Genomic DNA, 57,671 nt, shown 5'->3' on the forward strand with positions numbered 1-57,671 from the left:
ATTCTTTTTATAGGGGATAGGAGGATGTTGTTAGATGTTTGGCTTAACTGAACAAGATTTGTCATACTCGCGTTATCAGCAGCAGGTTTTCAGTAAAGGAATGGCAACGTGATTTATGCTTTGATTGCGGCGATTGGACTTTCTCTTTTTATCTATAGCATTACAGCTCGACAATTAGATAGGGCAGAGCTCACTGCACCTATGTGGTTTGTGCTAACGGGCGGGGCGATAGGCTTTGTGCTTGGTAATATTGAAGGAGGGCAACAAGCTTTAGCGGTAGATATTAATGGCCTACAGACTTGGTTGCCGATTATTGAGCTGACGCTTGCGATTTATTTATTTTCCGATGCTGCAAAAACGCGATTACGGGTGTTATCTCACAGCTTCCAGTTACCGGTTAAATTGTTACTCGGGCTGCCATTAACTATGATATTTGGCGCGTGGGTGGCTCATGAGCTGTTTCAGTTATCTTGGTTGGCTTGCTTTTTAATTGCGGTGATCATCACCCCAACCGATGCTACTTTATGCAAAACCTTCATTCAGGATAAGTCTGTGCCCACCAGATTACGTGAGGCAATTAATGTGGAAAGTGGCTTGAATGATGGCCTGTGTATTCCGGTATTTCTGTTTTTACTGGGAGTATTAGCTGAGCGAATGCAAGCGACGACTGAATCATTTGCTTGGATTTTTATACGCGAAGTGGGGATTGCACTCGTTGTCGCGGGGTTACTGACTGCGGTGATCATTTGGTTACTTAAACGCGCCTATCAACATCATTACTTTGCGTCTAAAACCAGCCCTTTTCTCTTTGTTGGCATCGCTTTTTTAGTTTTTTCGGTAACCCAAGCTTTACATGGCAGCGGCTTTATTGCTGCATTTGTCAGCGGTTTGCTGTTTGATAAATATTATCGTGATGAGTTTAAAGATCAGCTTATCGAAGAAGGGGAGCACCTCGCCGAATTTGCGGCTTTTATGATCTGGATTGTGTTTGGTTTGTCGGCAAGTGTAGTGCTATTAAACGTTACCCAATGGCAGGTTTGGGTGTACGCAGTGTTAGCAACCGCCTTGTTTAGATTGATCCCGGTATTCCTCTGTTTGTTAGGTGGTGCACTGACAACCAAAGAGCGCTTTACGTTAGCTTGGTTTGGCCCCAAGGGATTGGCTTCGGTGGTGCTCACCTTAATGCTACTCAGCGAAGAGTTGCCAAATGGTTTGCAAATTACTCAAGTGGCAATGGCAACAGTGCTGTTGAGCATTTTTGTATTTGGATTATCTAGTCGACCCATTTCTAAATTATTTACCACTGCTTCTGGTCGAGAGTGATTACTCTAAATCACAATTGGTGTAGCGTGTGATTTCGTATCTGAATTGTACTGTTATATTGTAACTTATTGTGAAATAAAATATTTTTTGTCACTTTGCTGAAATAAAAAAGTCATGTAACGCGCCTAGACTGTGCCCGCCTTACAGACAAATATTACGTTTCAGGAACAGTACAATGAATAAAAAGTTACTTACAGTTGCTATCTCTGCAATTCTACTTACCGCGTGTGATGATGATACAAAAACCGTTGAGGTGATCAAAGAAGTTGAAGTCATCAAAGAAGTACCAGTGCAAGAAGTGACACAAGTAAAAAATGTGATCCTTATGATCGGTGACGGTATGGGACCACAGCAAGTTGGCTTACTTGAAGAGTATGCTCAGCGCGCGCCAAACTCAACTTATAAAAACAAAGGCAATCAAACTGCGCTGTCTAAACTTGCTGCGGGTGGTCATTTAGGCCTTTCCATGAACGCACCACATGGCGCAACTGGCAGTCTAGTGACTGACTCTGCTTGTTCGGCAACACAATTAGCAACCGGCCTTGCCGCAGGCTCAGAAATGATAGGCCTTGATGCCGATGGCAATAAAGTAGCGACTATCTTAGAAAAAGCCAAAGCCGCGGGTAAAGCGACGGGTCTTGTTTCAGATACGCGTATTACGCACGCGACGCCAGCGGCATTTGCTGCGCATATGCCGCATCGTTCATACGAAGCTGAAATCGCTGAGCAATTAGTTCGCTCTGGCAGCGTTGACGTGATGTTATCTGGTGGTGCTCGCGTATTTGTGCCAAAGAGCACGCCTGATAACGCTGAAGTACAAGCGCAACTTGACGCGCTTGGCATGCCTAGTAGCGTATACAAAAAATCAAAACGTGGAGATGAAACTAACCTAGTTGTTGAAGCAAAAGAGCAACACGGTTATGGCCTTGCATTTGATAAAGCACAATTAAGCAGTTTTGAAGGCGAAAAAGTACTAGGTCTATTCGCAAACTCTGGTATGAGCGACGCAATTGCTTACAAAGCTTGTCAACAAAGCAACAGCTGTACTCAGCCTTCATTAAAAGAAATGACGGTAAAAGCGCTTGATATCTTGTCGAAAGATGAAGATGGCTTTTTCTTGATGATTGAAGGTGGTCAAATTGACTGGGCAGGTCACGCAAACGATGCAGGTTGGATGCTAAATGAGCTGCTTAAATTTGATGAAGCCGTTGAAGCTGTTCATGAATGGGTAAAAGACCGTAACGATACGCTAGTCGTTGTGACTGCAGACCATGAAACGGGGAGTTTTGGCTTTAGTTACTCAAAGCATGAGCGTCCTGAAGCACAAACGCTGTCTGGCGATGGTATGTATGTAAATGGTGTTGCTAAAGAATATCATCCTAAATTTAACTTTGGCCCACTTGCGCAACTAGACAAGCTTTACGCGCAAACAGGCACCTTCTTCGATATCCTTGCTGAAGCTGCGCCTGATGAAGCCTATGAAAATGTATCGGGTCCAACTTGGAAAGCGACCATTGAAGATATGACTGCTTACACGGTGACGCTAGATAATGCACAGAAGGTTGGTCAAAGTGTCTATGACGATAAAGATGCAACGATGATCCCTGCGTTTGAGGACTTTGGTGACTTCTATGTATACGCCAAAGAAGACTATACTGGAAAAATCGCTCGCGCGATTGCCTCAGAGCAAAGCGTAGTGTGGGGTACTGGTACACATACGGCTGCGCCAGTACCGGTTTATACTTTCGGTCCCGCAGGCGTAACTAAGCAGTTCTCAACCATGCAGCACCATGTAGACGTTGCAAACAAAATGATGACTGCGCTTGGTTTAACTGAATAAACCAAGCTCCTAGATTTAAGTAACTTCAGTTAAGCCACAGCAATGTGGCTTTTTTCTGTCATTAAGGTCAGAAACTCGCGTTGTGGTAGCGGTTTTGAATAGTAATAACCCTGACCAAAATCACATCCAGCCTGTTTTAATAGCTGATGCTGAGTCGCGGTCTCAACGCCTTCAGCGATGACTTTTAAGCCAAGGCGGTGGGCCATCAAAATAATGGTTTCACACAGGGTTAAATCGTCTGCATTGGTTGCGATGCCATCGACGAAGCGTTTATCAATTTTCACAAAGTGACAATCTAATTGTTTTAGATACGCGAGTGACGAGTAACCCGTGCCAAAGTCATCTAACGCAAATTGAAAACCTTGCTGCTTTAAGCGTTCAACCCGTTGTTTAGTGCGGCTATCATTATGCATCATCATTCCCTCCGTGACTTCTAAAACCACGTGTTCAGGGGAGATCGCAAGCGTCGTGAGTTTGTCACTCCAGCTTGCTAAGGTGCAATTTTTAGCGGCAAATTGGACCGGTGACACATTGATGCTAATTTGTGTTGTATGGCCTAAGTGCTGTAGTTGCGTCAAAGTGTCAATAGACTGCGCAAATGCTAAATCTCCAATATGATGAATGAGCTGGGTTTCTTCGGCTAACGGAATAAACTCAGCTGGACTCACCATGCCTTGCTCTGGGTGTCGCCAGCGGATCAAGGCCTCGGCTTTGGCGACGCGATTATCGTCAAGTGATACGATTGGTTGGTAGTGCATTTCAAATTGATTGTTATGTAGTGCGGCACGAATGCCTTTGAGCATTTGCATTCTAGATTCCGCGACTTTGCGTAAGGTGTCATCAAAAATCACGTAGCCATTGCGACCTTGTTGCTTTGCTCTATACATTGCTTGATCGGCGGCCTTTAATAGGGCTTCTGCACCATTACCATCTGTTGGTGCGGTGGCAATCCCCATACTTGCCGTGATATGGCACTGCTCATCTTTGATCTCAAACGGTTGTTTGAGTGCAGATTGGATCTGGGAGGCCAATGTTTTGCACGTTGTTTTGTGTTCGTCATCCTCCAACACAAAGACAAACTCATCACCTCCAATGCGGGATAAAAACGCATGCGGAGCCATACTCTTTAAACGTTGCGCGACTAACTTTAAGAGTAAGTCGCCATAATAATGGCCTAAAGTGTCGTTAATATCTTTAAAGTTGTCGAGATCGAGTAACAACACTGCGGTTTGTTGTCCAACGGCAACCTGCTTTTTTAAGTGCTTTTTAAGTCCTACGCGGTTTTGAAGATCGGTTAATTCGTCAAAATGTGCTTGCTTCCAGATCAACGCATCTTTACGCTTTACTTCGGTAATATCGGTGAAGATCGCGACACGGCGATAGATCTCACGGTTGCTATCGTAAACACTATCAATTGTTAGCCATTCGGTGTAAAGCTCGCCATTTTTCTTACGGTTGACAATCTCACCTTGCCAGCGGCCATGTTCGTTAAGCTGTTGCCACATGAGTTCGTAAAAGCTACGGTCATGTTGACCCGACCCTAACATGGCCGTGGACTTACCCAGCACCTCGGAGCGTGAGTAACCAGTTACACGCGTAAAGGCGAGGTTGACGTCCAAGATAAAACCATTGGCATCCGTGATGATCATACATTCGCTGCTGTTGTTGTACACCAATGCTGCAAGGTTTAGTGCCTCTTCTTGATGCTTACGTTGACTAATATCACGGAAAATCAGCAACGCCTGAGGATGGGATTCAATGGCGCACAGGCGACATTCAACTACTTGGTTACTAGTTGGAGAAAACTCGAGTTGCACATAGGTTTTATCGTTTAGCAGTGCAAGTTCTGCTCGGATCCGTTTATAGATATGTTCTGGTAGCAACTCTCTAAGCGTTTGTGCCTTATCGGTATAATCACCATAGCGAGATAAGATCTGAGCCTGTTGATCTAAGCGCACATAGCTATCGGGGAGTGCATTAATCAAGGCTTTTACAACGGCAAGTCTATGATTTGCATTGTCTTCAGCGGCTAAGCGTGTTTGTGCCATATGAGCAAAACGCTCGGCGATATGCTCAAATTCACTGGGTACTTTGGTGGCGTCAAAACGGGAGTCTTGCTTGCCCGATTCAAGCTTTGCAATAGCATGCTTGAGTGCACTAAGCGGTTTTAAAAGTTGTTGTTTTAGTTGCCAATGGGTTTGCCAAAACAAAATGCACACAAGCACAAAGAAGATCCCTAAAAAGAGCGCAAAACGCTTATCTATGCTACTCAACTGGGACTCAAAATCGAAACTAAAGTAGATTTGTAACGCTCGGTTGCTGTTATTGAGTGATTGCTTTACATACACCAAGCGATTGCCTTCTGGGGTGTTTAGTAGCGTCGCCTGTGTGCTTAAATTGTTTGGCCAAGAACTGCTAACAGCACGACCAAGTTCTGCATTTGCTGCTGGATATTGCGCAATTATTTGCGCTTTAGCATCGGCAATCATTACCCGAGTACCTACAGGAAGGGGCAGTTTTGCAAGGGTCTGGCTCCAATGCGTTAAGCCTTTCACCGCGACAAGCATAAACAAAAATTGCTGTTGATCATCGTAAATTGGTAGTGCGAAGTTGACGGTTGCCCGCTGCATGCTTCGGTCAATTTGGTATTCACCAATACTAAACTGTGCGGTACGCATTGCGGCTTTAAAGTAGCCACGATCGGCAATATTGATCTCGCGTTGATCTGCTTGATGTGTAGTACACAGTACGTTCCCTTGTGCGTCAACGATTCCAAGATTAGCAAGGTTGGGGCTGAGCAGCATCGCATGATATAGCAGCGGCGGGCATTTGCTGTGCTCTACAGTAAGATGATCAATACGGGTCGACAGTTGCTGTAAGACTTGTTCTGTATCTGCGAGTTCTACCTGTTGGATCGTCGCAACTTGTTTGGCGTAATGTAGCGCCAGTTGTGACTGTTGTGTTAATGCCTGCTGACGTTGCTCACATAATAGAAATAAAATAATGATCAGACATGGCAAGCAAAGTAGAACGAGTAAGCGATAAAATCGAAACTGTATTGAAGATTTCAGAATAATCCCACCTATGGAGCTGATCAGAGAGCGCGAATGATACCGAATCGAGTAGGGACAACCAAGCAAATTTGCATAAATAATTCAGCTGCAAAAGCATCCTTAAGCAAGGGTTAACAAATGGAATTTTTAATTTCTAATTTGAAAGTATGACGTGATTATCCGGCCAAAAAAAATGGCATTTTTTCATCTCTCCACTTTTTCCACAAAATTCATGATCTTCCACAAATCCCGCGATTTTTCTGGCTTTCAAAGGCGTTAAAGGTGCCGACTGAGCTTGACAAAAGTGCTTGTCAAGCCCTAGACTGTTCTTCTGTGGTAAAAAGTGGGTTTTAGTGGATCAAACTGGATCAACCAACTTAAAAATAGGATCACGCATGTTTCGAGGTGCAAGTTCGCTAGCTTTGGACGACAAAGGGCGTTTTGCGGTACCGACTAAGTACCGTCAACCGCTGCTGTCCGAAGATCAGGGAACTGTTATTTGTACTATTGCGATCAACGAACCGTGCTTGTGGCTTTACCCACTCTCAGAATGGCTAGAAATTGAGACCAAACTAAGTCGCATCTCTAATACCAATCCCAGAGTGAGGCGCTGGCAGCGGATGTTGCTAGGTCATGCTACAGAATACCAACTAGACAAAAATGGCCGGATTTTACTGGCGCCTTCATTGCGATCCCATGCGCAATTAGGCAAAAAGATCATGCTAGTTGGGTTACTCAATAAATTTGAAATTTGGGACGAAGAACGCTGGTATCAGCAAATGCAGGCAGATACCGAAATTGAACACTCAGGAAACTTTGAGGAAAGCCCTGAACTGGAAAACTTTTCCTTGTAGGGGTAAACAAATTAATGAGCGAAGAGTTTAAGCATATTTCGGTATTAATGACCGAAACCCTAGATGCCCTAGCAATTAACCCTGAAGGTATATATATCGACGGGACGTTTGGTCGTGGTGGGCACTCAGGTGAAATCCTCAAAAGATTGTCGACTGGGCGTTTACAAGCCATAGATCAAGACCCTCAAGCGATTAAGGCAGCTGAAAAGTTTGCCGATGATACACGTTTCTCTATAGCGCGAAGCCGCTTCTCGCAAATTAAAGCGGTCGCTGAGCAGGCCGGTATCTTAGGTCAGGTTGATGGCATCTTGTTGGACATTGGTGTGTCTTCGCCTCAGCTTGACGACGCAGACCGTGGCTTTAGTTTTATGAAAGACGGGCCGCTGGATATGCGTATGGATCCTGACTCAGGTCGCAGTGCTGCACAGTGGTTAGCTGAAGCAGAGCTTGAAGAAATGGTGTTTGTGATAAAAAAGTATGGCGAAGAAAAGTTTGCCACTCGTATTGCTCGCAAAGTCATTGAAGTGCGCGAGCACACCGCGATTACAACGACAGCACAACTGGCGCAATTGATTGATGAAGCTGTGCCTGTCAAAGATAAACACAAGCATCCTGCAACTCGCACTTTTCAAGCCATCCGTATTTACATTAACAGTGAGTTAGAAGAAATTCAGACTGCATTGCAAGCATCACTTGAGGTGTTAAAACCCGGTGGTCGGTTAGTGGTGATCTCGTTCCATTCTCTAGAAGATCGCATTGTAAAGCAGTTTATCAAGAAGCAGAGTAAGGGAGAGGCGATACCCAGAGGTCTGCCTTTAACGGATGAACAACTTAAACAAAATCTCACCTTAAAGGCAGTGGGTAAAGCCATTAAGCCTAGCGATGCCGAGATTGCACAAAATCCTCGCTCGCGAAGCTCAGTATTAAGAGTGGCGGAGAAGCTCTAGTGAATGCAAGCAAGCAACGTCAACCAAACCTATTTGCAGAAATTGGCTATTACGTTATTGCCAACAAGTTGACGGCATTCTTGCTGCTTACGATTTTGATTTCTGCACTCGCCGTAGTGCAAATTACCCATTTAACTCGCCAGCAATTGATACAGCAGGATGAGTTATTGCAACAGCGCGATGAGCTAGACCTACAATGGCGCTACCTCGTTGTGGAAGAAGAGTTTTACTCGCAGCACGCAAGGATAGAAGAGATTGCGAAGATGCAGTTAGAGATGAAACGTCCAACCAGTAAAGATGAACAGGTGATTGTGCTGCCATGAATAAACAAAAGCAAAAAACTCAATCTATTATCACCTGGCGCTTTGCTCTAGTTTGCGGCGTGATGCTCACCGTTTTTATGACGCTTGTTGCACGCGCTGCATTTTTGCAAGTAATTGAGCCTGATAAGGCCATTGAAGAAAACGATAAGCGCACCGTACGGGTTGAGAAACTCAATGTCCAACGAGGCATGATCTTCGACCGCAATGGCAAAGAGCTGGCTGTGAGTGTGCCAGTTGTGAGCGTTTACGCCGATCCCCTTGCTATTGATAAGGCACTTGCCAAGAAAGTGCTACGTAAAGCCCGTAAAGAAGGTGAAGATTATAAAGCGTTAGAGCAAAACGATGCTGAGCTGAAAATACGGAAACAAGCTTGGTACGATGATGAGCTCAGGTGGAAAGAGCTTGCAGATGTGCTCAGACTTAAACCAGAAAATGTCGATGAACGGCTTAGGGGAGACCCAAGCCGTCGTTTTGTCTATTTGAAGCGTCAAGTGACGGCGGTTGTTGCCAACTATATTCGTCAAATGCGCCTGCCAGGCGTGCACTTACTTGACGAGTCCAAACGTTTCTACCCAAGCGGCGAAGTGACGGCGCACATGATTGGTGTAACGGATATTGATGGTAAAGGTATCGAAGGCGTCGAGCGCATGTTTGACTCTGCATTAACAGGAACAGCTGGTAAACGTACCATTCGTAAAGATGCGCAAGGTCGTGAAGTACAAGTGCTGTCAGAAGAGCAGCGTGTTGAGCCAGAAGATGTTTACTTGAGTATTGATTTACGGATCCAAGCCATTGCCTATCGCGCGTTAAAGTCGGCGGTACTGAGCTATAAAGCTACCTCTGGTTCGGCGATAGTTGTTGATGTACACACTGGCGAGATTTTAGCTTTGGTGAATAGCCCAAGCTTTAATCCTAACGATCTAAGTACTGCTGCACCTTATAAACGTCGTAATCGTGCCATGACTGACCTATTTGAACCCGGTTCAACATTAAAGCCTTTAGCCGTATTGGCTGGTTTAAATTATGGTGCAGTTAAGGCAACAGACACAATAGATACTTATCCGGGCTGGATGAACTTAAGCGGTGGCTTGGTGAAAGACACTCGCAATAACGGCGAACTGAGCTTAAGAGAAATTCTTAAAATTTCCAGTAACATGGGGGTTGCGAAGATCTCGCAAATGCTACCAAAAGAGTATTTTATCAATTTATACCAAGAAGTTGGTTTTGGTGAACCTACGGGCTCAAACATGATTGGTGAAAGCGCAGGTCTATTTTATCCAAACCGCCGTTGGTCTAACTTTGAAATCGCAACACTCTCTTATGGTTACGCAGTATCAGTAAGCACCGCACAAATGGCGAGACTTTACGCCATGTTTGGAGCAGGCGGCATCTTGCGACCACTTACAATAGTGAAGCAGGATGAAATTCCTGAAGGTAAGCGTATTTTTAGCGAGCAAGATACGCATGCAGTGGTAGAAATGATGGAGTCAGTATTTGAACGTGGTGGTACTGCCCATAACGTAAAAGTTGATGGATACCGTGCCGCTGGTAAAACAGGTACTTCAGAAAAAGCCGTGGCGGGTGGCTATGGCGACGAGTATGTTGGTTACTTTGCGGGCGTTGCACCGGTAAGCGACCCAAGGCTTGCGGTTGTGGTGATGGTCAATGAACCGGCGGGAGATGTTTACTATGGCGGTCAAACCGCAGGGCCTGCGTTTGCTGAAATCATGTCTAATGCACTGAGAATTCTAAACGTAGCGCCTGATAAAGAGCGTGTGGCTTATATTTCTGGAGCAGATAACGATGCGTGATCTGGCTCAGGTACTCAGTGATTTTGGTGTCAATATTGCCCCAGTTGAGGTTGAACATCTGCGTATAGACAGTCGAGCGATTGAGCCGGGTGATTGTTTTGTTGCATTGCAAGGTCATGCCCAAGATGGTGCTAAATATGCCGCCAGTGCCGTTGCGCAAGGCGCTAAATGTGTGCTTGCAGAAACGGGAAGCGAGCTTAATGTTGCACCAGAACAAGCGATTTTTATCGATAATCTTGCTGATAAGTTGGCGGCAATTGCAGCACAGTTTTATGCATATCCGAGTAAAAAGCTCAAACTCACAGGCGTTACTGGCACCAATGGTAAATCTACCACGACAGCGATGATTGCCAATTTAGCTAGCCTAACTGATAGTGCTGGGGCTGTGATAGGTACGCTTGGTTATGGTCAACCAGACAGTCTTATTCCGCTGGCAAACACCACGCCGTCAAACGTAGATTTACAACGTATTTTAGCGTTTTTACAGCAACAATATGATCAAGTCGCGATGGAAGTATCTTCCCATGGCTTGGTGCAAGGTCGAGTTGACGAATGCGACTTTGATGTGGCTGTTTTCACCAATTTGACGCGCGATCACTTAGATTATCACGGTGATATGCAAAGCTATGCAGAAGCCAAAAAACTGCTATTTACTCGCTGTGCGCCAAATCACAAAGTCATCAATATTGACGACGAAGTAGGTGCAAGTTGGGCCGCTGAATTCAACGACGACACTGTGGTTGTTTACGGTCGCTGGACTGAAAAAAATAGCTACCAACAATATGTATTCTTTGATGCCGTGTCGGCACACCCAAATGGTTTGACGGCGACGTTAAAAACCAGCTGGGGTGAATGTGAAGTCAGTGTGCCACTGTATGGTGAGTTTAATCTTTATAATTTAGCTGCTGCGATTGCGACTTTACTATTGCAAGGCGCAAGTCTTGAAGCATTAAGCGAAGCTTGCAGCCAACTCGCGCCAGTTGCAGGACGCATGCAGCCATTTAGTGCCCCTGAAAAGCCTACGTGTATTGTTGATTATGCCCATACCCCAGACGCTTTGGCACTTGCACTACAAGCCTTGCGAGCACATGTACCAGGTAATCTTATCTGTGTGTTTGGTTGCGGTGGTGATAGAGATAAAGGTAAGCGTCCTGAAATGGCGCGAGCTGCTGAGAAATATGCAGATAAACTGGTGATCACCAGCGATAATCCACGAAGTGAAGATCCCAATTTAATCATTGACGACGTTAAGGCAGGACTCATCCACCCTGAGTATGCTATCTGCCAGCCTGATAGAGGGCTAGCCATTCAACACGCGATAGACCTAGCTGATGAAAACAGCGTGGTGCTGATAGCGGGGAAAGGGCACGAGGACTATCAAATTATAGGTACTGAGCGCATTGATTTTTGTGATAGGCAATGCGTTGCAGCGATTTTACGAGGGGAAAAGGCATGATCAAGATGGATTTTTCTTGGCTTGCAGCAGTCTTAAAAACCCCTTACGACGGGGAGAATTTGGCAGTCGCCAATATTAATACTGATACCAGAACAATTCAGTCTGGTGAGGTATTTTTAGCACTTAAAGGGCCTAACTTTGACGGCCACCGCTTCTTGGATGTGGCCAAAGCGCAAGGTGCTATCGCGGCTATTGTTTCTGAGCACGATGAAGATATCGATTTACCACAGTTTGTCGTTGCAGACACGCGTATTGCATTAGGCCAAATTGGCCGAGCAGTAATTGAAACCGTTGCCCCTAAAACCATTGCAATTACTGGCAGTGTCGGTAAAACCACAGTGAAAGAAATGTGTGCGGCGATTTTGGCGCAAAAAGGTAAAGTCCTTGCGACGAAAGGTAATTTTAATAACGACATCGGGGTACCGTTGACGCTATTGCGCTTAAGTGAAGATGATGAATACGCGGTGATAGAACTTGGCGCTAACCACTTGGGTGAAATTGCTTATACCACTGCATTAGTGAGCCCAGATGTGGCGACAGTGTGTAATGTCGCACCAGCCCACATCGAAGGGTTTGGTTCAATTGATGGGGTAGGAAAAGCGAAAGGTGAGATTTTCTCAGGCCTAAAGGCTGACGGTGTCGCAGTCATCAATGCGGATAGTGATTATGCTCAGATGTGGCAGGAAAACTTAGCTGTTTCTAAAGTGAAACGTTATAGCCTAAATGCTCAGCTTGATATTTGGGTGGAAGCGATTGAGTTGGATGAGTTAGCTCGCCCTACCTTTACGCTATGCCAAGGTGAACAGCGTACCACCATTAGTTTACCGCTTAGTGGCCAGCACAATGTTGGCAATGCGCTGATTGCGGCAGCATTGACAACCGAACTTGGCGCAAGCTTAAGTGAGGTGGCAACGGGTCTTGGACAAATGACTGAAGTAAAGGGCCGCGTCAACATGATCCAAGTCTCGGACACGCTGCGTGTCGTCGATGACACCTACAATGCGAATGTGAAATCTGTCAACGCGGCGATTGATTTACTGGCGTCTATGTCTGGCTATAAAGTATTGGCGTTGGGTGATATGGCAGAACTGGGTGAAGATGCCCGCGAATATCACCGTGAAGTCGGCGAATATGCTAAGCAGCAAGGCATTGATGAATTGTTTTCATTGGGAGTGCTGAGTAGTAGCGCTAGCAATGTATTTGAAAAGCCAAATCGTCATTTCTCGACTCGCGAGAATTTAATGAAGGCGTTACGGGTTGTATTGGCCGAGCAATCAGGACAATGCACCGTTATCGTTAAAGGATCACGTAGTGCGCGGATGGAACTGCTCGTTGAAGAATTAGTAAACGCTGGCCAGTCGGATAGCGAGACAGGAGAAGTATCATGTTAGTTTGGCTAGCCGAGTATCTTACCCAATATTATTCTGGGTTTAACGTATTTTCTTACCTTACCCTGAGGGCGATTTTAGGCATTTTAACTGCCTTGATGATTTCGTTGTATTTTGGCCCTAAACTTATCGCTGCATTACAACGTATGCAGATTGGTCAGACCGTACGTGATGACGGTCCGGAATCGCACTTATCCAAGTCGGGTACCCCAACTATGGGTGGACTCTTAATTCTGGCTGCTATCTTTACCAGCACACTACTGTGGGGCGACCTTAGCAACAAATATGTATGGGTGACGTTATTTGTCATTGGCAGCTTAGGTATTGTTGGGTTTGTTGATGATTACCGCAAGGTGATCAGAAAAGACAGTAAAGGCCTAATTGCGCGTTGGAAGTACTTTTGGCAGTCGGTTATTGCGATATCTACGGCAGCATTTCTGTACTTTACGTCCACCAGCGCTGCGGAAACCACGTTAGTCGTGCCATTTTTGAAAGATGTATTACCACAACTTGGTTTGTTCTATTTGGTCATGAGCTACTTCGTGATTGTGGGTACGTCAAACGCAGTTAACCTAACAGATGGCTTGGATGGCCTCGCTATTGTTCCGACCATTTTGGTTGCCTCAGCACTCGCTATTATTGCATACGTGACTGGTAACGCGAATTTCTCAAGCTACCTTCATATTCCTCATTTACCACTCACGAGTGAACTGGTTGTGGTATGTACGGCGATTGTCGGCGCAGGTCTTGGTTTCTTATGGTTTAACACCTATCCGGCACAAGTTTTTATGGGCGATGTGGGTTCATTGGCGTTGGGTGGTGCACTGGGGATCATTGCAATTTTAGTACGCCAAGAATTGGTACTGATTATTATGGGTGGTGTATTTGTGATGGAGGCATTATCCGTGATTTTACAGGTAGGGTCTTACAAACTCAGAGGTCAGCGGATCTTTAGAATGGCCCCTATTCACCATCATTACGAATTAAAAGGATGGCCTGAGCCGCGCGTGATAGTCCGTTTTTGGATTATCTCGATTATTTTGGTTCTGGCAGGTCTTGCGACGTTGAAGATTAGATAATGACGTATATTGAGCAATTACAGAAAAAGCATGTCACAGTACTGGGACTTGGAGTCACAGGACAGGGGATTGTGCGTTTTCTGCTGTCGCACGGTATTAATCCAAAAGTGGTTGATAGTCGTCCAGTGCCTCCGGGCTCGGACTGGCTAAGTCACAACGCACCTGAATGTGAAGCGGTATTTGGCAATCTTGCTGATGCCGCTTTGGCGCAAACGGATCTGATTATCATTAGCCCAGGGATCCCGTTATTTGAACAAAGCGTTGCCGCTGCCATTGCCGAAGGCGTTGAAGTCATCGGCGATATCGAGCTATTTGCACGCCTTAATACCCGTCCAGTGATTGCCGTTACGGGCTCTAATGGTAAGTCCACCGTTGTTACGCTCGCGACAGAAGTATTGAAAGCCGCTGGCTTAAAAGTTGGGCTTGGCGGCAATATTGGCACGTCTGTGCTGTCGTTGTTAGAGCAGTCGCATGATGTTTATGTGCTCGAGCTGTCTAGTTTTCAGCTTGAAACCACGCATAGCTTGGCTTGTTTGTCGGCAATGATCCTCAATATTACTGAAGATCACATGGATCGTTATCCTGATTTTCAAGCTTACATTGAAGCGAAGCAGCGTATTTACCAGCATGTTGAGCATATTGTCTTTAATGCTGAAGATCATTATACCTTTGCGCAGCATGGGCAAGGCAGTAGTGTATCCCTCACTGAGGGGGATTATCACTTAATGAACTTTGACGGTGAGCCGCATTTCGCACACAAACAAACACCACTGTTACCGGTCAAAACGTTGGCGATGGTAGGGCGACATAATCAATTTAACGCCTTAGCAGTATTGGCATTATTAGCGCCGATGCAATTGCCTATGCAGGCATTTGCCAGCGCGTTTGCGAGTTTCACGGGGTTACCTCATCGTTGTCAGTTGGTTGCCGATGTTGCAGGGGTTCGTTACTTCAACGATTCAAAGGCAACGAATGTTGGCTCGACGGTCGCCGCTATTGATTCTTTGGCTTCAGGCCGCAAAAATATTATTTTGATCGTGGGTGGTGATGCGAAAGGGGCAGATCTTTCACCACTCAAGACGCCACTCACTGCGCATTGCAAAGCGCTATTTTGTTTCGGACAAGACGGAGCACAGTTTATGCCACTACTGCGCAATAGCCATCAAGTCAGCAATCTGGAAGAAGCGGTGTTGGCGGCAAAAACGATAGCGACCAATGGTGATATTGTTTTATTAGCACCTGCCTGTGCCAGCATAGATATGTATCCAAACTATATGGCGCGTGGGGATGAGTTCGTCCGTTTAGTGGGGGAACATGCTTGATTAACGTCGCTGATATCAAAGAGGCGCTAACGCCTCGCCAGTCCGAAAGCTTATTTGACGTACCTTTGATGTACTGCATGCTCATGCTTATTGGAGTGGGATTTGTGATGGTGACAAGTGCTTCTATGCCAGTTGCCGAGCGACTATTTGATAATCCTTTTCACTTTACCATTCGCCACGTTATCTTTTTAGTGGGCTCGTTTATCCTCTTTTGGTTTGCGACGAGTGTGCCAATGACTTGGTGGAAACGCAGTAATCCATATTTGCTGCTTTTTGGCTTGGTACTGTTAGTGGCGGTACTCATTATTGGTCGCGAAGTAAATGGTGCAAGACGCTGGATCCCGCTTGGTCCTTTTGGTTTGCAAGTAGCAGAGGCATCTAAGCTATTTTTCTTCAGCTATATTGCCGGCTACTTGGTACGTAAACGCGATGAAGTGCAAGAAAACATCAAAGGCTTCGCCAAGCCAATGATTGTGTTTGCGGTGTATGCGTTCTTAATTTTGATGCAACCAGATTTAGGCACTGTGGTGGTCATGTTTGTGACGACAGTTGGCCTGTTGTTTTTAGCCGGTGCAAGGCTTTGGCAGTTTTTTACCTTAATGCTTACCGGTGTCTCTTTGGTGGTACTGCTTATCATCATTGAGCCATATCGTATGAAGCGTGTCGTGGGCTTTTTAAATCCTTGGGAAGATCCATTTGGTGCCGGTTATCAATTGGTACAATCACTAATGGCATACGGCCAAGGTGGATGGTTTGGTCAAGGTCTGGGTAATAGCATACAAAAGCTACAGTATTTGCCGGAAGCACATAACGACTTTATTTTTGCTGTAATAGCGGAAGAGCTGGGCTTTATTGGTGTATTTAGCATAATTATTGTACTTGGAGTATTGGTTACTCGAGCGCTTTTTATCGGGCAAAAGGCCCTTAAAGCAAGCAAGGAATACGAAGGGTATTTTGCTTTGGGCATTGGTATTTGGTTTGCCTTTCAGGCAGTCGTTAATATTGGTGCGAGCGCTGGCATTTTACCCACTAAAGGCTTAACGCTGCCGTTTGTTTCTTATGGTGGCTCTAGTCTTTGGGTGATGACAATCGCGGCAGGTATTTTACAGCGCATAGACTTTGAGACAAAAATGTCGACAAGGCAAGCAACATCCCGTGGAGGTAGACGATGACAAAACGTCTTCTAGTGGTCGCGGGCGGTACAGGTGGACATATTTTTCCAGGTATTGCAGTGGCACAATTTTTACAAGCGCAGGCTTGGCAAGTGAGCTGGGTTGGCACCGCAGATAGAATGGAAGCCGATGTTGTGCCGCGTTACGGTTTTGAAATTGATTTCATTGCCATGAAAGGCGTACGTGGTAACGGGGTCAAACGATTAATAACCGCACCATTTATGGTTTTAAAAGCGGTACTTGCAGCAAAGCGTATTTTACAACAGCGTAAACCTGATGTGGTGTTAGCCATGGGCGGTTATGTAACAGGCCCGGTAGGCGTTGCTGCGAAACTGCTTGGGATCCCTTTGGTGATCCATGAGCAAAATGCGGTTGCGGGTATGAGCAATAAGTTGCTGGCGAAAATTGCAAGTCGCGTATTGGCTGGTTTTCCCGGCGCATTCAGTGAAAAGCTCGCTCAGGTTGTGGGGAATCCGGTACGTGCAAGTGTTGCTGACATTAGCGATAAACCCATTGCAGCGCCGTTAAATCTATTAATTGTAGGTGGTTCATTGGGAGCAAAAGCACTGAATGAAACCGTGCCAGAAGGACTTAAGTTACTTCAGCAACAGGTGGCCAGTATCGCATTAAATATTCGTCATCAAAGCGGTAAACATAACCAAGACGATACACAACAACGATATGAAAGTGCGGGCATTAATGCTGAGGTCAGCGAGTTCATTCATGATATGGATGCCGCATACGCTTGGGCTGATCTGGTTATTTGCCGTGCCGGTGCGCTTACCGTGAGTGAGATAGCCGCAGCTGGGAAAACGGCGATTTTTGTGCCTTTTCCACATGCCGTTGACGATCACCAGACGGCTAACGCGCAATTTTTAGTGTCGGCTGGGGCCGCTTATATATTGCAGCAAACTACACTGACGCCAGAAACGCTAGCAACTACACTGCAGCCACTTGTTATTGAGCCGCAAAAAATTGCGACCATGGCAGCAAAAGCGAGACAATGCGGTAAGTCGGAGGCAACAGCGAAAGTTGCCCAAATTTGTACAGAATTATCGAACTAGGATATTAAATGGAAGCTTCAAGCAGAAGAGCAATGCGACGTATCAACACCATCCACTTTATCGGGATTGGTGGTGCTGGTATGGGTGGGATTGCAGAAGTGCTGGCCTTTGAAGGTTACCGAATTACAGGCTCAGATATCGCCAAAAGTACGATGACAGAGCGATTAACAAATATGGGCGCCGAGATCTTTATCGGCCACCAAGCTGAAAATGTAAAAATGGCCGATGTGGTTGTGGTATCGAGTGCAATCAACGACCAAAACCCAGAGATCCAAGCGGCGAAGGCAAACCGTACGCCAATCGTTCGTCGCGCCGAAATGCTCGCCGAGTTGATGCGTTTTCGTCACGGGATTGCGGTAGCAGGAACACATGGTAAGACCACAACGACGAGCCTGATTGCGAGTATTTTTGCGCGGGCTGAGCTGGATCCAACCTTTATTATCGGTGGCTTGCTCAATAGTGCTGGCAGTAATGCCAAAGTCGGCAGCAGTGAATATCTTATCGCAGAAGCGGACGAGAGCGATGCATCGTTTTTGCATTTGCAGCCGATGGTGTCGGTGGTAACAAATATCGAAGAAGACCACATGGATACTTACGACGGTGACTTCGAAAAAATGAAAGACACCTACATCGAGTTTATCCATAACTTACCATTTTATGGTCTGGCGGTGGTGTGTATTGATTCGCCAGTCGTGAGAGAATTATTGCCACGCTTTGCAAGGCCGACAATCACGTATGGTGAGGCTAACGATGCGGATTATCAGTTACTGGACTTCAAGCAAACACAAAGTGAATCACACTTTAAAGTCAGAACCAAAGACGGTGAGTTACTTGAAGTGAAGCTAAATATGCCAGGTAAGCACAATGCATTGAACGCGCTGGCATCTATTGCAGTTGCAAAAGATCACAATATTGAAAACGAAGCGATTTATCAGGCGCTAGCCAATTTTGAAGGTGTAGGACGTCGCTTCCAGCATTACGGCTCATTCAATAATGAAGTGGGTGAGGTGATGTTGGTTGATGATTATGGTCACCACCCGTCTGAAGTTGCGATGACGATAAAAGCAGCTAAATCTGGTTGGCCTGATAAGCGTTTGGTTATGATTTATCAGCCACATCGCTATAGTCGAACACGCGATTTATATGAAGATTTCGTAAAAGTGCTTTGCGATGTTGATAAACTACTGCTGTTAGATGTATATAGTGCCGGTGAAGCGCCCATCGTTGGTGCGGATAGTAAAAGTTTGTGCCGTAGTCTCCGTCAACGTGGCGTTGAGCCGATTCATATCAGTGACCATGGTGAATTGGCGAAAGTGTTGGCAAGCACCATGGAAGATGGTGATTTAGTGTTGACGCAAGGGGCTGGCAATATAGGTCAAATCGTGAAGCAGTTAGCCGCAACCGGGCTATCGATAGCGCAGTTAAAACAGAGTGAATTATGAGTAGTCAGTTTGGAAAAGTAGCCGTATTACTTGGCGGTAGTTCAGCAGAGCGTGAGGTGTCGCTAAAGTCTGGTAATGCAGTGTTAAATGCCTTTGTTAATCAAGGTGTTGATGCTATTGCATTTGATCCAGCAGAACGTAATTTATGGCAACTTAAAGACCTAGGTGTGGACCGCGTATTCATTGCACTGCATGGCCGTGGTGGCGAAGATGGTACTATTCAAGGTGCGCTTGAGTTTATGGGAATACCATATACAGGAAGCGGTGTACTTGGTAGTGCGCTTGCGATGGATAAAGTCCGCTGTAAGCATCTTTTTCAGTCTGCCAAGTTAAGTACAGCACCTTATGCTGTCGTAAGCAAAGAGACGGGTTTTGATGCTAAGGCGCTAATAGCTGAGTTTGGCAAAGTCATGGTAAAGCCAAGTCACGAAGGCTCGAGCATAGGTATGGCTCAGGCAGACAGCGAAGAAACCCTGACTGCGGCATTAAATAATGCCTTTAAGTTTGACGATCAAGTTCTCATTGAACAATGGATCACTGGACGTGAGTTTACCGTGTCTATGCTCGGTAAAGAGGCATTACCTGTTATTGAAATGCGTACGCCTCGTGGCTTTTACGATTATGAAGCCAAATACCAAGTCAACAGTACAGAATATTATTGTCCGGCGGATATTAGCGCTGCACACACTGAGCAATTACAAGTGATGGCAAAGCACGCTTTTGAATTGGTTGGTGCCACTGGTTGGGGACGCGTTGACGCTATGCAAGATGAGCAGGGGCATTTCTATCTACTCGAGGTAAATACCGTACCAGGTATGACCGAAAAGTCGTTGGTGCCGATGGCAGCAAAAGCAACGGGTGTAAGTTTTGAGCAATTAGTTGTTCGCATTTTGGAGCAAACGCTTTAATATGCGAGCATTTTTGGCAGGGTTGAAGCTGATCAGTTCAAGAGTGAACTGGCCCCTTTTCTGGGGACTTAGCTTCTTCTTTGTGGTGATTTTTACATTGGTAAGAGGAACATACTGGGTAAGTGATTGGTTAGTTGCACATCATGATGCGCAAATAAAAACACTCAAAGTGCTCGGTAAACCGCATTATACCAATGAAGATGACATTGTGGCGGCAATTAAAACCGCAGATTTAAATAGTTTTTTTGAGCTTGATGTAAAAGCAGTCCACAAGGCGGTAAAGTCTTTACCTTGGATTGCGACAGTGTCAGTCAGAAAACAATGGCCGGATACGCTGCAAGTCTATGTAGTGGAACATAAGCCGGTTGCGCATTGGAATAGCGATTCATTACTCAATGATGATGGCGAAGTATTCCAAGCGAGTAGTAACAAATTGCCGCAAGGGCTGCCTGAATTATACGGCCCTGAAGGGAGTGCTGAAGAAGCATGGCAAACATTTAAGCAGTTTAAAGCCTTGTTGGCGGTAAATCAGTTTACGTTGGAAAGTTTAGCGCTTTCAGAACGATTTGCTTGGCAGCTATGGCTAGACAATGGGATCCGCTTAAATTTAGGGCGTGAAGACAAAGCCAAACGAGTACAACGTTTTATTGACGTGTATCCACGTATGGAACGCCCTGAAGGTAAAGTAATCGATGTCATTGATTTACGCTACGACACGGGACTGGCAGTGAGTTGGAAAGAACCTACTGAGCAGCAAGAACAACAAAATAACAAGAGTGAAGCATGACAAAGTCGGCAGAAAGAAACTTAGTGATTGGATTAGATGTTGGCACATCAAAGGTCGTCGCCACAGTTGGGGAGATCACTGTGGACAATCAACTTAGTATTGTCGGTGTCGGACGCCAAGAGTCTCACGGCATGGATAAGGGCGGGGTAAACGATTTAGACCTCGTTTCTGAGTCTATTAAACGCGCTGTAGATGAAGCGGAGCTAATGGCTGATTGCAGAATAAGCTCGGTTTATTTGGGGATCTCAGGCAAACATATTCAGTGTCAAAACGAAAGTGGCGTGGTGGCAATAAACAATGCTGAAGTCACAGACGATGATATCGCCAATGTTATTCACATTGCACGCTCTGTACCTATGTCTGCCGAACGCAAAATGCTGCACTCATTGCCGCAAGAATATAGCATCGACATGCAAGAGGGGATCAAAAACCCTCTAGGTATGAGTGGCGTAAGGATGGAAGCGAAAGCACATATCATTACGTGTTCGAATGACATGGCAAAGAATATTGAAAAGTGTGTTGAACGCTGTGGTTTACAGGTAGACCAATTAACGTTTAACGCCTTGGCGTCATGTTACTCGGTGTTGACAGAAGATGAAAAAGAGCTTGGTGTTGCGGTATTAGATATCGGTGGTGGCACCATGGATATTGCGATTTATGTGAATGGAGCGCTGCGTCATACTGCCGTGATCCCGGTTGCGGGCAATCAGGTCACAGGCGATATAGCAAAAATATTTAGAACACCTATTTCGCATGCCGAGTCTCTGAAAGTACAATATGCTTTCGCGTCGAGCCAAATGGCATCAAGCGAAGAAACCATCGAAGTACCAAGTGTTGGTGGACGTCCTGCTCGGGTAATGTCTCGCCATACTTTGTCTGAAGTGGTAGAGCCAAGATTTAGAGAACTGTTTGAGCTTGCACAAGAAGAATTACGTCGATCAGGTTTTGAAGATCAAATTGCGGCTGGTCTTGTTATCACTGGCGGTAGTGCCAAGATGCAAGGTGCACAAGAAGTCGCAGAAGATATATTCCAAATGCCAGTAAGAATAGGGAAACCAATTGGCATTAAGGGATTAACAGATTATGTAGATGACCCTGCATATGCAACGGCGGTAGGTTTGTTACAATACGGCCGTTCACTACAATCGATGAATGCACAGAAGTCGAAAGTAGATGCAGAGGGGAGTTGGTGGAACCGTGTTACAAAATGGTTCCAAGGCGAGTTTTAATACTCAAGTCGGAGAGTGAAGATGTTTGATATTATGGAACAGCACAGCGAAGAAGCTGTCATTAAAGTCATCGGTGTCGGTGGCGGCGGCGGTAACGCCGTAGAACACATGGTAAACCAAGAAATTGAAGGTGTACGTTTTATCGTAGCGAATACTGACGCACAAGCGTTACGCCGTTCGTCTGCGGATATTACCGTACAGCTGGGTACTCAAATTACTTCAGGTCTTGGAGCCGGTGCAAACCCAGAAGTGGGCCGCAGCGCAGCAGAAGAAGATCTAGAAACCATCAAGAGCAGCCTTGAAGGTGCAGACATGGTATTTATCGCAGCCGGTATGGGCGGCGGTACAGGTACCGGTGCCGCACCTGTTGTTGCACGCGCAGCAAAAGAACTTGGTATTTTAACTGTGGCTGTAGTAACGCGTCCTTTCGACCTTGAAGGTAAAAAGCGCATGGCTGCGGCTGAGCAAGGCATTGCTGAGTTGTCAGAAATTGTAGATTCACTTATTACAATTCCAAACAACAAATTGCTTAAAGTTCTTGGTAAAGGGACTACACTGCTAGATGCCTTCGCAAAAGCAAATGACGTACTTTATGGTGCGGTACAAGGCATTGCAGAGTTGATCACACGTTCAGGTCTAATCAACGTTGACTTTGCGGATGTTAGAACCGTGATGTCAGCAATGGGGACTGCAATGATGGGGACGGCTTCGGCAACAGGTCCTGATCGTGCACAAGAAGCAGCGGAAGCGGCGATCTCTAGCCCGCTTTTAGAAGATGTTGACCTAACTGGCGCGAAAGGTATTTTGGTTAATATCACCGCTGGCATGGATATTACTATCGAAGAGTTTGAGGTCGTTGGTAACCATGTGAAAGCGTTAGCGTCAGAGAACGCAACTGTGGTAGTAGGTGCTGTTATTGACCCTGAAATGAGCGAAGAGCTAAGAGTGACAGTGGTTGCTACCGGCTTAGGTGGTGACCGTCGTCCGCAATTCGGTATTGTAGACAATGGCTTTAGACAAGCCTCAGGTTCAGATGCGGTAGGTGGCACACAAACTAGCTCACAAACGAGCATGTATGTGCCAAGCTTTACGCAACCACAAACGTCAGGGGCAGAACCTGAGCAGCCAGCTGAAGCGCCAGCACCACAAGTGCAAGAGCAGAAGCCACAACACGCTTCTAGTTCAGCAAGCGCAAAAGGTAACGACAGTAAAGAAAAAGGTGACTACTTCGATATTCCGGCTTTTTTACGTAAGCAGTCAGACTAAAGTTGGTATAAAAAATAAACAAAGATTGGCAGTTTGGTGGAACTATGTTATACTCCGCCGCCTATCTCGAATTTAAGTGGGCGAATATATGATTAAACAACGTACGATTGCACAAGTCGTTAAAGCCACAGGTGTAGGTTTACACAAAGGTGAAAAGGTCACGATCACTCTCCGACCAGCTGGTGTGAATACAGGTGTTGTATTTCGCCGCGTTGATCTAGACCCTGTTGTTGATTTTGAAACAACACCAGAAGCTGTGGGCGACACGCAACTGTGTACGTGTTTAACAAATAAAGACGGCGTTCGCTTGTCTACTACTGAGCATTTGATTGCGGCGGTAGCTGCGCTGGGGATTGATAACCTTATCGTAGAGTTAGACAGCGCCGAAGTGCCTATTATGGATGGCAGTGCATTGCCATTCATCTACTTAATTCAAAAAGGCGGTATTGAAGAGCAAAACGCTGCCAAGCGCTTTATTCGCATCAAAGAAAAAGTGCGTGTTGAAGATGGCGACAAGTGGGCTGAAATTGAGCCTTACGATGGTTTCCACATCGACTTTGAAATCGACTTCAATCACCCTGCGATCAATGCCAGCCGCCAACGTATTGGATTAGACATTACCGCTCAAAGCTTTACTGAAGAGATCAGTCGTGCTCGTACTTTTGGTTTTATGCGTGATATTGAATACATGCATGCGAACAACTTAGCCTTAGGTGGCAGCATGGATAACGCGGTTGTTTTAGACCAGTTTAAAGTATTAAACCCAGATGGCCTGCGTTATGCGGATGAGTTTGTTAAACACAAGATCTTAGACTGTGTGGGTGATATGTTTATGGCAGGTCACAACATTTTAGGTAAGATCTCATGCTATAAATCAGGCCATGGCCTAAACAATATGTTGCTTCGTGAAATCATGGCGACTGAGTCAGCATGGGAGTGGGCAACATTCGAAGAGCCAGTCAGTATGCCTGCGCCAGGAATGGAAGCGGGTATCAATACCGCAACGGCATAAGGCTTTTAGGCTAATACAGTTTGATAAAAAATGACGCTAAGGCGTCATTTTTTTTGCGTTGTGTTTGCGTGTTTAGCGAGTCTTTCTAGTTTCGCCTTAAGCGATGGTGGAGCGGATTGCGCTAGCGCTAGCAAATGCTCACCAGTGGCTTGGCTCATACTTCGATTGGCTTGATAGGTCGAAGATTGGGATTCCACTTTGTTGGTAAGACGCTGTTGAGCTTCTGGATTGGTGGTAATTTTAACCAATGCACAGTCATGTAACCCAACTTTTCTAAATGCACTGAGAATATCCATTTTCAAAAAGTTTAACCGAGTAGCAAGCGTTGCTGAAGCCGCTTCTATCGTCAGTGTCCCCTCTTTGTAGTGAGCGACACGGCACTTCTTACTCAAAATAGGGCCTAGCGTGTCTTCCAAACAGCTCTGTAACTGTGCCGCTTGGGCACTTTTTTGGCCATATTGATTGAGTTTATCCGACCACCCACCCATCACTTCATCAAGCGGTTTTGGATTGTAGCGATTTTTAGCCAATGACTTACTTCCCATAGGTTGAAAAATAAAAAATAACCGCCATATCGGGATAATACGGAGTCAAATTACTCCGCACTGGTGGTTTCTCAGTCTACTAAGTATATCAGAGACAAATTTTTGAGAAATCCAAAAGTACCAACATTTGTTGTCGAAAGCGCTTAGCTCTGTGCTCGAATAACTGAGTCGAGTTAGATGCTAACTAAACTTTATCACTTGCAACGGTACGCTTACGCCCAACAGTAAAGATTTCTTGCAATTGAACTTGGTATTATTTACCCAATAAGGTTTGCAGAAACAAAGAGTCTGGTATGATAGGGCATAATTTTAACTCGGCAAGATACAAAATGCTCACTCCTAAATTGGCAAAATGAAAACCGTAATTTAGGAAGGCTTTTGTCGCCAACAGGACAAGCGCGACCCAACCTTAACCACATTGGCTTAGAGAGATGGGTCAGCCAATACACAGAGTGAAACGGTTTAAACATGTTAGCAAATATTTTTACCAAAATTTTTGGTAGTCGTAATGATCGCACCATCAAAAACCTAAGAAAAACAGTCGCTTTAATCAATGCGTTAGAAGAACAATACGGAAAATTAAGCGATGAGGAACTAAAAGCAAAAACGGCTGAATTTAAACAGCGTATTGAGCAAGGTTCAACGCTAGATGATTTATTACCAGAGGCGTTCGCTACGGTGCGTGAAGCATCTAAGCGCGTATTTGGAATGCGTCATTTCGATGTGCAAATGATTGGTGGTATGGTGCTTCACCAAGGTCGTATTTCAGAAATGAGAACGGGTGAAGGTAAAACACTAACAGCAACGTTGCCTGCGTATTTAAATGCAGTTTCAGGTAAGGGTGTTCACGTTATTACTGTCAACGACTACTTAGCTAAGCGTGATGCCGAGACCAACCGTCCACTCTTTGAATTCCTAGGTCTTACTGTAGGTTGTAACGTGCCAGGCATGATGCCACAGCAGAAAAAGCAAGCCTATGCTGCGGATATCACTTACGGCACCAATAACGAGTTCGGCTTCGATTACTTGCGCGATAACATGGCATTTAGTGTCGATGAACGTGTACAACGTCCACTTAACTATGCGGTTGTGGATGAAGTGGATTCAATCCTAATCGATGAAGCGCGTACACCACTAATCATTTCTGGTCCTGCTGAAGATAGCTCTGAACTTTATGCCGAAATCAATAAAATTGTTCCTGATCTTGTGCAACAAGAAAAAGAAGATGAAGAAGGCGTGGAAGGCGATGGCGATTTCACCATTGATGAAAAAGGTAAACAAGTTCACCTTACCGAGCGTGGTCAAATCAAAGTTGAAGAATTACTGACTGAACGTGGTTTGATTGAAGAGGGTGACTCTCTTTACTCGGCAGGTAATATTTCACTACTTAGCCATGTTTACGCAGCACTTCGTGCTCACAAGCTATATCAAAAAGACGTTGATTACGTTGTAAAAGATAACGAAGTTATCATCGTTGACGAGCACACTGGCCGTACGATGGAAGGACGTCGTTGGTCTGAGGGCCTTCACCAAGCCGTTGAAGCGAAAGAAGGGGTTCGTATTCAGAACGAAAACCAAACCTTGGCTTCAATCACGTTCCAGAATTATTTCCGTTTGTATAACAAGCTTGCAGGTATGACAGGTACAGCGGACACTGAAGCGTTCGAGTTCCAGTCAATCTATGGCCTAGATACCGTAGTCATCCCAACCAATAAACCTATGGTGCGCGATGACCGTGCAGATCTTGTATATTTGACGCAAGAAGAGAAATTTGAAGCCATTCTTGAAGACATTCGTTCTTGCCAAGAACGTGGTCAGCCAGTGTTGGTGGGGACGGTGTCTATCGAAAGTTCTGAGTATCTTTCTCACTTCCTTCGCAAAGAAAAAATTGACCATAACGTACTGAATGCTAAATTCCACGCGCAAGAAGCAGATATTATCGCGGATGCGGGTCTACCGGGCAAAGTGACGATTGCGACGAATATGGCTGGTCGTGGTACGGATATTGTACTGGGTGGCAGCTGGCAGTCGGATGTTGAAAAATTAGAAAACCCGTCAGAAGAGCAAGTAGCAGAAATTAAAGCCGCTTGGAAAGCGCGTCATGATGCAGTACTGGCTTCTGGTGGTTTACATATTATTGGTACAGAACGTCACGAATCGCGTCGTATCGACAACCAGCTGCGTGGTCGTGCAGGTCGTCAAGGTGATGCTGGTTCAAGCCGCTTCTACCTATCGATGGATGACGCATTGATGCGTATCTTCGCTGGTGAGCGTATGACGAATATGATGCGTAAACTAGGTATGCAACGTGGTGAAGCCATTGAGCACCCATGGGTTAACCGTGCCATTGAAAACGCACAGCGTAAAGTGGAAGCGCGTAACTTTGATATTCGTAAACAATTACTTGAATACGATGATGTTGCGAACGATCAACGTAAAGTGGTTTACGAGCAACGTAACGAACTACTTGAAGAAGGCGATATCTCAGAGACTATCACCGCTATTCGTGAAGATGTATTGAATGCGACTATTGATCAGTATATTCCACCGCAAAGTCTGGCGGAAATGTGGGACATCCCAGCACTTGAAGAACGCTTGAAAAATGATTTCCATGTTGAGCTGCCGATTGCTAAATGGCTTGAAGAAGACAGCAAGCTATATGAAGAAATGCTACGCGATCGTATCGTAGAGGACGTGGATAAGGCGTACAAGCAAAAAGAAGAGATGGTAGGCCCAGATGTGCTACGTCACTTCGAAAAAGCGGTTATGTTACAAAGCCTAGATCAGCATTGGAAAGATCACTTAGCGGCAATGGATCATCTTCGCCAAGGTATTCATTTACGTGGTTATGCGCAGAAGAATCCGAAGCAAGAATATAAGCGTGAGTCGTTTGAGTTATTCTCACAAATGCTTGAAAACTTGAAGATTGACGTTGTTGGCGTACTAAGTAAAGTTCAGGTACGTGCTGAGGAAGATGTTGAGAAGGTTGAAGAACAACATCGCAAGAGCGAGCAAGCACCGCGTGAATATCAACATGAAGAAGTTGAGCGCGTGGGCGGTGAAACGCCTGAGGGGGCGGTTGTTGCTGAGCGCACGGAGCCAAAAGTTGGTCGCAATGAGCCATGTCCTTGCCAATCAGGCAAGAAGTTTAAGCAGTGTTGCGGCAAACTAAAATAATTGGCTAAATCTAAATTGGTATAAAAAGCGACGCTAAGTCGCTTTTTTTATGGAGAAAATGATGCAAAAAAAACGTGTTGAAGTCGCCGTTGGTGTGATTGAAAAAAATCAGAAAATCTTTGTCTGCTTAAGAGGTGAAGAGCAACATCAAGGTGGACTTTGGGAATTCCCTGGCGGGAAAATGGAAGCGGGCGAAGATGTGTTTTCGGCATTGAAACGTGAGCTACAAGAAGAGGTTGGCATTGAGATCTATAACTCATCTGAGCTAATGCGTATTGAGCATGACTATGCTGACAAAGCCGTATGCTTATACATTCATCATGTTGAGGACTTTTCCGGTGAAGCTCATGGTGCAGAAGGGCAGCCTTCTAAATGGGTTTCAGTTGAGCAGTTGCATGAGCTCACGTTTCCTGAGGCCAACAAAACAATCGTGGAATTACTACAAGCCCGCCAAAATTAGTGACAAACTTTGTTACTAAATTCAGCACTCAGAGTCATAGTCATTCACTATGTGCATAGGTAGACTAGTGAATGACCGCTTACTTGTAAATAAACATCAGCCAACGATTCTCGTTACTCTGAGGTTTGATAGGAAACACTGTTAGAAGGAATTATTTTAAAGCCATAAAGGTTATGTCTATATTACATTCATCTATATGCAATTGACCTGCTTGATTATTTAACCTGAGGTTTGGATAAGTAATTTGAGCATTATTTTATCTAGATGAATGGAATTCGACGTTTACAAGCGAAACTCTATCAGGGGAATAAAAATGAAGAAACTATCACTGACCGCTGCGAGTGTTGCACTTGCATTGGGATTGATTGGTTGTAGCGAACAACCGCAAACGCAACAAAAACCAGCTGAACAAGCCGAAGCACAAAAAGCGGTTTTAAATTCTGGTATTGAGCTTGCGAATATTGATAAATCTGTGCGTCCACAAGATGACTTCTATTTTCATGTGAATGGCCACTGGTTAGAAAAAACAAAAATCCCGGCGGATAAGTCAAATTATGGCTCTTTCTCGCAGCTCTATGATGAGTCGCAAAAAGCATTGCGTAAAGTACTGGAAGATGCTGCAGATAATACATCTGCAAAAGCGGGTAGCGATGAGCAGAAGCTGGGTGCGTTTTATCAAAGTTATATGGATGAAGGGGCGAGAAACGAGCTGGGCTTAAACCCGGTTAAGCCTTATCTGAATGAAATTCAAGACCTGAAGAGTAAATCGGAGCTACCAGCTATCTTTGCTAGAATGCGTTTAACGGGGGCAAGTACACCGTTTGGTTGGTATGTTAATAATGATGCTAAAAACTCAAGTGAAAACGCGCTTTATATGTTCCAATCAGGCCTTGGTTTACCTGATCGTGACTACTACTTAAAAGAGGATGAAAAATTCATTCAGATCCGCGAGCAGTACCGACTCTACATTGAGCAATTATTAGCAAAAGCGGGTCATAAAAATCCAGGCCAAGCTGCACTGAATATTGTTGCGCTAGAGAAGCAAATTGCCGAGGCGCAATGGACACGTGTTGAAAGCCGCGATGCGACTAAAACGTATAATAAGCTAAGCAATGATGCGTTTAATCAATTAATGCCAGACTTTGATACGTCAGCGTTTTTAACCGCACTTGGTATTAAAACGGATTCACTTATTGTGAGCCAACCTAGTTTCTTTGAAGCGCTATCAAAAATCATTGCAGATTCAACGCTAGAAGCTTGGCAAGACTATTTAACGTTCCACTTCACCAATGACTACGCTGAGTTACTAAGTAAAGATGTAGTTGACCTTAAGTTTGGGTTCTTTGGTAAAACATTGACGGGTGTAGAGGAACAAGCACCAACGTGGAAAAAAGCGGTAGATGCAAGTAATTCTGTGCTAGGTGAAATGTTAGGCAAGATTTACGTAAAGTCTTATTTCCCACCAGAAGCGAAAGCGCGTATGGAAGAGTTGGTTGTCAACCTTATTAAAGGGTTTGATCAGGCAATTGATGGTCTAGAGTGGATGAGTGCTGAAACTAAGGTAGCGGCAAAAGACAAGCTCAACAAGTTTACGCCTAAGATTGGCTATCCTGACAAATGGAAAGATTACTCAGCACTTGAGATAAGTCCTGATGATCTTGTTGGTAACTATGTACGCTATAGCCAATTTGCTAATCAGGAAATGATCGATAAATTAGGCAAACCTGTGGACCGTGGTGAGTGGTTCATGACACCGCAAACCGTGAATGCTTACTATAACCCGGTGAATAACGAGATTGTATTCCCTGCTGCGATTTTACAGCCACCATTCTTTAACCTAGAAGCGGATGATGCAGTAAACTACGGTGCAATCGGTGCAGTTATCGGTCACGAATTAGGTCACGGTTTTGACGACCAAGGTGCGAAGTACGATGGTGATGGTAACCTTCGTAATTGGTGGAGTGAGTCTGACCTTTCACAATTCGAAGCGCGTAGCCAAAAGCTGGTTGAGCAGTTTAATGGTTTTAAACCATTTGAAGATGCTGGTGTAAACGGTGAACTGACACTGGGTGAAAATATTGGTGATTTAGGCGGATTAACCGTCGCTTATAAAGCGTACCAAATTTCACTAGGCGATCAAAAAGCGCCAGTTATTGACGGTTACACTGGGGAGCAGCGCTTCTTTATGGGCTGGTCACAAATTTGGCGTCGCAAATACCGCGATGAAGAGCTGCGTAATCGTCTGATGACAGATCCGCATTCACCAAGTCATTATCGAGTGATTGGTGTGCTGCCGAATATGCCAGAGTTCTATAAGGCATTTGATGTGAAAGAAGGCGATAAGATGTATCTTAAACCAGAAGACAGAGTGAAAATCTGGTAATTTCACATTTTGAATTCGTGGCGGTTTTATTGTGTTCCAGCAGTAAATCCGCCGCTTTTTACGATATCCAATTACAACCCGCTGAACTTCTCACAAAATATGACATCCATTTCAGCACTTTCTGCAAGCACTCGCTATTTCCAAGGTCAAGTTCATCGCTATTTTATGGTATTTACGGCCAAATCAGAGTAGCTTCATTTTGTCTAACACAAGGATATGAAAAAATAATGATAGCGCTGTCATTTTAACTTTTATATGATGTTTAGGAACAATAAGTGATTAAATGATGTTCATTTTGAATTGAACATGAAGACTGGGAGCAAAAGATGAGAATAAAAACGACTTTGCTTGGGGCGATAATTGCTGGGTGCTCGTTCTATACACAAGCATCATTCACGCAGCAGCAGTTAGCGCAGTTTGCAAGTGACACGCATTTTGAATTTGCGGTAGAAAATAACTTCAGCAATGGTGCCGGGGGCTTTAGCGGTGCTATTACACTGACTAACAATTCAAAAGTTAATCTACCAAAAGGACAAAGCGATTGGCAAATCTATTTGCACTCAGTTCGTCATATTTCAACGGAAACCGCTGAAGGTCTGCGCTTTGAGCATATTAATGGCGACCTTCATCGTATAACCCCTACCGATTCGTTTGCTGGCTTAAAAGCCGGTGAAAAGCTCAAGTTAGCTTTTGATGGTTCGGCTTGGGTTGCTGCATACAGCGATTTTATGCCGCGTGCCTTTATTGTGTCAGGTAAAAATAAACCGGTCATTTTTGCAAATACTGATACAGAAGACATGACACAGTTCGTTGCGCCATTTGAGCGTGAGAACCAACTGAAAAGATACAATACACCTACCGATTACACGCAGATAGCGAACGCAGCGCTGCGTTTTGAACGTAATCAAAGCAATATTTCGGTCTCAAAAGAAGATGCGCTAAGACGTATCATTCCAAAGCCTGAGCACATCGACTTCAGTCGTGGCGAAATCACCCTTAACAAAAACTGGCAGATCCGCTTTGCCGGACGTTTGAAGTCAGAAGTCGCCGTTTTTCAAGAAGACTTATCAGAGTATGGACTGGATTTAAAAGCTGAAGCTAATCACGTGCCTGAAGGGAATATCCCGACGATCCGCCTTAAAGTTGCGAAAAGTCTAGGGCGAGATTATGACTACAGCCAAGCTGGGTCATATACATTGGATATTGATGATGATGTGATTGAAATCACGGGTATTGATAACGCAGGTGTGTTTTACGGTATTCAAAGTTTGCTTGCGCTATTTCCAGCCGATAGTAAAAATGAAATTACCTTGTCTCACGTAGAGATCAAAGACTCTCCGCGCTTTAGCTGGCGTGGTATGCATTACGACAATGCCCGTAACTATCATGGTAAAGATGCGTTATTTAAATTAATTGAACAGATGGCGCGTTATAAGTTAAATAAGTTCCACTGGCACTTTTCAGATGATGAAGGTTGGCGCTTGGAGATCCCAGGGCTCCCTGAGTTAACAGAAGTCGGCGCATTCCGTTGTTTTGATTTACAAGAGCGTGAGTGCTTACTGACTCAGTTGGGCACAGGTCCTTTCAAAACGGGAAGTGGAAATGGTTACCTGTCTCGCGAGGACTTTGTCGAGTTACTTAAATTTGCCACTGCGCGTCATATCGAGATCATTCCAGAAATCGAAAGCCCTGGGCATGCTCGTGCTGCGATTAAGTCGATGGAAGCGCGTTATCACAAATTGATGGAAGCAGGTAAAGCGCAAGAGGCCAAAGCCTATCTTTTGAACGATATTGATGACACTTCAAAGTATCTAACCGTGCAACTCTATACTGATAACTCTATTAATGTTTGCTTGGACTCAAGCTATGCCTTTATGGAGAAGGTGGTATATGAGCTGCAGGAAATGTATCGCGATGCTGGTACTATGCTAACGACAGTCCACTTTGGTGGCGATGAGGTTGGAAAGGGCTCATGGACTGAATCACCAGCATGTAATGAGCTATTTGCGGTGGCCGACAACGGAGTGGCTGGACCCAATGATTTAAAACCATACTTTACTCAAAAAGTTGCAAAGCTGCTTGCTAAGCGTGGGATCACCCCTGCCGCTTGGGAAGATGGTTTAATGTATAACACCACGACGACCTTTAAACGTGATGAATTTCCAAATCCACAGTTTTTGGTAAATACTTGGGATAACATTTGGGAGTGGGGGGTTGCAGACAGAGCCCACCGTTTTGCAAACAACAATTACCAGGTTATTTTGTCTCACGGTACACATTTGTACTTTGATCATCCTTACGAAGCGCACCCTGAAGAGCGCGGCTATTATTGGGCAACTCGTTACACAGATACGAAAAAAGCATTTTCGTACATGCCAGATAATATTTATGCGAATGCGGATTTCACGCGAAATCGTGAGCCTATCGTGAACCTAGAGGCCTTAGTTGGCCGCGAGTTGCCCGCACTTAAAAGACCGCAAAATATCCTTGGTATGCAAGGGCAAATATGGAGTGAGACCATTCGCTCGGAAGACCAAGTCTTACGATTGATTTTCCCTCGTTTGCTTTCGCTTGCGGAGCGCGCTTGGCATAAAGCGGATTGGGAAGGGCGTCGTATTAATCAAAAAGAGTTAAACAAGGACTTTTCAACCTTTGCAGCAGCATTGTCTTTAAAAGAGATTGCAAAGTTGCAAAATGATGGCATTAAGCCAAACCTTCCAGTTCCTGGTGCCAAGGTGGTGTTGGGTAAACTTGAAGCGAATAGTGCTTTCCCTTATCTTGCAATTGAAGTGAGCTTAGACGATGGAGAATCTTGGCAGCCTTATACTGATCAGATGAGTGTCTCAGATGAAAGTAAGGTATTGTTGAGAACGCGAGCCGGAGATAAAAATACGAGCCGTGTCACAGGTTTGAAATAAACCCTCGTATTCAGTTTATCGCAAAAAAGGGCAATGGCCCTTTTTTGGTGATAATTTTGCTCAAATTCTAACTGGTAATGAAATAGATTTTAACGTAAAGTTAAATGTCAGCGCTGTCATTTATGTAAAGAAAGCAGTGAGCAAAGCAAAAAATAACAAGGCAAAAAGCCATACAAACAATAAACGATGAGTAATGTTTATGGAAGCTACCGTGTCGAATACAACAAAACGAAGTAACGCGATCCCTATGGCAATTGTCGCCGCCATGTTTTTTATTCTTGGCTTTGTGACTTGGCTTAATGGGTCGCTAATGCCATATTTGGAGCAAGTATTAAAACTAACTCCTCTCCAATCTTCATTTATTCTTTTCTCTTTTTATATTGCGGTGACATTTACCGCGGTTCCTTCTGCCCTAGTTATCCGCAAGGTGGGTTATAAAAATGGTATGGCCATCGCAATTGCGATGATGATGTGTGCGGCGTTGCTATATATTCCAGCGGCTAAAACACAAATGTTTGCATTGTTTTTGTTTGCTCAATTTACTATGGGTATTGGGCAAACATTATTACAAACTGCTGTAAACCCTTATGTGGTACGTATTGGGCCTGAAGAGTCAGCAGCTGTACGCGTAAGTATTATGGGTATACTGAATAAAGGTGCTGGTATTGTTGCGCCGCTTGTATTTACCGCGTTGGTGCTGAGTAACTTTACTGATATGGCAGGTAAAGAGCTGACTCAAGCTGATATTGATGCAATGGCCAACGGTCTTATCGGGCCATATTTAGGCTTGGCTGCATTTATTGGTATTTTTGCCTTGGGTATTAAGTTTGCACCACTACCTGAAATAGAAAAAGATGACGAAGAAGAGCATGGCTCAGTGAGAGAAGCGCTATCTCATCCTAATCTAAAGCTTGGTGTGATCGCGCTGTTTTTGTATGTTGCGGTTGAAGTGATTGCTGGTGATACGATTGGTTCATTTGCATTAGCGCTGGGTGTTGAAAAATATAGTGTGATGACGTCTTATACTATGGCTTGTATGGTTACGGGCTATATTCTGGGCATTATATTGATCCCGAGAGTAATATCGCAGGAGAGGGCGTTAACAGCATCTGCCGTGCTTGGTGTGCTTCTCACGCTCGCAATTTCATTTGGCAGCCCAGACTCATTTGTCATTTCAAATCTATTTGGATTATCAGCGTTGCCTGATATTCTATTGATGGTCGCTATTTTAGGTTTAGCGAATGCCATTATGTGGCCAGCTATTTGGCCGCTCGCATTATCTGGACTTGGCAAGCTAACCAGTGTAGGCTCTGGTTTATTGGTTATGGGTATTGCCGGTGGTGCATTCGGTCCAGTATTCTTAGGTTTAGCTAAGGGCACATCTGGCACAGTGGAATCACAGCAAATTGCACACCTTGTAATGTTACCTTGTTATCTATTTATAATCTTCTACGCTGTGAAAGGTCATAAGATCAAAAAGAAAGCGTAGCAAGAAAATGTAAAGCATTTCTATGTATGTAGAAATAATCCCGTGTGTAATGCCACCTGAATAAGGTGGCATTTTTTATGCCTAAATCATTCCCTTACCTACAAAACTGGCTTAATGCTAAGATCTTTTTCGTGAAATAAAATCGCTGCTACGCTGATGCTTATTGTTTGTTGTTTGTTGTTTGTTGTTTGTTGTTTGTTGTTTGGTGTTGGTCGTGTAGGAGCTACTTTATGTAGCGAGGGTTTTATTCTCAGTCGCGATATAAAATCGCTGCTACGCAGATGGTTGGTGCTTGTTATTTGGTGTTGGTCGTGTAGGAGCTACTTTATGTAGCGAGGGTTTTATTCTCAGTCGCGATATAAAATCGCTGCTACGCTGATATCTGACGCTTGTTGTTTGGTGCTTATTGTTTGGTGTTGGTCGTGTAGGAGCTACTTTATGTAGCGAGGGTTTTATTCTCAGTCGCGATATAAAATCGCTGCTACGCAGATGTGTGGTGCTTGTTGTTTGGTGCTTATTGTTTGATGTTGGTCGTGTAGGAGCTGCTTTATGCTGCGAGGGTTTTATTCTCAGTCGCGATATAAAATCGCTGCTACGCTGATGCTTGTTGTTTGGTGCTTATTGTTTGGTGTTGGTCGTGTAGGAGCTGCTTTATGCTGCGAGGGTTTTATTCTCAGTCGCGATATAAAATCGCTGCTACGCTGATGCTTGTTGTTTGGTGCTTATTGTTTGGTGCTTATTGTTTGGTGTTGGTCGTGTAGGAGCTACTTTATGTAGCGAGGGTTTTATTCTCAGTCGCGATATAAAATCGCTGCTACGCAGATGTGTGGTGCTTGTTGTTTGGTGCTTATTGTTTGATGTTGGTCGTGTAGGAGCTGCTTTATGCTGCGAGGGTTTTATTCTCAGTCGCGATATAAAATCGCTGCTACTTGGTGTTTATTGTGTAGGGGTGCTATGTGCGTAAAAATAAAAAGTGAGGAATACATTTATAGAAAGAGTGGGGCGACTGATGGGACTTGAACCCACGACAACCGGAATCACAATCCAGGGCTCTACCAACTGAGCTACAGCCGCCACAAAAGAATTGAACACCTCGTTTGGTGTGGCGCGCATAATACATAAGTTTTTTCCAAATGCAAAGGGAAATATCGAAAAAACTTAATAAAAGTTTTTTTTTGGAGATTATTTCCGCATACAGCAAATATTCATATATCCTATGTATGATCCAGCCGATCTAATGATAAATAACTGCTTAATATAAAAAGGGGGATGAGTATGGAAGCTGTTTGGAAATGGGTTAATGAGAACTCAGATTTAATCTTACACTATGTGCTTCAAGGCGTTATAGCACTAATAATTTTCTTCGTTGGCTTAAAACTAGCTAAGTTCAGTGCTGATCTCACTGAAAAAGCATTTAGTAAACGCAAAGTAGATAAAGCGGTAGGTTCATTCGTTGCCAATATTGCTTACGCTATTGTCTTTGCCGCGACACTGCTTATGGCATTATCTCAGGTTGGTATTGAAACCACCTCATTCATTGCTATTCTAGGTGCAGCCGGTTTGGCTGTTGGTCTTGCCCTGCAAGGTTCACTTTCTAATTTTGCATCTGGCGTACTTATTATTATGCTACGTCCGTTCAAGTCTGGTGACTATATTGAAGCGGGCGGCAGAGCAGGTAGCGTACAAAAGATAGAAATCTTCTCTACCGAGCTTCGTACCCCTGATAACAAAGTAATTGTTATGCCAAACTCTTCGATTATGTCTGGTGCAATTGTGAACTACTCGCGTGAAAAAACACGTCGTATTGACCTTGTTATTGGTGTTGGCTATGACGCAGACCTAAGAGAAGCAAAAGCGGTATTAAAGTCTGTACTAGACAATGAACCAAGAATTCTTAAAGAGCCTGCGTACACTGTTGCGGTACTAGAGCTTGCGGATTCAAGTGTTAACTTTGTCGTTCGCCCTTGGGTTAAAACAGAAGAGTACTGGCCAACGTATTTCACGTTAGTGGAAAATATTAAAATTGCGCTAGACGAAGCCGATATCACCATTCCATTCCCGCAAATGGATGTTCACCTACACAAAGATCAGTAAAAGGTTAGTTAGAAATGAAATTAAAGGTTTTAACCTGTTGTATTCTTGTTGCAGCAAGCGCTAATGCAGCGGCAGAAGGCAAAGCTAAGAAGCCAAAGAAAGTTTGGGATGTAACCAGTGAAGTGGGTGCGATTATCACCAGTGGTAACACAGAAACAACAACCCTAAAAGGTGGGATCAAAGCTAAGCACAACCTAACTAACTGGAACAACGAGTACAAGTTAGATGGCTTCTACAAAGAAGACACGCGTGAAAACGATGCGGGTGTAGATGTTACATCTCGCACTAACGAAAAATACTCAGCGTCAGTTCAAGGTAACTACAAGTTAAATGAAGATAACAGCCATTTATTCGTGTTTGGCTCTTATGTTTCAGACTACTTTGGTGCTTACCGCAGTGAAGCGGTTATTTCAGTGGGTTACGGTCAACGTTTATTCGAAAATGATGACATGTATCTTAACGCTGAAATAGGTCCCGGTGTAAAACGTTTTGAGCACCAAGACGATAGCACTGAGCTTGACGATGATGGTGAACTACTTGCTGGTACTTCTGAGAGTGAGTTCATCGGTGTTGGTAAACTAGATTACCAATGGCAGATCTCAGAAAACGCACGTTTTACACAGCTTATTGCGGTTGAATATGGTGATACCAACACTAAAACAACGTCTGAAACGGCGTTGCTGACCAAAATCAACGGTTCTCTGCAGATGAAAGTGGCATACAACATCATCCACAACTCAGACGTAGCAGACGATAAAGAAAATACTGACACAGAAACCTCACTTACTTTGGTTTACAGTTTCTAACAAGTATCTTGTCAAAGGGCACCTCAGTGCCCTTTTAATTCTTCCAAACTTCGGTAGAATGCCTGAAGTTTAACAAAAATCCACAATGGAAGAGATTTACGTGAAGTTCCTCAGACTACTACTCCTCTCAATGCTTTTTTTGATCTCACATCAAACAATAGCGGTAACACCCAGTAAACAGCAAATAGAGCAGTTTAAAAAGCTCCCCAAAGCACAGCAAGAAGCCTTAGCAAAACGTTATGGTTTCGATGTAAGTGCGTTAGATAGCAACAAAAAAGGTGATAAAAAGAACGAAGAGAAGGAATCTTCGATTTTACCACGTGACAAAAAGGGGTTACTGGAAGAGGAAGAAGAAGAGGATAAATTCAAACCAAAATTAGAAGAGCTTAAGCCTTTTGGTTATGAGCTCTTTGCTGGTGAGCCTACGACTTTTATTCCTTCTGAGTTGGCTGCTATTCCTGATACTTACTTGCTTGGGATTGGAGATACAGTACAAATCAACCTGTATGGTAAAACCAATGAAGAGCACGAAGTACAAATCGATCGTGAAGGACGTCTCGCAATTCCTAACCTAAGCCCAATTCATGTAATTGGCTTATCATTTAAGGAATTGAAAGCACTGATCTCGAAAAAAATCTCTGAGGAAATGATCGGTGTTCAAGCTTTCGTCTCGATGGGTGAGCTAAACCCTATGCGCATCATGGTAGTGGGTGAAGCCTATAAGCCTGGTAGCTATACAGTGTCTCCTCTCGCCACTGTCACACATGCTCTGTTTGTTTCTGGTGGAGTGAGTGATAATGGTTCGCTGAGAAAAATCCAAGTCAAAAGGGCTGGTAAGCTAGTTACTACCTTCGATCTCTATGACTTATTGCTATTTGGTGATAGCTCTGATGATGTAGTTTTAAAGCCTGGCGATGTTGTATTTATTCCGCCAGCAGCTAAGAAAATAAAAGTAAAAGGTGAAGTTAACCGTCAAGCAATCTTTGAGCTTAAAGAATCTGACTCGCTTGAGAGTGTGATGGCTATGTCAGGAGGCTTCAAAGCTAATGCAAATAAATCGAAAGTGGTTGTCTCACGCTACAACGGTGATGGAAGGCGTATCACCCTAAACTACAACTTTACTGAAAACACAAGCTACAAACCACAAAACGGTGATGAAATTTCGGTCAACGCGGCTTCAACTCGTTTCCAAAATACCGTTACTGTAGTTGGTGCGGTAACCAGCCCAGGTCATTATGAATGGCATCAGGGTAAGACACTCAAAGATATCTTCAGTGCGCCACGTGAAGACTTGCTATCCATTGCAGATTTTGGTTACTCATTGATTATTCGTGAAGTTAACTTTGAAGGCGACATCGCTATCCATCAGTTTTCTTTACAAGATATTTTTAACGGTAAAGCGGGAGATATAGAGCTCGCGTCTAACGATACAATCGTCGTATTTAGCCGTTATCAGCTTAAAGAAGAAGAAGAACAGTTATTAGAAGACCTCGCGTATAACAAAGAGCAACTGAAACTACGCGAAAACGTGAAGTTATGGGAGCAATTTGAGCGTGATGAGTTCTTAAAATATATTGGTTTGAAAGAAGATGAACTATTTGAGCTTGAGGAAGAAGTTAAATTAATCACAAGTATTGATGCACTTTTTCAAAAGCCTGAGGAAGTAGAAGAAGAAGACTATGCGGTATTTAGTCGTCAAAAACTACTTGCGCCAATTGTTGCTAAGCTACAGCGGCAGGCAACACCTAGCGAACCTGCAAAATTATTTGCAGTAAACGGTCAAGTTAAGTTTCCTGGTGTTTATCCATTATCTGAAAATGCAGATTTCCAAAAAGCGGTGCAAGCTGGCGGTGGATTTCTAGAAGCTGCGTATCTTGAGCAGGTTGAGCTAACTCGTGTTGTTTATAATGATGGTAAACAGGTTGAACATATCCAACTCAACGGTTTGAACGAGTTGGCTAATCCAACTCAAATACTGACGAGCAAAGATACTGTTAACATTTTCCCAAGACCTAATTGGCAAGAAAGACTACAAGTTAAGGTTGTTGGTGAGGTTAAGTTCCCTGGGACGTACACTATTAAACGTGGTGAGACACTTGATAGCCTACTAGAAAGAGTTGGTGGCTTTAATCAATTTGCACATAAAGAAGCGGCAATTTTTACGCGTGAATCTATCAAGCGTAAGGAAACTTCGCAAATTCAACGCCTAACTCAAGAGTTAAGACGCGATATCATTACTAATACTTTCCAAAAAAGTGCCACTGCAAATACTTCTATGCCATATGAAGATATGGATCAAATATTAAAGGATTTATCGAAGGTTGAGGCGTTAGGACGTTTGGTTATTGATCTTGATAAACGGTCAACCCAATCTTTGCAGTTAGAAGATGGTGATGCGTTATATATCCCAGCGATGCAAGACTCTGTTAGTGTCATTGGTGAGGTTAACCTGGCTGCAACACACTTATTCGATTCATCCAAGTCTGTTGATGACTACATTAAAGCTAGCGGTGGATTAAAGCAAAAAGCGGATGATGAACGTATTTATATCATTAAAGCTAATGGTTCAGTTGAATTACCAAGTTCAGGATCCTGGTTTGCAGTCAGCAGCCATGGAGGCCAACTAGCGCCGGGCGACACGATCGTTGTACCTCTAGACGCTCAACATATTGATAGCTTGACACTGTGGAGTACAGCGACACAGATTATTTATCAGCTTGGCTTAGCTGCGGCTTCAATTGCAACGCTTAACAAATAATGGATAACAATAAACAGATGACTGAAGCTGATATCATTAAAAAAAATGAAGTTGATTTGACTGAAATTTTGTCAGTGCTTTGGAGAGGAAAGTGGTTAATTATATTAATCACTGCTGTATTTGCTGTATCCAGTGTGTTTTTTGCACTTTCTCTACCGAATACTTATAAAGCGACAGTATTACTTTCACCTGTTGAAGATACTCAAGGCGGCATGCTCTCAAATCTGAAGTCGGAGTTTGGTGGCTTAGCAGCAATGGCAGGGGTGAATTTGGGGGGAAGAAAAGGTGATAAATCGGCTCTTGCGCTTCAAGTAATGCAAAGCCGCTCGTTTTTAAATAACTTTGTTGAAAAATATGAGTTAAAGCCAAAACTGATGGCTACTGAGGGGTGGGATCTGGGCAGTAATCAGCTGATATATAACGCTAAAGTTTATGATAAAGAAGCTGGTATTTGGCTCAGAGATGTTGCAGCACCTTTTAAGCCTGAGCCAGGCATTCAAGAAGTCTTTGAACATATCAGAGCACAAAATTTAGCTGTGATAGAAGAAAAGGAAAAGGGACTAATTACGATTGCAATGACTCATTATTCCCCCTACTTAGCGAAGGAAATGGTGGAAAACATCGTTGTAGAAATTAACGATTACATGAAAGCTGAGGCAGTAGCAGAGTCCAATGTAAAAATAGAGTATTTGAAAAAGGCATTAGCGGAAACATCGGTTGCAGATATGCAGAAGATATTTTACCAGCTGATCGAGCAACAAGAGCAGACAAAGATGCTAGCGCAAACACAGTCGCAATATGTGTTTAAGACAATTGATCCTGCCATTCTACCGATCCAAAAAGCTGGACCAAAGCGTGCACTGATTTGTCTTGGTATTACTTTCCTAGGCAGCGTACTTGCGTTTGTTCTGTTATTATTTAGACATTTTGTGCTCAGAAAGTAATTTTTGGGTAGGATAGAGAGTTGTTATTTAGTGTTATTGGCAATTTAGTTTAAATTTAATTTCTATTACAATGGCGCGTTAATTAGATAATGATGGAAGCATGTGGATCTTTATGGTCATTTTCTTTGCATTTTTAGCATCGTACTGTTCAATTTTTATGATTAAGCCTGTCGCTGAGCGTTTTGGCTTAGTTGACGTACCCTGCAGCCGAAAAAAGCATGTGGGTGCTATTCCGCTTATCGGTGGTGTATCGATTTTTGTGGCAGTGTTGGCTTCAATCATTGTATTTTTGCCACTTGAGAAAAAGCTGATAGTTTACTTAATTTGTGCTGCTGCTATCGTCCTTCTTGGGGTAATTGACGATTATCGCCAATTAGGAGTCAAGATCCGTTTAGGTGTTCAGGCTTTAGTTGCACTTATTATGATGTGGGGCTCCGACGCTTATATTCATAACTTGGGCAATTTGTTTGGATTTGGGTCTATTGACTTAGGGTTGTTAGGGATTCCTTTTACAGTCATTGCTGTTATTGCTGCTATAAATGCCTTTAACATGATTGATGGTATAGACGGCCTAGCTGGTGCCATGAGTATTACAACGTTTGCAGCCATTTTAATATTAATGGGGGTTAATGGTGGGCAGTTATCGGTTTTACCGTTAATCATTATTGCAACCATAGTTCCTTATCTCGCCTTCAACCTAGGCGTACTGGGTCACCGAAATAAGAAAATATTTATGGGTGATGCGGGCTCTATGTTCATTGGGCTGAGCGTCATTTGGTTGTTAATGATAGCTACTCAATCAGAAGTAGATAACGCTTTCAGTCCAGTTACTGCGCTTTGGATAATTGCTATTCCACTGATGGATATGATGGCAATTATCATTAGGCGTGTTAAAAAAGGCCATTCTCCATTCAAAGCAGACAGAGATCATTTACATCATGTCTTCATGCGTATAGGTTTTAGCTCCAGAAAGGCCTTAATTACGATATCAATGTTGGCTGTATTTCTTGCGTCGATAGGGATTGTTGGAGAGTTGATAGGTATTCCCCATTGGTTTATGTTAGTCTTATTTATCGGTATTTTTGCTGCCTATTCTGCTTGTATTCAACACGCATGGAAGGTAGCACGGTTTTTAAGAAAGCACGTCTTTATCAAAAAACAGAATTAAAGAGTAGTTCAATGACAAAAAATATGAAGGCAAAGAATAAACATAACGGCTTCACCATGATGGAGTTGTTAATTGTGATCGTAATTTTAGGCTTGCTAGCTTCATTAGTGGCACCAAAGTTTTTTGACAAGTTAGGTGATGCTGAAAAAGGGATCGCAACGTCACAAATGTCTGCGTTTGAAACTGCACTAGATACTTATCGCTTGGATGTTGGGAAATATCCAGAAAAGCTTTCTCAGTTGAGAAAGGATGATAATCCTCGATGGGATGGTCCATACTTACCAAAAGATATTCCTCTTGACCCATGGGGAAATGAATATATCTATGAAATACCAGGAAAAGATGGGAATCCATACACACTAAAAGCGTTGGGAGCTGATGGTAAAGAAGGTGGTACCGATAATGATGCAGATATTGTTCACCTATGAGTGAGTTACATCAGTTATTGGTTGAGTCTTTTCACGTCTCACCAAGCGAGCTATCAAAAGCGCTTGAGTACCAGCAAAAGTATGGCGGAAAATTAGAGCAGATTTTGGTAAATATGGGGGCGTTACCAGATGATCAGGTAACCCCTTTATTGTCTCAATATCTTCAAGTGCCTATCTTAGATCTGACTCAGTGGCTCGAAGAGCCTATAGTAGAGTTAAATGAGTCAACCATCGGTGACTTGGTGAAGTGGGGATGTTATCCACTATCTTGGAATAGTGGATCTTTACATGTCGCATGTAAAGATCCACTGCTGCCAGAGTTAAATGAATGGCTAGCAGAAACTGAAGCGGAAATTGAGTACTATTTGGCAACAGAGTATGAGCTTAAGCAACTTTTCTCTCGTCACCAAACTACAGAAAATGATATTACTACCGCAAATCTGACCGGTGACGAGGAAGAGCGCTTGCGTGAAATGGCTTCTGAAGCACCAACAGTCAACTTACTTAATTCTCTTATTTCTAAGGCGTTAAGGCAAAATGCTTCAGATATGCATTTGGAACCTTATGATGGCTTTTATCGTGTAAGGTATCGTATTGATGGGGTTTTACATGAAGTAGAAAAGCTTCCCAGAACGATGCAAATGCCTTTAACCACTAGACTTAAAATTCTGTCTGGCATGGATATCGCTGAAAAGCGTAGACCGCAGGATGGCAAGATTGAGCTGAAAATCGCTAATCAAGAAGTAGATATCCGTGTTTCTGCACTTCCAGTTAACGAAGGCGAATCCATTGTTATGCGTTTTCTTCGCAAAGATAATGTTAAATATGATTTGTCTGTCATTGGACTGTCTGAGGATGTTGAAACTCAAATTAGACGTGATATTAAAACGACCGCTGGTGTTGTGTTACTAACTGGTCCTACAGGCTCAGGTAAGACGACTACACTATACACTTTCTTGAATGCACTAAATAATACGGACGTTAAAATTATTACTCTAGAAGATCCCGTTGAATATCAACTAGATGGTATTAACCAAGTGCAGGTTCAAAGTGATATTGGTTTTGATTTCGCTGCTGGATTACGCTCAATAGTACGTCAAGATCCTGATGTTATAATGCTAGGTGAAATACGCGATAAAGAGACGGCACAAATTGCACTACAATCAGCACTTACAGGTCACTTAGTTTTCAGTACGGTTCACACCAATGATGCTGCGAGCGCTTACACCCGGTTGCTAGATCTTGGCGTTGAGGAGTTTTTGCTCAACGCAGCTCTTGTTTCTATAGTAGCTCAACGACTTGCAAGAAAAATTTGCCCACACTGTAGTGCCCCTGTTGATAATGCCGACGAGCTTTTTGAGCGTTTTGAACTGCAACAGTTTTGCGAGAAGTTCGAAATCGATCAAGTAAACCTCAGACATGGTGAAGGTTGTGAGCATTGTGCGCATACTGGTTACAAAGGACGTATGGCTGTGACTGAATATTTGGGTTGCGATAGCACAATAAAGTCTCTCCCTAAAGATGCTAATTTTATTCCGTTAGCTAAGCAACATAATGCGTCTTTAAAGCGAAGAACGCTTGTTGAAGACGGTATTTATAAGGCGATACATGGCTTGACTACAATTGAAGAAGTTATGAGGGTCGCTGGCTAATGCCAAACTTCAAATATAAGGCACTTGATTCATCCGGAGCTAAAGTTGAAGGCAGTGTAGAGAAAGCCTCCAGTGATGATGCTATTCGATTCCTTGAAAGTGAGGGGCTTTATACTTTAAGCATTACAGAGGAGAAAGCTGGTATTTCTTTATTTTCCTCTGGAAAGGTGTCTTTGGCAGACCTAGAATTTTTGACCGCCGAATTAAGCCTTCTACTCGCTTCTGGTGTGAAAATAGACAAAGGTCTGGACATTATTCGGAAAACAAAAGCTAAGCCTGCTCTTGCTGACATGCTTAAAGATATTTCGAAAAGAATAAAAGGGGGGGAAAGTTTATCTGAAGCGTGTAAAGCCCACCCCAAAACTTTCGATAAACTATACTGTAATCTAATCGAATTAGGTGAAGCGTCAGGGAATTTGACAGAAGTGTTTGCTGACTTGGCTAATGACTTAAAGTTTAAACGTGATTTACGCTCAAAGATTATTAGCTCTTTAAGCTACCCAGCTGTGATTTTCTTTGTTTGCATATTAAGTGTTTTATTCATTTTTAATTTCATCATTCCTAAAATGGCTGAAATGTTCAGAGAAGCCGATAATTTACCTTGGTATACGGAAATGATGCTTTCTCTAAGTGACTGGATGGTGAACTATCAGTGGTTCCTGATTGTGGGTACGATAGTGAGTGTAGGTGGCTTCATTAGTCTGTTAAAACATGAACACTTTACTGATAGCTTAGACAGATTGGCACTGCGTCTGCCTTTAGTCTCCTATCTAGTGATTTCCGTAGAGCGAATTCGCTTTAACAGTGGGTTGGCAATGATGATACGATCTGGAGTTGCTATAGATAAGGCGCTAAAGCTATCTACAGGTAACGTTAAAAATCATGTTTTACGTCATCAGTTAGATATCGCACAACAGAAAGTTAATCGAGGCAGTGCGTTAAGCCCTGCCCTTAGCCAAACAGAGCTATATCCAGACTTTTTTGTTTCGCTTTTAGAAGTTGGCGAAGAGTCGGGCCATTTGGAAAAAGTATTTTCAGAAATAGCTTCCCGCTCTAGGCAAGAGTTTGAAAGTTGGACACAAAAGGTGACAACATTACTTGAACCGCTGATGATTCTGTTTATGGGGGGGATCGTAGGTGGTGTCGTTGTCGTTATGCTGTTGAGTATGGTTTCAATGAATGATATTGGCTTATAGTCATGATGAGAAAGGCACTAGGTTTTACATTAGTTGAAGTAATGGTTGTAATGGTAATTATTACAGCTCTAGCCGGTCTAGTTGGCCCATTCACAATAGATGCAATTAATAAAAATGAACGTCGTGCCGAGCTTTCAAGTTTAAATAACTTGCTTAAAAAATCAGGATATAGGGCTTATTTAACGCAAAGCCTACACTTGGTTACTTTTGAGAATAATAAACTCACTATTATCGATGAGCGAAATTCGCGTCCTTGGCGGGAAGTCGTTTTTAAATATCTCACCTTCCCGACGCAAACTTTACATATAAACAAAAACGGCTTTATCTCACCTTCAGAGTTATCTGTTGAGTACAATAATGGGAAACATAAAGTCCAGCTAGATGAAAAGGTAAATGGTATTATTGAGGTGAAGTTATAATGCCTCAAAACAATTCACGCGGTTTTACGTTAGTAGAAGTGCTCGTTGCCAGTGTTATTTTATTTTCTACAATTACTGCCGTTACCCTCATTTATCGTGGAGCATTACTTTCTAGTACAAAAGCAACTCAATCTGTAAGGATCACGGGTGTTTTACCAGTCGCCACAGAACAAATTGGCTACATGATTCGAAGGCAAACATCTGGTGAGGTTACTGACCTATCTGGTAGAAATGTGTTTTGGGGTGTTCAAGTGGAGTGGACTGCAAATCGAACAGACTACCGGTCCGCGCCATCCATTTTCAACTTCGATACAGGTAGAGATGAAGAGCAACCGAAAAAATATTTTCTTTGGCATGTGAGTGCTAGATTTAGTCTTGAAAATTACCAGCGTGACTATGAGTTTACGGAAATAAGCTGGAATGAAAAGTAAACACAACGGCTTCACTTTAATTGAACTATTACTGGCAATAACAATACTGTCTGGGTTGCTATTAGTGGGGAACTACTCTTACCAAATACTAGCAAGCCGGTGGCAAGATGAGCTTGGGCAATTTTCACAGTTCCAAGAGTTTTCTCGAAAACTGACATTATTTAATAGAACCCTAAATGGTATTCAGCCCTACGTAGTGAAAAAAAGAGACAACTTAAATGTAAGATTTGGCTTCCTGTTCGAAGGAGGAGAGCAAAGTTTACTTAGTATTTCAAAAGTTGGCTTGATGCAACAAGATTTTCCAGAAGTATTTCGTTTAGTTGTGCAAAAGCAAGAAAATGAAAAGTACAGTTTGCTTTACCAAGCAAAATCAACAAAGCACTTTTTGCTCAAGTACTCAGATCAAAATATCGAGTTTTCAAAAACCTATGTTTTATTCAAAGATCTCGATGAGGTGAGGTTTAACTATCTTGGATGGGACAGTATTAATCAAAAGTCAAATGAGAAAAGTAATGGTGAAACTCCTACTTGGAGACGTTCCTATTCAGGTTTGGACTTGCAGCAATTACCTGAAGAGATCGCGATCTTAATGAAGCAAGATGGTAAAGACTTACTGTACACCATTGAATTAGATAAAAATACGCTTAGGTATTTAACTCCATATTTGGATATCTCGTGATGAAAGTAAACGGTATAGCCCTAGTACAAGTACTTATTTTGACGGCATTACTCTCTATTTTTGCACTATATATTTCCTCGTCTGCAAAAGATCAGGTACAGCTTGCAACGTGGTCAAATGAACGTGCAGAAGCCGAGCTACTTATCCGCAGTACTTATTCTGAACTTTTATTCGCCTTGCTAACTAATGAAAGAGCTAAGACGTCTATTGATGAAGGGGGGACGAAGATAACGGAAAGATGGAACTTTTTTGGTCATCCATTTTCAGTAACTTCCCAAATTGAGGTGAGATTGCAAGATCTATCAGGAAAAATTGGACTGCACTTTTTTGAAAGAAACAGACTGGAATCATTATTGCGTTATGGAGGAGTCAGTGAAGACCGAATAGGCTTGATAATAGACCGCTTGTTAGACTGGCAAGATGCTGATAATATCGCCAGACCTCAGGGGGGGGAAGGTATAAACGGGGTTGAAGTAAGAGATGGTTATGTGACCGATCTTACGGATTTGGAAAAACTTATAGATCTAACTCCTGCAGAAAAGGCATTACTGTATGAGAATACAACCATTTATTTCAACGGTTCCTTTAATCCCTTAACGGCATCTAAATCTTTACTTGCAGCTGAAACTGATGAAACAAGCGCCGAGCAAATAGATGCACTGAGAAAAGAGCGAGATGTGACACCTCTCGAGTATCGTAAGATTACAGGGAAAGGCGTAGATACTGATGTTAGGTTGTACCCAGGCCCTTCTGTTGAGTTTACAATTACCGCTAAAGTTGGTGACGCAAGAATAACCAAGCACTTTGTTGTTGGTACTAAACGCTACAGCAAAGGCAAGCTTGAACCAATTAATATTATGTACAAAGAAGGCTAAACAGTGTGACCACTAAATTTAAAAACTGGCTTGTTCGGCTTTTTTCAAAGCAAGTTTATTATTTTAATGGGCAGCTCTACAAGTTTGCTATCCAATCCAATGGCGATATAACGTTAGATAAGTCTGAGCATAGAAACCCAAGAATATTAATAGTATCTCCTCGGTATGTTTCCGTTGATACTGAAAAGTATCCTGTTACTAATAAAAAAGAGTTAAATAAAATACTGGCTCTAAAAACAGCACCTACTACAAGGTACAGCTTAATTAGCATATCCAAAGAAGGAGGAGCTGATGTACTTAAATATCAGTTTAAGGACGAGATACCAGCAAGCTGGATGAGAATCCCTGAAGTCGCAATTTTAGGGCAGTTCACAACTTGTGAAAAAGTGTTAGAAATTAAGTATAGCGATACAGAAGGTGAATATTATCTCGCAAAGTCTGGGGAGCAGCTTAAGTATGCACCAAAAGTTGGTCTATTGAATTCACTTGAGCGTCTAAAAGTTGCGACAGGTGTAAGCGCTAATGAAGTTGCACAAGTTAATTGGTCTGAGAAGATTTCGCTGCTTTATTCCGGTCTTATTAGTGCGGGGATGAATACATTAAAGCCGTTCTTGCCCCAGCGAAGCGAAGTAAATTTGGAAAAGTATATTATTCCAAGTATTGTACCGATAAGTGCTGTTGTTCTAACCTACATGCTGATGAGTAGTGTCGCTCTTCTGGTTAATGAACATTATTTAAATAAGCAAATAGAGTCTCAATCTCAGCAATTAGGCAATCTGCTGAACTTAAACAGTCAGGTGGATGAACAGCGCTCTACCATTAGCCAATTAAGTGCATTTTTATCTGACAGGCGTTCAATTATTGGACTTTGGCAAGTCATTGCACCGCTTTTTAAAAATCTAAACATCGATCAAGTGACATTAAATGGTCAACGAATTGTGTTTCGGGCTCAAGGTGGAAGCGCTACTGCTGTTCTTGAAGAGTTTAGGAAGTCCAAATTGGTTAATGACGCTAAGTTTGATGCACCAGTATTGAGCTTGCGTAATGGAGAGCGGTTTACCATTAGCTTTGAACTGAATAGTGTTTACGCAAAGAGTACCTTAATCAAATGAACGATTTAAAAAAGCATAAGTATGCACTTAGCTTTATTTTATTACTTGTTTTACTAAAGTTTGTTCTCTTACCTTGGTATGAGTGGCAAAATTCACTTTCTGTTAGCAACAAACTGCTGTCTAGTAAAGTAGAAAAGTCTGAGTTATTAATTGAAAATGCAGAACAAATAAAAACCGCTATTGACTCGCAAGGTTCACAGCTTAAAGAATTAGCTAGTTTTTTTTACAATTCAGATTCCAACGATCAAGTTAAGTTGGAAATTCAGAAACAACTTGAAAATCAATTAAAGGTTTTTGAGTTACAGAAAAACAGTATAGGCTGGCAAAATACTTATAGGTATCCTGAGTATCCAGTAAAAAAACATTTGTTATCAGTTAGCTTTTCTGGGGATACATATCAAGCTATTCAATTCTTATTGATGTTAAGTAAAAGTAAAAAAATTAACGAGTACGAGAATTTTAGCTTCAACCTTTTACGTCAACAGGAAGGTGGGTTAGGGCGAGTGAATGTTACAATGAGAATTGCTTTTTTCGAGCTAACTAAGGAGCTAACATGACGCAAGTTAATTGGCGCTCCCCTTATGTAGGTTGTTTGTTGGTACTAACACTGATGATGTGTTTATATGACGGTTATGCTCGCTTTTACTCTGGCAGCGTTGGGCACTCGAAAAATAATACTCTAGAGTCTTTTTCGTTACCGAAAATCGTCTTCTATGATCAGCAAGATATCGATGGTGTGCTTGCTTTGTACGATAAATATAGAGCTGACGATGAAGAAATAGCAGCGGAACAAAAAATAATGAGCCAAGAACAGCAAGAGCAACAAAGCGGCGAATTGAATAAGGTGTTCGTTGGAGATAATCAGTTAGCGTTGAAAGCTGTTTTACTAAACGGTACGGGAGCAGTAAAACAGGCGACCGTATTACTAGATGTAGTAAACCTAAAAAATCGTACGAACAAACTTCATTCATTTACGCAAAATAGTAACGTATTCGGATATACCTTGAGTAGCATATCGAATACTCAGGTTGAACTTACTAAACAGGCGACTAATCAGCATATAGTACTGACAATGTATCAACCAAATAATAAGAGTAAGGGTAACTAATAGTGTCTCAATTTGTAGTGAAAAAAACCGCGCTAGCTAGTGTCGTAGCTTTAGTTATTTTGAGTGGTTGTCAAAGCACGCCTTCAGCTAATAAAGACTTTGATAAGTATGAGGTTACCTCATCATACTTAAATGGCAAAGGTGAAAAAGTCACAGTCGAAAACGCAGAATTACTTAAAGAGGAAGATCAAACGCAAGAGCGTGTGAAGTTTCGATTTATGCCTGCAATGAAAATATCACGAGGTGATGTTGCTACGGCTGAAGATGTATTAGCTCGGTTTGACACTGAAAAAACGCTTACTTTGGCGGCAGACGAGCTGGCGTTAAAAGACTATCTTCATCACGTTTTAGGTGAACAGTTGAAGTTGAGTTATGTTCTAGGCGATGATGTTAAGGAAGATGGAAAGTCTGTAACATTAAACCTTCAAGACTCTATTAGCCCGAGAAAGCTATTTAGCCTAACTGAAAAGCTATTGACTGAGCGTGACTACGTTATTCGGTTAAATGACGGAATATTCTATATTCATAAGAAAGAAAGTGCACAATCGAACAATGTTATTTATGGATATGGTAAGAAGCCTGAAGATGTTCCAAACACATCATTAGATATCCTACAAATAGTCCCCTTTGATTATGGTCTGCAAGCCTCGTTGCCAAATACGATCAGGATCTTACTTGGTATTACTGCACAGGCTGATGTTGCAAACGGTGTTATGACTGTCAAAGGTAAACGTAAAGACATTATCAGAGCGTTAGATTTAGTTAACTTAATGGACAAACCAAGTATGTACCAAAGAGAGATTGGTGCTTACAAAACCACTTTTACAGATACAAAAAGTGCGATAGCTAAGTTAGAGCAACTTCTGGAGGAGGAAGGAATAACATTAGCCAAAAACGGAGGTGGGAAGGGAAAAGCGCCACTTTCAGTTGTAGAAATTGAAAACCAAGGGGTTCTGATTTTCTTCGCTACACAGCAAAGTTTGCTAGAGCGTGCAAACTTTTGGCTGGATCAAATAGACAAGCCGCTAAAAACAACTGAGCTACAGTATTTTATTTATCAACCAGAGTTTAGTCGAGCAGCAGATTTAGGCGTGAGTCTTGAGGCGCTAATTGGTTCTAATACAGGTTCAGCTGTGGGGACGAATACAAGCGTAGACAGTGAAAATAAGTCGAACCAAGCGAATTTCAGCAATGTAGCTAGAAGCGCCTCGTCAGAAGGCTTAAAAATGGTTGTTGACGAACGCTCGAACACCATAATATTCCACACTTCAGGGTCGCGATATCAACAGTTGATCCCGCTGATTAAAAAGTTAGATATTTTGCCAAAGCAGGTTATGCTTGAAGTTGTTATTGCAGAGGTTACGTTAACTGACGAGTTCAAAAAGGGAGTCGAGTTCGCCTTTAAAAACGGCAATTACGGAATAGAGACAACCGGCCAGTTTATGGGGGAAGGCTTTGGAGGGTTATCTTATTTAGTTCAAGGCGACCGAGGTCAAATTAAAGCAAACTTCCTCAAAACGAATAGTCTCGTAAACATTTTATCCCGACCAACTCTGGTTGTGAGAGACGGAGTGGCTGCATCTATCAGTGTGGGGACAGATATTCCAGTAGTTGGAGAAACGGCAACAGATCCTTTAAATGGAACAGATAGACAAACTACAAAGATCGAGTATCGCCGAACTGGTGTTGAGCTTGGGGTAAGGCCAACAGTGAATGCGCAGGGCGTTGTATTGATGGAGATCCAACAAAAAGTATCCAACGAAGTAGAGGCCGGCTCAACATCATCCCTTAACCCTAGTGTATTTGAGCGCTCAATTAGAACGGAGGTTGTTGCTGAAAGTGGTCAAACAATAATATTGGGTGGTTTGATTAGTAACAACCGCACGCGGAAAGAGTCAAAAGTCCCTATTTTTGGTGATTTACCTGTACTTGGGCACTTATTTAGGGCCGATACTGACAGTGGAGATAAAACAGAACTTGTTGTGCTGGTTACGCCGAAAGTGGTGCACAATCAAGATGAATGGGATGGCTTAAAGCAGCAGTTTCAGGATGGCTTAGAGAATTTAACCTTTTAGCCGGAGCTAAATTAGCATAAAAGTTGTTAATTCCCTGTGTTTTACGTTGAACTATAGGGTAAATAGCATTAAACTCAGGGCGCTTGATATTCGGTTTTAAAATCGCAAAGCGAATTAAGCGTACATTCTAAAAAAATGTTTGTTTAATGAACAGTTAAGGGTTGCAGGGTTGACTTGTTTAGTCTAGTCTGCTTAAACTTGACTTGTTTGGTTGTTACTTAGGTGACGGCCTAGGTAAGAAAACAATGAAAAAAAACAGAGATAAGCATTTATCTCAGTTTCATGAAACTTGGAGAATGGAAAACATGTTTAAGAAAACTCTACTTGCGCTAGCAGTAGCTGGTACATCTTTAAGCGCAACTGCTGGTGTGCTTACTGTAGACGTTAAAGAAGGTGCAGATACTGCTGCATACACAACTGTGGATGCACTAGATTCTGGCAATGCAAACCAAGCAGTTAACGCTTGTGCTCAAGCTGCAACTGCACTAGGTGTTTCTGTAACGCTTAACGGTCAAACGCCTAACAACACTGCAAATAACGATGATATCACTATCACTAATACCAAAAATGGTACTTTCAGCTCAACTTCATCAGTAACTTACACTGGTGCGGACGCTTGTACTGTTGTTATCGCTGACCAAAAAATCTCAGCAACTACTGCTAAGTACTCACTAGAGTCAGCACAAGCGAAAGGTGTAGAAATCAACGCTACTCAAATCGCTGGTATCGGTGGTTACACTGAAGAAGATACTATTTCTTTTGAAGTAACTGGCGGTGTAGTAAACGAGCAAGCAAGCTTAAATGCTAAACTAGAAAGCATCGGTACTACCGGTGTTGCTGGTACAAACGCTCGTGGTTCATTTACCCTTCTAGGTGTTGTAGGTAACAAAATCCTATTCACTGTAGACACTGGCTACAATGGTGCAGCAAACGAAATGCTACGTCTAACTGGTGTATATGTAACACCTAACACTGGCGTAACTGAAGTTTCTGTTGCTTCTGAAGTACAAAACACAGCGAACGTTAAGTACGACATTACTCCTGCTGAGAAGCTAGCTAACCTAGCAAAACAGTACAGCGCTAAAGTACACGTAAAAGGCGACGGTATTGTTGATGTTCAGAAAGATCGTTTTGAGTTTGAAGCGAATACTAAAGATACATCAGACACTTTCCTAGCAACAGACGAAAGTAAAACTGGTCTACTTAACCAAGATACATTCGTTGTTGAAGTAACAGAGAATACTACACTAGGTAACCTTACTCCTAAGAGCGGTAACATTGTTGTTAAAGGTAACTTCTCTTGGTTAAAAGACTTTGCTGGTACAGACGGTAAGCTTTCTTCAGCTGAAATCGCTTCTGCACTAACATTGACATCTTTTGATGACCTAGAGACTACAGGTGCTACTATCGGTCAAGCAAAAACTGCTGGCGATGACGTATTTGACACAGCTAAGCTTAAGCTTAATGATGCAATGAACGAGTTGACTATCCCTGTAGCTTCTGGTGCAGACAACGATATCGACAAGTATCATCAGGTTAGCTTCAAGGTTAAAGGTGCAAACCAAAACCCTGCAGCAGTTGTAGCTCTATCTGAAACAACTTACACAGCAAGCATTGATTTCATCAATAACAAAACTGCTGATAACACAACTTCTGACGTTGCACTAAATGTTGTAACTGACGCTGAAGTTGCTCAGTGGACACTTAACGGTTCAGTAGTTAACGTACCTTACATCCCATTTGGTCCTAACACTCAACCAATCATCCGTCACACTAACAAAGGTGTTCAGACTGGTGATATCTCTGTTCGTTACATGGTAGAAGGTTCTTCTGGTAACACTGAAACTAACGAGTGGAAACCTCTAGGCGTAATCATTGAAGATGCTAAGCCAGGTGTACGTAACCTACTTGACATCATCACTGAGAAGCTAACTGCTGAGCTTGGTAACGATCAGTTCAAAGTAGCGTTAGAAATCACTACTAATGTACCAAAAGAAGACGTAACTGTATTCGCAGCGGCTAAAATCACTGCTGAAGGTCAGGACCGTGTAACTATCGGTGCATTCAACGGTCAATAATAGTTAACTATTTTGATAGCTATAATAAAGCGAGCTTAGGCTCGCTTTTTTTATGCTTGAATTCAGACCTAATAGTGTTTATTTTCAAGTATCTTTGTGATCAATTGGCAATAAAGTATTGAGAGGTTGCTTGAGCTGCTCGTGTTGTTATAAGCCTATAGAGTTGGTGTTTGTTGATATCACATTTATTCAAACTGGTACTTAAACAACTCAATATCCCTTTTATAAAAGTCAGCAACAAATTCAGTTGTTTCATTGTCAAAGTAGGATTGATAAGAAGGTTTTACTTTCTTACCAATTAACTTTTCTAGCAGTGGGTGTCTTTTTGTTGTTTTATTTCTGTATGGCAAATCGACAACATGTCCAAAAACGCGTTGGCTGATAGTCTCAAAATCATTCATTAAGTTTTCGAATTTACCAACAGTATCTACTAAACAGTCATTTCCTTCATAGAGAAAACAATGTTGTGGAACTAAGTGCCTTAAGTTCCCTATATGGTTTTGATAATCATCAGAGTCGCAGCTAGGCAGGTAATCCAGTACAAAGTGCTTAAAGCTAAACGGGTGTTGCTTGTATGTATATTCTGATACCAACCTACTCCAAGGGTTGCGCACAAAACTAAATTTATAGTAATCGTTAAATTGCTCAGGAGTTATGTAGCCAAGTTGCACATATTCGCTGGCGGTTAAATGAGCGAGTCTAGGAGGACCTTTCTTGGGGTTACTGTTTTTTTTGAGTAAAAGTGGCGCTCTTTCTTCCCAGGTTAAGGAAAGTTCATTAAGAAATGCACTTTCAATACTTTGACCTGCAACTTTTGGTATGTGAACAAAGATGCAGTGATGTTGGTGAGATATCATATTAATGATTCCTAAGTATTTTGTATCTTGCGAAGTAATATCCGAGGAGGTTTTGCGTGCTCATTGCAATGGCTGTTGTAATAGCAGCGCCCAGTGGACCATGATTAGTAATGAGGTGCATGGCCAATATAACAGTAATAGCAGCAGTGAATATGCTAATATTTTGGTAGGTTTTTTCTTGGCCACTCATCGTTAACAGTGTGATTGCAGGTCCCGTAATAAGGTTAATAACTTGACCTGCTATAAGTACCAGTAACCATAATTCACCCTGTTTATAATCCTCGCCAAAAATACCTAATAAATATTCTGAATAAAAATAGAACAGTAAAACCGTGATTGCGGCGACGAAAATAGATGTTGATTGACTAAGTGAAAACAGTTGCTTTACTTCATCTAGACGGTGTTGTGAGTAGCTTTTTGCGAACTTTGCGGCCGTTACACTATTTAAGGCAAACAAAAAAATACTTGGGAGCATCGCTAGCTTGGTTACGATGGCATAAACGCCAAGTTGCGAAAGAGACACTTGTGTACTTAGGTATAGTTGACTCCCTTGTTGCACCACTAAATAGACTAAACCACTAATCCAAAACGCTTTTGCACTTATCCAGAATGAATAGCGTGGTTGGGGTGTTGTGGTGCTAGGGGGGCGAAGTTTAATTACAATAAATAGGCTAGTAATAGCTGTAATGCACAGTGCGCCAGTCACAAGATACAATACCAAAGCAAGAGTGCTCAAATGCATGGTTGTAGCACCAAGGAGCAGTATACATAGGCTAGCAAATCCACTGAATGTGGTAAATAAGCTGGGTTTTGATAAGCCTTTGAAAATGCATGCGTTTAGATTGATTATTGCAGTGGCAAATGAGGCTATATGCAGTAATGTCCAAAATTGAAAGGTAGAAATACCTGAAATGGATAATAAACTATAAAAGTGACAGAGTAATCCAGTTATCACTACCGTGATAGAAGTGCAGGTAAAGAAAACAGCATATACACGCGGTAAAAACCTGACAATATTAGTATGTTGCTTAGAAGCAATGAAGCGAACTGCGGCTTGGTCCAGTCCACATTTACTTATTGCTACAATAAACAAAATAAGTAGTTGAAATAAGGCAAATAGACCAAAATCATCTGTTGATAACTTTTGAGCAAAGTACCAATTAACTAGAAAGCCTAGTGTCGTTGTCAGTAGTTTTAGCAGTAGCGGAAGCCTCATTTGGCTTAGAAAATTATTACTTAACAATTGCGTTATACTCTCGTATTAATTGTTGTGCAATTGCACCCCTACTGAAGTTGCTATATATGTAAGCGTGTCTTTGATTGCGCTCATTTAAGCCACACGACGTCTTTTTCAGTACTTCAAACATGAGTTTGGTGAGGGTATCAATCGTGGAGTCTTCGGCAACTTTCCCATTTAGCTTCTTAACGACGTATTCAGGCCCATCACATGGAGAACTAATGACTTCCAGTCCACAAGATAGTGCTTCATGTACAGCAACAGAAAAGGTTTCATATTCGGACCAATTAACATAGCAGTCGCTGGATTGCATAAGTTTAGCGACGGCTTCTCTAGAGCTATCGCCAATAAATTTAACTTGTTTTAATCTTAAAGACTCACACAGTGTTTTGAGTTTTTGTTTATCTTCTCCGTCTCCAACGATTAATAGTTTGGCTTTTGGGTGTTCTTCAGTGATGTATGAAAATGCGCTAATAATGCTAGCAACTCGTTTAACTGGTCTTAGG

The 57,671-nt window shown here is 42.9% G+C and carries 45 protein-coding genes and 1 tRNA gene (1 of these 46 running past the window's edge); 40 read left to right on the forward strand and 6 right to left on the reverse strand.

Translation table 11 applies throughout. The features are described 5' to 3' along the window. Positions 1-108 precede the first annotated feature (108 nt). Positions 109-1,323 carry a cation:proton antiporter gene (locus JJQ94_RS07695; RefSeq protein WP_099029026.1) on the forward strand — a complete coding sequence of 405 codons (1,215 nt, stop codon included), beginning with the start codon at positions 109-111 and terminating at the stop codon, positions 1,321-1,323. A gap of 175 nt (positions 1,324-1,498) precedes the next feature. Continuing rightward, complete coding sequence (locus JJQ94_RS07700; RefSeq protein ID WP_099029027.1) at positions 1,499-3,163, forward strand: alkaline phosphatase; 1,665 nt, start codon at positions 1,499-1,501, stop codon at positions 3,161-3,163. Positions 3,164-3,192: 29 nt separating this feature from the next. Here JJQ94_RS07700 and JJQ94_RS07705 read toward each other — a convergent pair whose 3' ends face one another. Beyond that, a complete protein-coding gene (locus tag JJQ94_RS07705; protein WP_099029028.1) occupies positions 3,193-6,183 on the reverse strand; it encodes a bifunctional diguanylate cyclase/phosphodiesterase in 2,991 nt (996 codons plus the stop codon). A 428-nt stretch (positions 6,184-6,611) separates the two neighbouring features. Between JJQ94_RS07705 and mraZ the strand changes: the two genes are divergently transcribed. The 16 genes from mraZ to lpxC all read left to right on the forward strand — a co-directional run bounded on the left by mraZ (position 6,612) and on the right by lpxC (position 24,276). Then, positions 6,612-7,070, forward strand: a complete 459-nt coding sequence (gene mraZ, locus JJQ94_RS07710) for a division/cell wall cluster transcriptional repressor MraZ (protein ID WP_010368661.1) — start codon at positions 6,612-6,614, stop codon at positions 7,068-7,070. A 14-nt stretch (positions 7,071-7,084) separates the two neighbouring features. Further along, positions 7,085-8,017 (forward strand): 16S rRNA (cytosine(1402)-N(4))-methyltransferase RsmH, encoded by a 933-nt coding sequence (gene rsmH / locus JJQ94_RS07715; RefSeq protein ID WP_099029029.1) that lies wholly within the window; start codon positions 7,085-7,087, stop codon positions 8,015-8,017. Continuing rightward, the gene (ftsL, locus tag JJQ94_RS07720; RefSeq protein WP_099029030.1) at positions 8,017-8,340 is read left to right on the forward strand and encodes a cell division protein FtsL; all 324 of its coding nucleotides are present in this window, start codon (positions 8,017-8,019) and stop codon (positions 8,338-8,340) included. Before rsmH ends, ftsL begins: the two co-directional genes overlap by 1 nt. After that, complete coding sequence (locus JJQ94_RS07725) at positions 8,337-10,151, forward strand: peptidoglycan glycosyltransferase FtsI (protein WP_017217169.1); 1,815 nt, start codon at positions 8,337-8,339, stop codon at positions 10,149-10,151. The genes ftsL and JJQ94_RS07725 overlap by 4 nt, the downstream gene beginning before the upstream one ends. Next, the gene (gene murE / locus JJQ94_RS07730; RefSeq protein ID WP_099029031.1) at positions 10,144-11,607 is read left to right on the forward strand and encodes a UDP-N-acetylmuramoyl-L-alanyl-D-glutamate--2,6-diaminopimelate ligase; all 1,464 of its coding nucleotides are present in this window, start codon (positions 10,144-10,146) and stop codon (positions 11,605-11,607) included. Before JJQ94_RS07725 ends, murE begins: the two co-directional genes overlap by 8 nt. Continuing rightward, on the forward strand, positions 11,604-12,998 hold the full coding sequence (locus JJQ94_RS07735) for a UDP-N-acetylmuramoyl-tripeptide--D-alanyl-D-alanine ligase (RefSeq protein WP_099029032.1): 1,395 nt from the start codon (positions 11,604-11,606) through the stop codon (positions 12,996-12,998). The genes murE and JJQ94_RS07735 overlap by 4 nt, the downstream gene beginning before the upstream one ends. Then, positions 12,992-14,074 carry a phospho-N-acetylmuramoyl-pentapeptide-transferase gene (mraY, locus tag JJQ94_RS07740; protein WP_010368649.1) on the forward strand — a complete coding sequence of 361 codons (1,083 nt, stop codon included), beginning with the start codon at positions 12,992-12,994 and terminating at the stop codon, positions 14,072-14,074. The genes JJQ94_RS07735 and mraY overlap by 7 nt, the downstream gene beginning before the upstream one ends. Then, positions 14,074-15,396: a UDP-N-acetylmuramoyl-L-alanine--D-glutamate ligase gene (gene murD, locus JJQ94_RS07745; RefSeq protein WP_099029033.1), complete on the forward strand. Its 1,323-nt coding sequence runs from the start codon at positions 14,074-14,076 to the stop codon at positions 15,394-15,396. The genes mraY and murD overlap by 1 nt, the downstream gene beginning before the upstream one ends. Further along, entirely contained in the window at positions 15,393-16,568 is a 1,176-nt protein-coding gene (gene ftsW, locus JJQ94_RS07750) for a cell division protein FtsW (protein WP_099029034.1), read from the forward strand. The genes murD and ftsW overlap by 4 nt, the downstream gene beginning before the upstream one ends. Continuing rightward, entirely contained in the window at positions 16,565-17,632 is a 1,068-nt protein-coding gene (gene murG / locus JJQ94_RS07755) for an undecaprenyldiphospho-muramoylpentapeptide beta-N-acetylglucosaminyltransferase (protein ID WP_099029035.1), read from the forward strand. The genes ftsW and murG overlap by 4 nt, the downstream gene beginning before the upstream one ends. Before the next feature lie 8 nt (positions 17,633-17,640). Further along, entirely contained in the window at positions 17,641-19,074 is a 1,434-nt protein-coding gene (gene murC, locus JJQ94_RS07760; protein WP_017217163.1) for a UDP-N-acetylmuramate--L-alanine ligase, read from the forward strand. Beyond that, positions 19,071-19,982, forward strand: a complete 912-nt coding sequence (locus JJQ94_RS07765; RefSeq protein WP_099029036.1) for a D-alanine--D-alanine ligase — start codon at positions 19,071-19,073, stop codon at positions 19,980-19,982. The genes murC and JJQ94_RS07765 overlap by 4 nt, the downstream gene beginning before the upstream one ends. 1 nt (position 19,983) lies before the next feature. Continuing rightward, positions 19,984-20,769, forward strand: coding sequence for a cell division protein FtsQ/DivIB (locus JJQ94_RS07770; protein WP_095726953.1), 786 nt, complete (start codon positions 19,984-19,986; stop codon positions 20,767-20,769). Continuing rightward, positions 20,766-21,998, forward strand: coding sequence for a cell division protein FtsA (ftsA, locus tag JJQ94_RS07775; protein WP_010605798.1), 1,233 nt, complete (start codon positions 20,766-20,768; stop codon positions 21,996-21,998). The genes JJQ94_RS07770 and ftsA overlap by 4 nt, the downstream gene beginning before the upstream one ends. 21 nt (positions 21,999-22,019) lie before the next feature. Further along, positions 22,020-23,264 (forward strand): cell division protein FtsZ, encoded by a 1,245-nt coding sequence (gene ftsZ, locus JJQ94_RS07780; protein WP_099029037.1) that lies wholly within the window; start codon positions 22,020-22,022, stop codon positions 23,262-23,264. An 88-nt stretch (positions 23,265-23,352) separates the two neighbouring features. Further along, entirely contained in the window at positions 23,353-24,276 is a 924-nt protein-coding gene (lpxC, locus tag JJQ94_RS07785) for a UDP-3-O-acyl-N-acetylglucosamine deacetylase (protein ID WP_010368639.1), read from the forward strand. Positions 24,277-24,320: 44 nt separating this feature from the next. Here lpxC and JJQ94_RS07790 read toward each other — a convergent pair whose 3' ends face one another. After that, a complete protein-coding gene (locus JJQ94_RS07790) occupies positions 24,321-24,806 on the reverse strand; it encodes a DUF721 domain-containing protein (protein ID WP_010368638.1) in 486 nt (161 codons plus the stop codon). Positions 24,807-25,289: 483 nt separating this feature from the next. On the opposite strand from JJQ94_RS07790, the gene secA reads away from it, so the two are divergent. The 5 genes from secA (at position 25,290) to nagP (ending at position 35,248) form a co-directional block, all read left to right on the forward strand. Beyond that, the gene (secA, locus tag JJQ94_RS07795; RefSeq protein ID WP_099029038.1) at positions 25,290-27,998 is read left to right on the forward strand and encodes a preprotein translocase subunit SecA; all 2,709 of its coding nucleotides are present in this window, start codon (positions 25,290-25,292) and stop codon (positions 27,996-27,998) included. 61 nt (positions 27,999-28,059) lie between these two features. Continuing rightward, positions 28,060-28,458, forward strand: a complete 399-nt coding sequence (gene mutT, locus JJQ94_RS07800; protein WP_099029039.1) for an 8-oxo-dGTP diphosphatase MutT — start codon at positions 28,060-28,062, stop codon at positions 28,456-28,458. 313 nt (positions 28,459-28,771) lie between these two features. Then, a complete protein-coding gene (locus JJQ94_RS07805; RefSeq protein ID WP_099029040.1) occupies positions 28,772-30,841 on the forward strand; it encodes a M13 family metallopeptidase in 2,070 nt (689 codons plus the stop codon). Between the two features lie 326 nt (positions 30,842-31,167). Further along, positions 31,168-33,759, forward strand: a complete 2,592-nt coding sequence (locus JJQ94_RS07810) for a family 20 glycosylhydrolase (protein WP_099029041.1) — start codon at positions 31,168-31,170, stop codon at positions 33,757-33,759. A 199-nt stretch (positions 33,760-33,958) separates the two neighbouring features. Further along, the gene (nagP, locus tag JJQ94_RS07815) at positions 33,959-35,248 is read left to right on the forward strand and encodes an N-acetylglucosamine MFS transporter NagP (RefSeq protein ID WP_353477787.1); all 1,290 of its coding nucleotides are present in this window, start codon (positions 33,959-33,961) and stop codon (positions 35,246-35,248) included. Between the two features lie 998 nt (positions 35,249-36,246). Here the strand turns inward: nagP and JJQ94_RS07820 are convergent. Beyond that, positions 36,247-36,322: transfer RNA gene (locus JJQ94_RS07820), tRNA-His, on the reverse strand. Positions 36,323-36,523: 201 nt separating this feature from the next. Between JJQ94_RS07820 and JJQ94_RS07825 the strand changes: the two genes are divergently transcribed. The 17 genes from JJQ94_RS07825 (at position 36,524) to JJQ94_RS07905 (ending at position 55,071) form a co-directional block, all read left to right on the forward strand. Then, entirely contained in the window at positions 36,524-37,342 is an 819-nt protein-coding gene (locus tag JJQ94_RS07825; RefSeq protein WP_099029042.1) for a mechanosensitive ion channel family protein, read from the forward strand. A gap of 14 nt (positions 37,343-37,356) precedes the next feature. Continuing rightward, entirely contained in the window at positions 37,357-38,148 is a 792-nt protein-coding gene (locus JJQ94_RS07830) for a DUF481 domain-containing protein (protein ID WP_099029043.1), read from the forward strand. A gap of 100 nt (positions 38,149-38,248) precedes the next feature. Further along, positions 38,249-40,906, forward strand: a complete 2,658-nt coding sequence (locus JJQ94_RS07835; protein ID WP_442960334.1) for an SLBB domain-containing protein — start codon at positions 38,249-38,251, stop codon at positions 40,904-40,906. After that, positions 40,906-41,850, forward strand: a complete 945-nt coding sequence (locus JJQ94_RS07840; RefSeq protein ID WP_099029045.1) for a Wzz/FepE/Etk N-terminal domain-containing protein — start codon at positions 40,906-40,908, stop codon at positions 41,848-41,850. The genes JJQ94_RS07835 and JJQ94_RS07840 overlap by 1 nt, the downstream gene beginning before the upstream one ends. Before the next feature lie 100 nt (positions 41,851-41,950). Continuing rightward, positions 41,951-43,018 (forward strand): UDP-N-acetylglucosamine--undecaprenyl-phosphate N-acetylglucosaminephosphotransferase, encoded by a 1,068-nt coding sequence (gene wecA / locus JJQ94_RS07845; RefSeq protein WP_099029046.1) that lies wholly within the window; start codon positions 41,951-41,953, stop codon positions 43,016-43,018. Positions 43,019-43,029: 11 nt separating this feature from the next. Beyond that, complete coding sequence (gene gspG, locus JJQ94_RS07850; RefSeq protein ID WP_099029047.1) at positions 43,030-43,446, forward strand: type II secretion system major pseudopilin GspG; 417 nt, start codon at positions 43,030-43,032, stop codon at positions 43,444-43,446. Then, the gene (locus JJQ94_RS07855) at positions 43,443-45,098 is read left to right on the forward strand and encodes a GspE/PulE family protein (RefSeq protein ID WP_099029048.1); all 1,656 of its coding nucleotides are present in this window, start codon (positions 43,443-43,445) and stop codon (positions 45,096-45,098) included. Before gspG ends, JJQ94_RS07855 begins: the two co-directional genes overlap by 4 nt. Beyond that, positions 45,098-46,294 (forward strand): type II secretion system F family protein, encoded by a 1,197-nt coding sequence (locus tag JJQ94_RS07860; RefSeq protein WP_099029049.1) that lies wholly within the window; start codon positions 45,098-45,100, stop codon positions 46,292-46,294. Before JJQ94_RS07855 ends, JJQ94_RS07860 begins: the two co-directional genes overlap by 1 nt. Positions 46,295-46,296: 2 nt before the next feature. Beyond that, complete coding sequence (locus tag JJQ94_RS07865; protein ID WP_099029050.1) at positions 46,297-46,713, forward strand: prepilin-type N-terminal cleavage/methylation domain-containing protein; 417 nt, start codon at positions 46,297-46,299, stop codon at positions 46,711-46,713. Then, positions 46,713-47,144 (forward strand): PilW family protein, encoded by a 432-nt coding sequence (locus JJQ94_RS07870; protein ID WP_099029051.1) that lies wholly within the window; start codon positions 46,713-46,715, stop codon positions 47,142-47,144. Before JJQ94_RS07865 ends, JJQ94_RS07870 begins: the two co-directional genes overlap by 1 nt. After that, positions 47,134-47,823 (forward strand): prepilin-type N-terminal cleavage/methylation domain-containing protein, encoded by a 690-nt coding sequence (locus JJQ94_RS07875; RefSeq protein WP_099029052.1) that lies wholly within the window; start codon positions 47,134-47,136, stop codon positions 47,821-47,823. The genes JJQ94_RS07870 and JJQ94_RS07875 overlap by 11 nt, the downstream gene beginning before the upstream one ends. Continuing rightward, the gene (locus tag JJQ94_RS07880) at positions 47,820-48,698 is read left to right on the forward strand and encodes a general secretion pathway protein GspK (RefSeq protein WP_141557592.1); all 879 of its coding nucleotides are present in this window, start codon (positions 47,820-47,822) and stop codon (positions 48,696-48,698) included. The genes JJQ94_RS07875 and JJQ94_RS07880 overlap by 4 nt, the downstream gene beginning before the upstream one ends. Before the next feature lie 5 nt (positions 48,699-48,703). After that, positions 48,704-49,810 (forward strand): hypothetical protein, encoded by a 1,107-nt coding sequence (locus JJQ94_RS07885; protein WP_099029054.1) that lies wholly within the window; start codon positions 48,704-48,706, stop codon positions 49,808-49,810. Further along, a complete protein-coding gene (locus tag JJQ94_RS07890; protein WP_099029055.1) occupies positions 49,807-50,367 on the forward strand; it encodes a hypothetical protein in 561 nt (186 codons plus the stop codon). Before JJQ94_RS07885 ends, JJQ94_RS07890 begins: the two co-directional genes overlap by 4 nt. Beyond that, complete coding sequence (locus JJQ94_RS07895; RefSeq protein WP_099029056.1) at positions 50,364-50,918, forward strand: hypothetical protein; 555 nt, start codon at positions 50,364-50,366, stop codon at positions 50,916-50,918. The genes JJQ94_RS07890 and JJQ94_RS07895 overlap by 4 nt, the downstream gene beginning before the upstream one ends. Before the next feature lie 2 nt (positions 50,919-50,920). Further along, complete coding sequence (locus JJQ94_RS07900) at positions 50,921-52,993, forward strand: secretin N-terminal domain-containing protein (RefSeq protein WP_236596563.1); 2,073 nt, start codon at positions 50,921-50,923, stop codon at positions 52,991-52,993. A 245-nt stretch (positions 52,994-53,238) separates the two neighbouring features. Continuing rightward, entirely contained in the window at positions 53,239-55,071 is a 1,833-nt protein-coding gene (locus tag JJQ94_RS07905) for a hypothetical protein (RefSeq protein WP_099029058.1), read from the forward strand. Between the two features lie 185 nt (positions 55,072-55,256). Here the strand turns inward: JJQ94_RS07905 and JJQ94_RS07910 are convergent, their stop codons facing one another. The 3 genes in view from JJQ94_RS07910 to JJQ94_RS07920 are tightly spaced (at most 16 nt apart) and all read right to left on the reverse strand, a layout consistent with a single transcriptional unit that may run on beyond the window. After that, positions 55,257-55,928, reverse strand: a complete 672-nt coding sequence (locus JJQ94_RS07910; protein WP_099029059.1) for a sulfotransferase family 2 domain-containing protein — start codon at positions 55,926-55,928, stop codon at positions 55,257-55,259. Between the two features lies 1 nt (position 55,929). Continuing rightward, on the reverse strand, positions 55,930-57,144 hold the full coding sequence (locus JJQ94_RS07915) for a lipopolysaccharide biosynthesis protein (protein ID WP_099029060.1): 1,215 nt from the start codon (positions 57,142-57,144) through the stop codon (positions 55,930-55,932). Between the two features lie 16 nt (positions 57,145-57,160). Continuing rightward, positions 57,161-57,671 carry the 3' portion of a glycosyltransferase gene (locus JJQ94_RS07920; protein WP_099029061.1) on the reverse strand. 644 nt of this gene lie beyond the right edge of the window, so only the last 511 of its 1,155 coding nucleotides appear in the window; the start codon falls outside the window, past its right edge; the stop codon is at positions 57,161-57,163.

Source organism: Pseudoalteromonas sp. GCY, from assembly GCF_016695175.1.
Taxonomy (GTDB): Bacteria; Pseudomonadota; Gammaproteobacteria; order Enterobacterales; family Alteromonadaceae; genus Pseudoalteromonas.

Bases quoted from the DNA above. Each gene is read 5' to 3' on its own strand.
- JJQ94_RS07915 (WP_099029060.1), bottom strand. From the start codon at position 57,144: ATGAGGCTTCCGCTACTGCTAAAACTACTGACAACGACACTAGGCTTT.
- murD (WP_099029033.1), top strand. From the start codon at position 14,074: ATGACGTATATTGAGCAATTACAGAAAAAGCATGTCACAGTACTGGGA.
- JJQ94_RS07860 (WP_099029049.1), top strand. From the start codon at position 45,098: ATGCCAAACTTCAAATATAAGGCACTTGATTCATCCGGAGCTAAAGTT.
- JJQ94_RS07725 (WP_017217169.1), top strand. From the start codon at position 8,337: ATGAATAAACAAAAGCAAAAAACTCAATCTATTATCACCTGGCGCTTT.
- JJQ94_RS07895 (WP_099029056.1), top strand. From the start codon at position 50,364: ATGACGCAAGTTAATTGGCGCTCCCCTTATGTAGGTTGTTTGTTGGTA.
- lpxC (WP_010368639.1), top strand. From the start codon at position 23,353: ATGATTAAACAACGTACGATTGCACAAGTCGTTAAAGCCACAGGTGTA.
- ftsA (WP_010605798.1), top strand. From the start codon at position 20,766: ATGACAAAGTCGGCAGAAAGAAACTTAGTGATTGGATTAGATGTTGGC.
- rsmH (WP_099029029.1), top strand. From the start codon at position 7,085: ATGAGCGAAGAGTTTAAGCATATTTCGGTATTAATGACCGAAACCCTA.
- wecA (WP_099029046.1), top strand. From the start codon at position 41,951: ATGTGGATCTTTATGGTCATTTTCTTTGCATTTTTAGCATCGTACTGT.
- JJQ94_RS07830 (WP_099029043.1), top strand. From the start codon at position 37,357: ATGAAATTAAAGGTTTTAACCTGTTGTATTCTTGTTGCAGCAAGCGCT.
- JJQ94_RS07825 (WP_099029042.1), top strand. From the start codon at position 36,524: ATGGAAGCTGTTTGGAAATGGGTTAATGAGAACTCAGATTTAATCTTA.
- mraY (WP_010368649.1), top strand. From the start codon at position 12,992: ATGTTAGTTTGGCTAGCCGAGTATCTTACCCAATATTATTCTGGGTTT.
- JJQ94_RS07810 (WP_099029041.1), top strand. From the start codon at position 31,168: ATGAGAATAAAAACGACTTTGCTTGGGGCGATAATTGCTGGGTGCTCG.
- ftsZ (WP_099029037.1), top strand. From the start codon at position 22,020: ATGTTTGATATTATGGAACAGCACAGCGAAGAAGCTGTCATTAAAGTC.
- murC (WP_017217163.1), top strand. From the start codon at position 17,641: ATGGAAGCTTCAAGCAGAAGAGCAATGCGACGTATCAACACCATCCAC.
- JJQ94_RS07700 (WP_099029027.1), top strand. From the start codon at position 1,499: ATGAATAAAAAGTTACTTACAGTTGCTATCTCTGCAATTCTACTTACC.
- JJQ94_RS07890 (WP_099029055.1), top strand. From the start codon at position 49,807: ATGAACGATTTAAAAAAGCATAAGTATGCACTTAGCTTTATTTTATTA.
- JJQ94_RS07765 (WP_099029036.1), top strand. From the start codon at position 19,071: ATGAGTAGTCAGTTTGGAAAAGTAGCCGTATTACTTGGCGGTAGTTCA.
- JJQ94_RS07865 (WP_099029050.1), top strand. From the start codon at position 46,297: ATGATGAGAAAGGCACTAGGTTTTACATTAGTTGAAGTAATGGTTGTA.
- murG (WP_099029035.1), top strand. From the start codon at position 16,565: ATGACAAAACGTCTTCTAGTGGTCGCGGGCGGTACAGGTGGACATATT.
- JJQ94_RS07870 (WP_099029051.1), top strand. From the start codon at position 46,713: ATGCCTCAAAACAATTCACGCGGTTTTACGTTAGTAGAAGTGCTCGTT.
- mutT (WP_099029039.1), top strand. From the start codon at position 28,060: ATGCAAAAAAAACGTGTTGAAGTCGCCGTTGGTGTGATTGAAAAAAAT.
- nagP (WP_353477787.1), top strand. From the start codon at position 33,959: ATGGAAGCTACCGTGTCGAATACAACAAAACGAAGTAACGCGATCCCT.
- JJQ94_RS07770 (WP_095726953.1), top strand. From the start codon at position 19,984: ATGCGAGCATTTTTGGCAGGGTTGAAGCTGATCAGTTCAAGAGTGAAC.
- JJQ94_RS07905 (WP_099029058.1), top strand. From the start codon at position 53,239: ATGAAAAAAAACAGAGATAAGCATTTATCTCAGTTTCATGAAACTTGG.
- mraZ (WP_010368661.1), top strand. From the start codon at position 6,612: ATGTTTCGAGGTGCAAGTTCGCTAGCTTTGGACGACAAAGGGCGTTTT.
- gspG (WP_099029047.1), top strand. From the start codon at position 43,030: ATGACAAAAAATATGAAGGCAAAGAATAAACATAACGGCTTCACCATG.
- JJQ94_RS07910 (WP_099029059.1), bottom strand. From the start codon at position 55,928: ATGATATCTCACCAACATCACTGCATCTTTGTTCACATACCAAAAGTT.
- secA (WP_099029038.1), top strand. From the start codon at position 25,290: ATGTTAGCAAATATTTTTACCAAAATTTTTGGTAGTCGTAATGATCGC.
- JJQ94_RS07840 (WP_099029045.1), top strand. From the start codon at position 40,906: ATGGATAACAATAAACAGATGACTGAAGCTGATATCATTAAAAAAAAT.
- murE (WP_099029031.1), top strand. From the start codon at position 10,144: ATGCGTGATCTGGCTCAGGTACTCAGTGATTTTGGTGTCAATATTGCC.
- JJQ94_RS07855 (WP_099029048.1), top strand. From the start codon at position 43,443: ATGAGTGAGTTACATCAGTTATTGGTTGAGTCTTTTCACGTCTCACCA.
- JJQ94_RS07875 (WP_099029052.1), top strand. From the start codon at position 47,134: ATGAAAAGTAAACACAACGGCTTCACTTTAATTGAACTATTACTGGCA.
- JJQ94_RS07805 (WP_099029040.1), top strand. From the start codon at position 28,772: ATGAAGAAACTATCACTGACCGCTGCGAGTGTTGCACTTGCATTGGGA.
- JJQ94_RS07735 (WP_099029032.1), top strand. From the start codon at position 11,604: ATGATCAAGATGGATTTTTCTTGGCTTGCAGCAGTCTTAAAAACCCCT.